This is a genomic window from Rhodanobacter sp. Root561, from assembly GCF_001427365.1.
GTDB lineage: Bacteria > Pseudomonadota > Gammaproteobacteria > Xanthomonadales > Rhodanobacteraceae > Rhodanobacter.
Genome location: NZ_LMGH01000010.1, coordinates 112,916 through 170,586 on the forward strand (window position 1 = coordinate 112,916; position 57,671 = coordinate 170,586).

General features: G+C 65.2%; 47 protein-coding genes (2 of these 47 running past the window's edge). 32 read left to right on the plus strand and 15 right to left on the minus strand.

What is annotated here, in order from left to right; genetic code table 11:
* On the plus strand, nucleotides 1-703 hold the 3' end of the coding sequence (locus ASD55_RS07105; protein WP_056764771.1) for a PAS-domain containing protein. 2,606 nt of this gene lie to the left of the window's left edge; the window shows 703 of its 3,309 coding nt (coding positions 2,607-3,309); its start codon lies off the left edge, out of view; it ends in the stop codon at nucleotides 701-703.
* Nucleotides 704-822: 119 nt separating this feature from the next.
* Here the strand turns inward: ASD55_RS07105 and ASD55_RS07110 are convergent, their stop codons facing one another.
* Together ASD55_RS07110 and ASD55_RS07115 are read right to left on the minus strand one after the other, a co-directional pair.
* Nucleotides 823-2,514, minus strand: coding sequence for a tetratricopeptide repeat protein (locus ASD55_RS07110; protein WP_157598893.1), 1,692 nt, complete (start codon nucleotides 2,512-2,514; stop codon nucleotides 823-825).
* 172 nt (nucleotides 2,515-2,686) lie between these two features.
* Complete coding sequence (locus tag ASD55_RS07115; RefSeq protein WP_056764775.1) at nucleotides 2,687-3,346, minus strand: response regulator transcription factor; 660 nt, start codon at nucleotides 3,344-3,346, stop codon at nucleotides 2,687-2,689.
* A gap of 146 nt (nucleotides 3,347-3,492) precedes the next feature.
* Here ASD55_RS07115 and ASD55_RS07120 point away from each other — a divergent pair, with 146 nt between their 5' ends.
* The 3 genes from ASD55_RS07120 (at nucleotide 3,493) to ASD55_RS07130 (ending at nucleotide 6,492) form a co-directional block, all read left to right on the plus strand.
* Nucleotides 3,493-5,301, plus strand: a complete 1,809-nt coding sequence (locus ASD55_RS07120; protein WP_200946118.1) for a 3-hydroxybutyrate oligomer hydrolase family protein — start codon at nucleotides 3,493-3,495, stop codon at nucleotides 5,299-5,301.
* A 107-nt stretch (nucleotides 5,302-5,408) separates the two neighbouring features.
* Complete coding sequence (locus tag ASD55_RS07125; protein ID WP_056764779.1) at nucleotides 5,409-5,918, plus strand: peptidylprolyl isomerase; 510 nt, start codon at nucleotides 5,409-5,411, stop codon at nucleotides 5,916-5,918.
* A 136-nt stretch (nucleotides 5,919-6,054) separates the two neighbouring features.
* On the plus strand, nucleotides 6,055-6,492 hold the full coding sequence (locus ASD55_RS07130) for a YidB family protein (protein ID WP_056764781.1): 438 nt from the start codon (nucleotides 6,055-6,057) through the stop codon (nucleotides 6,490-6,492).
* Between the two features lie 71 nt (nucleotides 6,493-6,563).
* Here the strand turns inward: ASD55_RS07130 and ASD55_RS07135 are convergent, their stop codons facing one another.
* A complete protein-coding gene (locus tag ASD55_RS07135; protein WP_056717603.1) occupies nucleotides 6,564-6,818 on the minus strand; it encodes a GlsB/YeaQ/YmgE family stress response membrane protein in 255 nt (84 codons plus the stop codon).
* Nucleotides 6,819-6,968: 150 nt separating this feature from the next.
* Here ASD55_RS07135 and ASD55_RS07140 point away from each other — a divergent pair, with 150 nt between their 5' ends.
* Together ASD55_RS07140 and ASD55_RS07145 are read left to right on the plus strand one after the other, a co-directional pair.
* On the plus strand, nucleotides 6,969-8,168 hold the full coding sequence (locus tag ASD55_RS07140) for an aminotransferase class I/II-fold pyridoxal phosphate-dependent enzyme (RefSeq protein WP_056764783.1): 1,200 nt from the start codon (nucleotides 6,969-6,971) through the stop codon (nucleotides 8,166-8,168).
* A 90-nt stretch (nucleotides 8,169-8,258) separates the two neighbouring features.
* Nucleotides 8,259-9,242 carry a malate dehydrogenase gene (locus tag ASD55_RS07145; RefSeq protein ID WP_056717614.1) on the plus strand — a complete coding sequence of 328 codons (984 nt, stop codon included), beginning with the start codon at nucleotides 8,259-8,261 and terminating at the stop codon, nucleotides 9,240-9,242.
* Nucleotides 9,243-9,307: 65 nt separating this feature from the next.
* On the opposite strand, the gene ASD55_RS07150 is transcribed toward ASD55_RS07145, so the two are convergent.
* Nucleotides 9,308-10,336: a MerR family transcriptional regulator gene (locus ASD55_RS07150; protein WP_056764785.1), complete on the minus strand. Its 1,029-nt coding sequence runs from the start codon at nucleotides 10,334-10,336 to the stop codon at nucleotides 9,308-9,310.
* Between the two features lie 159 nt (nucleotides 10,337-10,495).
* Here ASD55_RS07150 and prpE point away from each other — a divergent pair, with 159 nt between their 5' ends.
* Nucleotides 10,496-12,391, plus strand: a complete 1,896-nt coding sequence (gene prpE, locus ASD55_RS07155; protein WP_056764787.1) for a propionate--CoA ligase — start codon at nucleotides 10,496-10,498, stop codon at nucleotides 12,389-12,391.
* Nucleotides 12,392-12,472: 81 nt separating this feature from the next.
* Here the strand turns inward: prpE and ahpF are convergent, their stop codons facing one another.
* From ahpF to ASD55_RS07170, 3 genes are all read right to left on the minus strand, one after another.
* On the minus strand, nucleotides 12,473-14,071 hold the full coding sequence (gene ahpF / locus ASD55_RS07160) for an alkyl hydroperoxide reductase subunit F (protein ID WP_056764789.1): 1,599 nt from the start codon (nucleotides 14,069-14,071) through the stop codon (nucleotides 12,473-12,475).
* 181 nt (nucleotides 14,072-14,252) lie between these two features.
* The gene (ahpC, locus tag ASD55_RS07165; protein ID WP_056717598.1) at nucleotides 14,253-14,816 is read right to left on the minus strand and encodes an alkyl hydroperoxide reductase subunit C; all 564 of its coding nucleotides are present in this window, start codon (nucleotides 14,814-14,816) and stop codon (nucleotides 14,253-14,255) included.
* Nucleotides 14,817-14,988: 172 nt separating this feature from the next.
* Complete coding sequence (locus tag ASD55_RS07170) at nucleotides 14,989-16,302, minus strand: dicarboxylate/amino acid:cation symporter (protein ID WP_082542683.1); 1,314 nt, start codon at nucleotides 16,300-16,302, stop codon at nucleotides 14,989-14,991.
* A 162-nt stretch (nucleotides 16,303-16,464) separates the two neighbouring features.
* On the opposite strand from ASD55_RS07170, the gene prpB reads away from it, so the two are divergent.
* Complete coding sequence (prpB, locus tag ASD55_RS07175) at nucleotides 16,465-17,349, plus strand: methylisocitrate lyase (protein ID WP_056764790.1); 885 nt, start codon at nucleotides 16,465-16,467, stop codon at nucleotides 17,347-17,349.
* Nucleotides 17,350-17,401: 52 nt separating this feature from the next.
* Nucleotides 17,402-18,547 carry a 2-methylcitrate synthase gene (gene prpC / locus ASD55_RS07180; RefSeq protein WP_056764792.1) on the plus strand — a complete coding sequence of 382 codons (1,146 nt, stop codon included), beginning with the start codon at nucleotides 17,402-17,404 and terminating at the stop codon, nucleotides 18,545-18,547.
* A 99-nt stretch (nucleotides 18,548-18,646) separates the two neighbouring features.
* Here the strand turns inward: prpC and ASD55_RS07185 are convergent, their stop codons facing one another.
* On the minus strand, nucleotides 18,647-19,336 hold the full coding sequence (locus ASD55_RS07185; protein ID WP_056764793.1) for a TerC family protein: 690 nt from the start codon (nucleotides 19,334-19,336) through the stop codon (nucleotides 18,647-18,649).
* A 394-nt stretch (nucleotides 19,337-19,730) separates the two neighbouring features.
* Between ASD55_RS07185 and acnD the strand changes: the two genes are divergently transcribed.
* The 5 genes from acnD (at nucleotide 19,731) to ASD55_RS07210 (ending at nucleotide 27,526) form a co-directional block, all read left to right on the plus strand.
* The gene (gene acnD, locus ASD55_RS07190; protein ID WP_056764795.1) at nucleotides 19,731-22,325 is read left to right on the plus strand and encodes a Fe/S-dependent 2-methylisocitrate dehydratase AcnD; all 2,595 of its coding nucleotides are present in this window, start codon (nucleotides 19,731-19,733) and stop codon (nucleotides 22,323-22,325) included.
* 105 nt (nucleotides 22,326-22,430) lie between these two features.
* A complete protein-coding gene (prpF, locus tag ASD55_RS07195) occupies nucleotides 22,431-23,615 on the plus strand; it encodes a 2-methylaconitate cis-trans isomerase PrpF (RefSeq protein ID WP_056764797.1) in 1,185 nt (394 codons plus the stop codon).
* A 135-nt stretch (nucleotides 23,616-23,750) separates the two neighbouring features.
* Complete coding sequence (locus tag ASD55_RS07200; protein ID WP_056764799.1) at nucleotides 23,751-25,202, plus strand: bifunctional 2-methylcitrate dehydratase/aconitate hydratase; 1,452 nt, start codon at nucleotides 23,751-23,753, stop codon at nucleotides 25,200-25,202.
* Nucleotides 25,203-25,513: 311 nt separating this feature from the next.
* Complete coding sequence (locus tag ASD55_RS07205; protein WP_056717591.1) at nucleotides 25,514-26,632, plus strand: OmpA family protein; 1,119 nt, start codon at nucleotides 25,514-25,516, stop codon at nucleotides 26,630-26,632.
* A 120-nt stretch (nucleotides 26,633-26,752) separates the two neighbouring features.
* The gene (locus tag ASD55_RS07210; RefSeq protein ID WP_056764801.1) at nucleotides 26,753-27,526 is read left to right on the plus strand and encodes a pseudouridine synthase; all 774 of its coding nucleotides are present in this window, start codon (nucleotides 26,753-26,755) and stop codon (nucleotides 27,524-27,526) included.
* A gap of 28 nt (nucleotides 27,527-27,554) precedes the next feature.
* On the opposite strand, the gene kbl is transcribed toward ASD55_RS07210, so the two are convergent.
* From kbl to tdh, 3 genes are all read right to left on the minus strand, one after another.
* Nucleotides 27,555-28,754 (minus strand): glycine C-acetyltransferase, encoded by a 1,200-nt coding sequence (gene kbl, locus ASD55_RS07215; RefSeq protein WP_056764803.1) that lies wholly within the window; start codon nucleotides 28,752-28,754, stop codon nucleotides 27,555-27,557.
* 79 nt (nucleotides 28,755-28,833) lie between these two features.
* A complete protein-coding gene (locus ASD55_RS07220) occupies nucleotides 28,834-32,472 on the minus strand; it encodes a DUF748 domain-containing protein (RefSeq protein WP_056764805.1) in 3,639 nt (1,212 codons plus the stop codon).
* Nucleotides 32,473-32,644: 172 nt separating this feature from the next.
* Nucleotides 32,645-33,667 (minus strand): L-threonine 3-dehydrogenase, encoded by a 1,023-nt coding sequence (gene tdh / locus ASD55_RS07225; RefSeq protein ID WP_056717611.1) that lies wholly within the window; start codon nucleotides 33,665-33,667, stop codon nucleotides 32,645-32,647.
* Nucleotides 33,668-33,902: 235 nt separating this feature from the next.
* Between tdh and ASD55_RS07230 the strand changes: the two genes are divergently transcribed.
* The 8 genes from ASD55_RS07230 (at nucleotide 33,903) to ASD55_RS07265 (ending at nucleotide 42,549) form a co-directional block, all read left to right on the plus strand.
* Nucleotides 33,903-36,065 (plus strand): S46 family peptidase, encoded by a 2,163-nt coding sequence (locus ASD55_RS07230; protein ID WP_056764807.1) that lies wholly within the window; start codon nucleotides 33,903-33,905, stop codon nucleotides 36,063-36,065.
* Nucleotides 36,066-36,143: 78 nt separating this feature from the next.
* On the plus strand, nucleotides 36,144-37,112 hold the full coding sequence (gene miaA, locus ASD55_RS07235) for a tRNA (adenosine(37)-N6)-dimethylallyltransferase MiaA (protein WP_056764809.1): 969 nt from the start codon (nucleotides 36,144-36,146) through the stop codon (nucleotides 37,110-37,112).
* Between the two features lie 132 nt (nucleotides 37,113-37,244).
* A complete protein-coding gene (gene hfq, locus ASD55_RS07240) occupies nucleotides 37,245-37,529 on the plus strand; it encodes an RNA chaperone Hfq (RefSeq protein WP_007809007.1) in 285 nt (94 codons plus the stop codon).
* Between the two features lie 57 nt (nucleotides 37,530-37,586).
* The gene (gene hflX / locus ASD55_RS07245) at nucleotides 37,587-38,888 is read left to right on the plus strand and encodes a ribosome rescue GTPase HflX (protein WP_056764811.1); all 1,302 of its coding nucleotides are present in this window, start codon (nucleotides 37,587-37,589) and stop codon (nucleotides 38,886-38,888) included.
* Nucleotides 38,889-39,068: 180 nt separating this feature from the next.
* Nucleotides 39,069-40,139, plus strand: coding sequence for an FtsH protease activity modulator HflK (hflK, locus tag ASD55_RS07250; RefSeq protein WP_056764813.1), 1,071 nt, complete (start codon nucleotides 39,069-39,071; stop codon nucleotides 40,137-40,139).
* Nucleotides 40,139-41,005, plus strand: coding sequence for a protease modulator HflC (gene hflC, locus ASD55_RS07255; protein WP_056764815.1), 867 nt, complete (start codon nucleotides 40,139-40,141; stop codon nucleotides 41,003-41,005). The genes hflK and hflC overlap by 1 nt, the downstream gene beginning before the upstream one ends.
* A gap of 10 nt (nucleotides 41,006-41,015) precedes the next feature.
* The gene (locus ASD55_RS07260) at nucleotides 41,016-41,198 is read left to right on the plus strand and encodes a DUF2065 domain-containing protein (protein ID WP_056764817.1); all 183 of its coding nucleotides are present in this window, start codon (nucleotides 41,016-41,018) and stop codon (nucleotides 41,196-41,198) included.
* Between the two features lie 58 nt (nucleotides 41,199-41,256).
* Nucleotides 41,257-42,549 carry an adenylosuccinate synthase gene (locus ASD55_RS07265; RefSeq protein WP_056764819.1) on the plus strand — a complete coding sequence of 431 codons (1,293 nt, stop codon included), beginning with the start codon at nucleotides 41,257-41,259 and terminating at the stop codon, nucleotides 42,547-42,549.
* 42 nt (nucleotides 42,550-42,591) lie between these two features.
* Here the strand turns inward: ASD55_RS07265 and ASD55_RS07270 are convergent, their stop codons facing one another.
* Complete coding sequence (locus ASD55_RS07270) at nucleotides 42,592-43,044, minus strand: hypothetical protein (RefSeq protein ID WP_056764821.1); 453 nt, start codon at nucleotides 43,042-43,044, stop codon at nucleotides 42,592-42,594.
* The gene (locus ASD55_RS07275; RefSeq protein ID WP_056764823.1) at nucleotides 43,031-43,612 is read right to left on the minus strand and encodes a nucleotidyltransferase domain-containing protein; all 582 of its coding nucleotides are present in this window, start codon (nucleotides 43,610-43,612) and stop codon (nucleotides 43,031-43,033) included. The genes ASD55_RS07270 and ASD55_RS07275 overlap by 14 nt, the downstream gene beginning before the upstream one ends.
* Nucleotides 43,613-43,817: 205 nt before the next feature.
* Between ASD55_RS07275 and ASD55_RS07280 the strand changes: the two genes are divergently transcribed.
* The 10 genes from ASD55_RS07280 to ASD55_RS07325 all read left to right on the plus strand — a co-directional run bounded on the left by ASD55_RS07280 (nucleotide 43,818) and on the right by ASD55_RS07325 (nucleotide 55,901).
* Nucleotides 43,818-44,447 carry an HD domain-containing protein gene (locus ASD55_RS07280; protein WP_056764827.1) on the plus strand — a complete coding sequence of 210 codons (630 nt, stop codon included), beginning with the start codon at nucleotides 43,818-43,820 and terminating at the stop codon, nucleotides 44,445-44,447.
* Between the two features lie 130 nt (nucleotides 44,448-44,577).
* Entirely contained in the window at nucleotides 44,578-45,222 is a 645-nt protein-coding gene (locus tag ASD55_RS07285) for a hypothetical protein (RefSeq protein ID WP_157598895.1), read from the plus strand.
* A 210-nt stretch (nucleotides 45,223-45,432) separates the two neighbouring features.
* Entirely contained in the window at nucleotides 45,433-47,268 is a 1,836-nt protein-coding gene (locus ASD55_RS07290; RefSeq protein ID WP_056764831.1) for a class I SAM-dependent DNA methyltransferase, read from the plus strand.
* Between the two features lie 160 nt (nucleotides 47,269-47,428).
* Nucleotides 47,429-48,769, plus strand: a complete 1,341-nt coding sequence (locus tag ASD55_RS07295; RefSeq protein ID WP_157598898.1) for a restriction endonuclease subunit S — start codon at nucleotides 47,429-47,431, stop codon at nucleotides 48,767-48,769.
* Nucleotides 48,766-49,221 (plus strand): hypothetical protein, encoded by a 456-nt coding sequence (locus tag ASD55_RS07300; protein ID WP_056764835.1) that lies wholly within the window; start codon nucleotides 48,766-48,768, stop codon nucleotides 49,219-49,221. The genes ASD55_RS07295 and ASD55_RS07300 overlap by 4 nt, the downstream gene beginning before the upstream one ends.
* A gap of 45 nt (nucleotides 49,222-49,266) precedes the next feature.
* Nucleotides 49,267-51,018, plus strand: coding sequence for a DUF262 domain-containing protein (locus tag ASD55_RS07305; RefSeq protein ID WP_056764837.1), 1,752 nt, complete (start codon nucleotides 49,267-49,269; stop codon nucleotides 51,016-51,018).
* Nucleotides 51,019-51,127: 109 nt separating this feature from the next.
* On the plus strand, nucleotides 51,128-51,658 hold the full coding sequence (locus ASD55_RS07310) for a MarR family transcriptional regulator (protein ID WP_056764838.1): 531 nt from the start codon (nucleotides 51,128-51,130) through the stop codon (nucleotides 51,656-51,658).
* Nucleotides 51,648-52,370 carry a nucleotidyl transferase AbiEii/AbiGii toxin family protein gene (locus tag ASD55_RS07315; protein ID WP_056764840.1) on the plus strand — a complete coding sequence of 241 codons (723 nt, stop codon included), beginning with the start codon at nucleotides 51,648-51,650 and terminating at the stop codon, nucleotides 52,368-52,370. The genes ASD55_RS07310 and ASD55_RS07315 overlap by 11 nt, the downstream gene beginning before the upstream one ends.
* A 28-nt stretch (nucleotides 52,371-52,398) precedes the next feature.
* The gene (locus ASD55_RS07320; RefSeq protein WP_056764842.1) at nucleotides 52,399-55,509 is read left to right on the plus strand and encodes a DEAD/DEAH box helicase family protein; all 3,111 of its coding nucleotides are present in this window, start codon (nucleotides 52,399-52,401) and stop codon (nucleotides 55,507-55,509) included.
* Between the two features lie 125 nt (nucleotides 55,510-55,634).
* Nucleotides 55,635-55,901 (plus strand): hypothetical protein, encoded by a 267-nt coding sequence (locus ASD55_RS07325; RefSeq protein WP_056717573.1) that lies wholly within the window; start codon nucleotides 55,635-55,637, stop codon nucleotides 55,899-55,901.
* Nucleotides 55,902-56,006: 105 nt separating this feature from the next.
* On the opposite strand, the gene ASD55_RS07330 is transcribed toward ASD55_RS07325, so the two are convergent.
* Entirely contained in the window at nucleotides 56,007-57,047 is a 1,041-nt protein-coding gene (locus ASD55_RS07330; protein WP_056764844.1) for a hypothetical protein, read from the minus strand.
* Between the two features lie 105 nt (nucleotides 57,048-57,152).
* Nucleotides 57,153-57,671: the final stretch of a S8 family serine peptidase gene (locus ASD55_RS07335; RefSeq protein ID WP_056764846.1), read on the minus strand. The gene runs 729 nt beyond the window's last position; only the last 519 of its 1,248 coding nucleotides appear in the window; its start codon lies off the right edge, out of view — the gene reads right to left on this strand; its stop codon occupies nucleotides 57,153-57,155.

Genomic DNA, 57,671 nt, shown 5'->3' on the forward strand with positions numbered 1-57,671 from the left:
CCTGTCGAATGCCTTGCGCTATGCCGAGCACGGTCGCGTGCTGCTCGGCGTGCGTCGAGCCGGTGACCACCTGCGCGTGGAAGTGTGGGACACCGGCCCGGGCATCGCCGTGGCGGAGCAGGAACTGATCTTCCAGGAATTTCGCCGTGGCAGCGCCGCGGGCGGACAAGGACTCGGACTGGGTCTCTCCATCGCGCAACGCATGGCCGAGCTGCTCGGTCATCCGCTGGGGCTGCGTTCCTGGCCGGGTCGCGGCAGCGTCTTTCATCTCGCCGTGCCGCTGGCGCGGACTGCCGCACGCCTGCCGATGGCTGCCGGCGTGGCGCAGTCGCTGCCGACGGGTCGCGCGCTGCTGCTGGACAACGAACCGGCCGCGCTCGCCGCGCTAGGCAGCCTGCTGAGCAGTTGGGGCTGGCAGGTTCACCCGGCCCGCAACGCGGAACAGGCACTGGCCGCGCCGTGGCGACCGGACCTGCACATCCTCGACTACCACCTCGATGGTGGACATACCGGCCTGGATGTGTGGCAGCGCCTGTGCGAGCGACATGCCGATGTGCCAACGGTGATGCTCACCGCGGATCGGGACGGCGAACTGCGGCAACGGCTGCTCGATGCGGGGATCGGCGTGTTGTACAAGCCGCTGAAGCCGCTGGCACTGCGGCAGGTGTTGCAGCGGGTGGCAGCCGGGGCGATGCGGGGATGATGGACGCTCGCTGTGCGTCCGGGTGTCCCGCTGTGGCGTGCAGCGCCGAATGCCGTGCACGCCACATCTCGATTGCTAAGGTTTGACACCGTAGTGGCGAGTCATCCTGCGATGGCACTTCATGGGTGCGCCGCCACGAATCCCTTTGCTTCGGCCAGTTCCGGCAGATCGGCATCCGCGGTGTGCCAGATATCCAGAAGCTGTTTGTATGTTGCGGTGGCCGCCGAAGTGTCGCCGCTGGCGGCTTCCGCGCGGGCGCGGCCCAGCAGCGACCGGCTGCGGCCTGGCGCGCTTTTCAGTGCGGTCTCGAAAGCCACGCGCGCGTCGGCGGCCTTGCCTTGTTTCAGCAATTGTTCGCCGAGCAGTTCATGCGGTGGCTTGATCGGCACCGGTGGACCGAAATCGAACGGCAACGCTTCATAGTTGCGGGAGGCGCGACGGATGGCTTCCACTCCGTTGTCGGGCTTGCCCTGTTCCACGGCCAGCAGGCCAGCGAGATCGTCCTGCAAGATGGCGAGATAGCTGGACGTCTGTTTTTCCCCCGCAGCCTGGCTTGCGGCATGCAAGGTGGAAACTGCGCTCAGCGAGCGCTGCACGGCCGGCAGGTCATGGCGTTCGATCGCGGCATAACCATCGGTGAAATCGTTCCAGCCGGCGTCCGAGCCCATGCCCGTGGTGTCCACGGCCGTGTGGGCGGCGAAGCCGTTGCCGTCACCTGACTCGACCACGGCGATCGCGCGCATCTGCATCAGCGATTCGTTCAGCATCTGCCCGAACATGGCCGGCGTACTGTGCATCTCGGCAAGTTGTCCGGCGTGACTGCTGGCCCACTCCATCGAGGGTTTGACCGACTGCAGGCAGGCCTGCAACGTCTTTCCGGCATCACGGAAGCGGCCTTGCTGGTAGTAGGCGTATTCCAGCCACTGGGTGTAGTGATCGCAGGTGGTGAGCGGGCGGCCCTCTGCCTTGGCCGGGACATTCATCACATGCATCGCCACTTCGTTGGCTTTCGCCACGTCGTCCCACAGACCGAGCGCCATGAAGATGTGCGAGGTCATGTGCTGGGCGTGGGCGGCAGCCGGAGAGATCTTCGACAAGGCACGTGCCGGCTCCAGCGCGCCGGCGGCATGCGCGGGATCGTCCATTGCGTGGATCCAGTAATGCGCCGCGCCGGGGTCCTGCGGATTCAGTCGGAATATGCGCTCGGAGATCGCTCCCGCGCGCAGGTAAGCCGGTACGTCGCGCACGCCTTCGCTGCGTCCCATCAGCGCCAGTGCATGGAACAGTTGTGCGTTGTTGTCGTCAGGCCAGGCCTTGGCCAGATGCTCCATCGCCTCGTCGTAACGGGCGTCACGGACAGGCTTGGTGTCGCTGTCGGCGTACAGGATCTCCACGGCGGCCAGGTAGGCCTTCTCGCGCGGCGTGGGCGCTTTCGCCGCACGCGCGGCGGGTGTGGGGCCGAGCTTTGCGAGTGCCTTGCGTCCGGCATCCGCGTCAAGCTGGTTCCAGATGCCGTGGTTGTATGTCATCGCCTCGCCCCAGTACGCCATGGCGAAATCCGGGTCCAGCTGTTGGGCCTGGCGGAAAGCCCGGGCTGCGTCGGGATACTCGAACAGGTGCAGCAGGAGTGCGCCGCGCAGGAACGCGGTCTGCGCAGCAGCCGACCGGGTCGAGGTGGGGAACGAAATCGTGCCGAGCCCCTCGATGCTGCGCATCGGTTCGGTCTGGCGGGCCTGCGTGGCGCTGATCGCACCCGACAGCAAGACCCCGGCAACGAGCGCGGCGAAGCAAAACCTGTGCTGCATGTTCATGATCGACATCCCCCATGGTGGATGGAGTCACACGCGGCGAATCGATTCGCCAATGCGATGCACGAGATCGGCGTGTCGCGTCCATCCGGTAACCGGACAGAGGCGTCTCGATCTGGGCGGGCAGAGTATGCACCCGATCTTTCGACAGTGGATACGCGAGGCCGCGAGCCGCTCAGCTCACCCGCGCCGGTTCGCCCAGTTCCAGCGACTTCAGCAGCATCCCCGCCTGGGTCCGGTTGCGCACCTTCAGCTTCTCGAAAATCGCGGTGACATGTGCCTTCACCGTGCGCTCCTGGATCGCCAGCCGGTCGGCGATCTGCTTGTTGAGCAGGCCTTCGGCCAGCAGGGCCAGCACGCGCGATTGCTGTTCGGTGAGGCGGGCCAGCCGGCTGGCGAGGTCGGTGTCGGCGGGATCGGCGGGCAGGGCGGCGACGGCGTCAGCGAGATCGGGCGGCAACCAGGTGCCGCAATCGAGCACGCTGCGGATCGCCTCGCCGATTTCGACAGGACTGGCGCTCTTGGGGATGAAGCCGGCGGCGCCGTGATCGAGCACGCGACGCACGATGCGCGGCTCGTCGTGGGCGGAGACCACCAGCACCGCCACGCCGGGGTGCTGGCCGCGCAAGGCGGCGAGGCCGGACAGGCCCTGGCTGCCGGGCATGTGAAGGTCGAGCAGGACCAGGTCGATATCCGGTGCGCCAGAGAGCAGCTGCAGCGCCCCGGCAAGGTCAGCCGCCTCCCGGATTTCGCAGCCGGGCAGGCTGTCGTTCGCGGCCAGCCGCAGCGCGGCGCGAAACAGGGGGTGGTCGTCGGCAATCAGCAGGCTGGTCATGACGCTGAAGTTAGCTGGCCGCCGCGGCCGCGTCGAGCTTGCCGGCGCGCGGCGATGGACTTTCGTACGATGGCCAGGCGCCTTGTGCTTGCTATGGTGCGGGAATGAAAAATTCCGCCCGTCGCCTGTCCTGGCTGTTCTGCTTCATGCCCTTATCCGTCATGCTGTCCGCTTGTGCCAGCCATGCCACGGGGAAGGAAGCTGCCATGCCAGAGGTCGACTACGGGGAAGTGCGGGTAACGGAGCATCGCGGTCACGATGATCTGCTGAGTGCAGGACTGGGCCTTGCCGGCCTGGCCGCTGCGCCGCTGCCCTTCACCGATCCACTCGACCCCGGCGCGGAAGAACTGCGGCGACGCGCGATCCAGACCAGCTGGAAGGGCATCGCCGACCTGGGTCCGCTGGGTGGCTACGGCACGGTCTACGGCGCGGTGCCCGACGTGCCCGGGCGCGAATACTCGGCGTTTGCCCGGATTCCCGGCGCACGCGCGCCGCATCGCGTATTGCTGCAGTTGCCGGACAACTTCGACAAGCAGAAACGCTGCCTGGTGGTGACGGCTTCCTCGGGATCGCGCGGCGTCTACGGCGCGATTTCGCTGGCCGGCGCGTGGGGCCTGCCGCACGGCTGCGCGGTGGCGTATACCGACAAGGGCACCGGCACGGGCTACTTCGATTTCGCCGACCACAGCGGCGTGGCGCTGGACGGGCGTCGCGCGAAAAAGGGCGACGCCGCGCTGGAATTCCAGCCGATGCCGGGGCCGCCGGTCACCGGCATCGCGATCAAGCACATGCATTCGGGCGACAACCCGGAGGCGGCCTGGGGCAGGCACGTGATCCAGGCCGCGCAGTTCGGCCTGGCCATGCTCGATCGGGCATATCCGGAAGAGGCGCCGTTCACGCCGCAGAACACGAAGATCATCGCCACCGGCATCTCCAATGGCGGCGGTGCGGTATTGCAGGCGGCCGGGCTGGATCACGACGGATTCTTCGCCGGCGTGGTCGCGCTGGAACCGAATGTGCACGTGAAGGATCGCGGCCGCGCGCTGTATGACTACGCCACCGAGGCGGCGATCTGGCTGCCCTGCGCCCTGAGCGCGGAACAGTTTGCCAGCGTACCGATGGCGCGCGGGCCACGCGGCGTGGCGTTGCCTGCATGGCCGATCCGCTGCGCCAGCCTGCGGGCGCAGGGCAAGCTCAGTGGCAACACGCTGGCGCAGCAGTCTGCGCAGGCGCGGGACTATCTGCATGCGCGTGGCTGGACCGACGAGGCGATGGACACGGCGGCCAGCACCACGGCGTTCGACCTATGGCGGGTGATCGCGGCGGGCTACGCCTCGTCCTACCTGCGGCGCGGCGCGGGCGACATGCCTTGCGGATTTCATTACGCGGCGATCGGCGCCGGTGGCGCGCCGGGCGTGGCGGACGCCGCGACGCGGGCAGCGTGGTGGGCCGAGGGTTCCGGCATTCCCCCGGGCAACGGCATCGGGCTTTACGGCGGCGTCAATGTATCGGCCGATCCGACCCTGATCGGCAGCGAGTGCCTGCGCGCCCTGTGGACCGGCGAAGACCACGAGGCGCAGGCGCTGCACGCTTCGGTGGCCGAAACCGCCGCTCGCCTGCCGCGGGCGGACCTGCCGCTGTGGGTGCTGCACGGCGCCAGCGACGGCTTGCTGCCCACGGCTTTCAGTTCCGAGCCGTACGTGGAGTGGCTGCGCGACGAAGGGCGCCGGCCGATCTACTGGAAGGTGCCGCATGCGCAGCACTTCGATGCGTTCCTCGCTTTGCCAGGTTTCGGCGAGCGCCACGTGCCGCTGCTGCCATACGGCTACGTGGCGCTGGATCGGTTGTGGGGGCACCTGTACGAGGGCGAAGCATGGCCGGTCGATGTGCCGGCGCCCGCGGCCCGGCCGCGTGGCGCCGGTGCTCTCGATCGCGGCAAGCTGGGCCTGCCTTGAGCATCGACGGTCGGCCATGGCTGATCCACCGCCCGGGCTGGGTTATCCTTCACGACCCCGATATCCGTGCCGTGGCACGGTGCAGCTCTTGAACCCAAGGATTTGCCATGACCATCAATGTCACCTTCACCACCAACCGCGGCCCGATCCATCTGCGCCTGCATGAAGACAAGGCGCCGGTCACGGTGGCCAACTTCGTCAACCTGGCAAAGCGTGGCTACTACGACGGCCTGTCGTTCCATCGCGTGATCGCCGACTTCATGATCCAGGGCGGTTGCCCCGAGGGCAGCGGTCGCGGCGGTCCGGGCTACAAGTTCGAGGACGAGTTCAACGCCTCGCTGAAGCACGACAAGCCGGGCGTGCTGTCGATGGCCAACGCCGGTCCGCGCACCAACGGCAGCCAGTTCTTCATCACCCATGGCCCGACCCCGTGGCTGGATGGCAAGCACAGCGTGTTCGGCGAAGTGGTCGATGCCGCCGACATGGACGTGGTCAACGCGATCAGCCAGGGCGACACGATCGAGAAGGTCACCGTGGACGGCGACGTCGACGCCCTGCTGGCGGCGCAGTCGGATCGCGTCAAGGAATGGAACGCGGTGCTCGACCAGCGCGGCTGATTCCATCATCAGGATTCGCAGAAAATCGCCGGCGGATGCCGGCGATTTTTTTGGGGACGAAGGTCATGGTCGCGCCGGTTTCATCAGCCTATGATCGACTGGCTTCACGCTTGTTCATTCATCAAGGAGAACGACCATGTCATTCCTCGACGATTTGCTTGGCGGTCAGGGACAGCAGCAGGCCGGCGGTGCCGGCTCGATGATCTCGGTGGCGGGTGATCTGCTGCAGCGCGCCGGCGGCGTGCAGGGCCTGATCAGCATGTTGCAGCAGCACGGGCTCGGCGGCGCGGTGCAGTCGTGGGTGGGCACCGGCGCGAACCAGCCGGTCTCGGGGGATCAGCTCGGTCAGGCGCTGCAGAGCGGTGGCATGGGTTCGCTGGTGCAGGAGGCTGCGGGCAAGCTCGGTGTCGATCCGGGCGTGGTGCTCAGCGGGCTGTCGCACGTCCTGCCACACGCGGTCGATCACATGACGCCGGATGGCCAGGTGCCGGATGCGGGGCAGGGCGGCGGCTTCGATCTGGGCATGCTTGAAGGTCTGGCCGGCAAGCTGCTGGGTGGGCTGGCGCAGGCCTGACAAACCCAGCACGATCAGGTGAGCCTGATCGGAAACATCCCGGCAGAGCGGCGCTCCGCCGGGATCGCTGCTCAGGCGGACTTGCGCCTGAGCAGGTGGTAGATCAGCAGCAACACGATCGCACCGATCACCGAAGCGATGAAGCCGGCCGATTGCCCCTCCTGGTACCAGCCAAACACGTTCTGGCCGACCCAGGTGGCGAGCAGCGAGCCGGCAATGCCGATGATGGCGGTGATGATGAAGCCGCCCGGGTCCTTGCCCGGCATCAGCAGCTTGGCCACCAGGCCGACGATCAGTCCAATCACGAATACCCAAAGCCAGTGCATGTGGATCTCCTCCGCGTTGAGTGAGCCGCCCGTCGCGCGGGCGTGGCCATCATGCCCGGTTCTCGTGGACGTGGCGTGCACGACCAGCGCCGTGCCCGGATGGCGTGATAAAATCACCGCCTTTGCTTCCTCCCCCAGCGTGAGAGACCCATGCCCCAGCTCGCCCAGCGTGTCGGCCGCGCCAAACCCAGCGCGATCATGGTGATTGCCGAGAAGGCGAAACAGCTCAAGGCTGCCGGCCGCGACATCATCAGCTTCTCCATCGGCGTACCGAACTTCCTGCCGGGCGAACACGTGTATGCCGCCGCACGCGAGTCGCTGTCGCATGACTCCGGCCAGTACGGCAGCAACCGCGGCGCCGACGCGCTGCTGGATGCATTCCTCAAGCACATCGAGGCACTGGGTTTTTCCGGCTACGGGCGCACGAACCTGTCGATCGGCATCGGCGCCAAGCACGTGCTGTACAACCTGGCCGAGGCGCTGCTGGACGAGGGCGACGAGATCTGTTTCGCCGCGCCGTACTGGACCACGTACCGCGACATCGCCGACATCGTGGGCGCGAAGATCAACGTGATGCATTGCGGACCGGAGCAGAACTACAAGCTCACCCCGGCCCAGCTCGACGCCGCGCTGGCGCTCAAGCCGAAGGTGTTCCTGTTCAACAACCCGTCCAACCCCACCGGCATGGTCTACACCGGTGCGGAGATCGCGGCGCTGGCCGAGGTGCTGGCGAGGCACCCGGATACCTGGGTGATCACCGACGACATCTACAACTCGATGGTGTTCGACGGCATCGGCTACCACAACTTCGTGTTCGCCAAGCCCGAGCTGAAGGAACGGGTGATCTTCGTCGATTCGGTGTCCAAGACCTACGGCATGCCGGGCTGGCGGGTGGGCCTGATCGCGGCGCCGGAAGCGGTGGCGAAGGCCGTCACCACGCTGAACTCCAACCACATCACCAGCCTGCCGGAAGTGATCACCGCCGCGGCCGTGGCGGCGCTGAGCGGACCGCAGGATGTCCCGCAGGCCAAGTGCGAGGAATTCGCCGGCCGTCGCGACACCGTGTTTGCCGCGCTCAGCGCGATTCCCGGCGTGGTGTGCCCGCGGCCGCAGGGTGCGTTCTACGCATTCCCCGACGTTTCGGTGGCCTTCGGCAAGAGCCACCACGGCGTGGCGATCAACAACGACGTGGAATTCTGCGCCGCGCTGCTGGAGGCCAAGGGCGTCGCCTGCGTGCCCGGTTCCGCCTTTGGCGAGCCGCGTGCGATGCGCATCTCGTACACCTGTCCGGCTGCACAATTGCAGCCGGGCCTGCAACGCATTGCCGAGTTTTTCGCCGAGCTGAATTGAACCCGTGAATCGGGAATGGGGAGTCGGGCATCGGCCCGCTCCGCTCTTCCGATTTTCCTTTGCCGATTCCCCCTTCCCGGAGATCAAATGATGAAAGCCCCCGTTCGCGTTGCCGTTACCGGCGCTGCCGGCCAGATCGGTTATGCCTTGCTGTTCCGTATCGCCGCCGGCGACATGCTGGGCCCGGACCAGCCGGTGATCCTGCACCTGCTGGAAATCACCCCGGCCTTGCCGTCGCTGCAGGGCGTGGTGATGGAATTGAACGATTGTGCCTTCCCGACCCTGGCCGGCGTGGTCGCCACCGACGATGCCAACGTCGCCTTCAAGGACGTCGACTATGCGCTGTTGGTCGGCGCCCGCCCGCGCGGCCCGGGCATGGAGCGCAAGGATCTGCTGGAAGCGAACGGTGCGATCTTCGGTCCGCAGGGCAAGGCGATCAATGACCACGCCAAGCGCGACGTGAAAGTGCTGGTGGTCGGCAACCCGGCCAACACCAATGCGCTGATCGCCCAGCAGAACGCGCCGGACCTGGACCCGAAGTGCTTCACCGCGATGGTCCGCCTGGACCACAACCGCGCCAAGGCGCAGCTGGCCGAGAAGACCGGCAAGCACAACACCGACGTCAAGAAGATGACGATCTGGGGCAACCACAGCTCCACCCAGTATCCGGACCTGTCGCAGACCACCGTCGACGGCAAGCCGGCGTTGAGCCTGATCGACCAGGCCTGGTACGAGAGCGACTTCATCCCGACCGTGCAGCAGCGCGGCGCGGCGATCATCAAGGCGCGCGGCGCCTCGTCCGCGGCCTCCGCCGCGTCGGCCGCGATCGACCACATGCGCTCGTGGGCGCTGGGCACGGCCGAGGGCGACTGGGTTTCGATGGGCATTCCGTCCGACGGTTCCTACGGCATCGCCCCGGGCGTGATCTACGGCTACCCGGTGACGGTGAAGGACGGCAAGTACACGATCGTGCAGGATCTGCCGGTCAGCGACTTCTCGCGCGCCCGCATGGATGCCACCGACAAGGAACTGCGCGAAGAGCGCGCCGGCGTCGAGCATCTGTTCGCGAAGTAACAAGTCGGCTCCCGCAGGGAACCGGAAAGGGTGGCCGATCGGCCACCCTTTTTTTTGCGCGCCGGTCAGTGCGGAGTGTGCGCCAGGCCCTTAAATGCCTGCCGCACGTAATCCAGCAGCGTGTCGTCCACCGCGGTGCCGCTGCGCAGGTCCGGTTCCCTGGCATAGGCCTCGCGGATGCGGGCGTGTGTCGCCGGATCATCGCCGGCGTAGGCGCGGAACAATGCCATCCAGCGCGTCGCCAGCTGTCGCGCATGCGGATCGTCGGTGGGCAGATGGTCGGCGATCGCCTGGCGCAGTTCGGCGATCAGTGGCGGCCACGCGTACATCTGCCGGCCGTAATGCTCGCGCATGCGCTGCATGTCGTGCGGCGTGAGGTAGCGCTCGAAGATCGCCAGCCGCCCCGCGACCATCGACTGCTCCACGAACTGCTCCAGCTCGCGGGTGATGCCGCTGCGTTCGCGCAGGCCGGGCTCGTTCTCGTTCATCGCATGCAGGCGCATCAGGAAGGCGGGATTGCCGCCGGTGCCGCGGCCGACCATCGTCATCCACTGTTGCGCCAGGATCTGCGCGTCGGGATCGTCCGGCGTGGCGCCGCGGTCCATCGCCGATTGCACGGCGCTGACCAGGGCGCTCCAGTCGGTCAGCACGTCCGGGTCGGTGTGCAGCGGCAGGGTCTTCAGTTCCTCGGGTGAAAAATACTTCTCGTACATCGTCATCAGCTCCAGCGTGTCCAGCCAGTCGGCCAGGTCGGGGGGCTGTCCGTTCGCCAGCTGCGCGCGCAGATGCACCAGGCGCTCGCGCAGGCGGGTGCCTTCGGCGAGTTCGCGGTCGATCTGCGAGATCTGCTGGTCGACCACCTCGGCCAATGGCTGCAGCGGTCCGGACAGGGCTTTGCCGATGTCGGCCAGCGACAGGCCCAGCTGACGCAGGGCCTGGATACGGTGCAGGCGTTCGATGTTCGCCCGGTCGTAGTGTCGATAGCCGGCAGCGGAGCGCACCGAGGGCGTCAGCAGTCCGATGGTGTCGTAATGATGCAGCGTGCGGACGGTCAGTCCGCAGCGCCTGGCGAGTTCGCCCACGGTCAACAACATGGCCTGCCTTCTCCTTCGGTGTGCGCCGTGCACACTGGGGCCTCACGTTACGTGAGGGTCAAGCGTGGCGAAAGGCCATGAGCGGCTACGACCATTGTCGCGATGATGCGGCTGCCGGGCTGGTCTAGGCTGGCGGCAACGAAACCCTGGAGTCCGCCCATGTGCTACGAGGAGTTCTACCGGCAGTCGGTCGACGAGCCGGAGCGATTCTGGGCCGAGCAGGCGCGGCTGATTCACTGGGAGACGCCGCCGCGGCAGATCCTCGATCAGTCGAACCCGCCGTTCCGGCGCTGGTTCGTGGGTGGCACGACCAACCTCTGCTACAACGCGGTCGATCGCCACCTGGCCGAGCGCGCGGAGCAGCTGGCGCTGGTGGCGATTTCCAGCGAAACCGACATCACTCGCGAGTTCACCTATCGCCAGCTGCATCGCGAGGTGAACACGTTCGCCTCGGTGCTGCAGTCGCTGGACGTGGGCAAGGGCGACCGGGTGGTGATCTACCTGCCGAACATGGCCGAGGCGGTGTTCGCGATGCTGGCCTGCGCGCGGATCGGCGCGATCCACTCGGTGGTGTTCGGCGGGTTTGCCGCGCACAACCTGGCGTTGCGCATCGACGACGCGCAACCGAAGTTGCTGATTGCCGCCGATGCCGGCATGCGCGCGGGCAAGGTGATTCCGTACAAGCCGCTGGTCGATGCGGCGCTGAACGAGGCCTCGGCACCGCCGCCGCATGTGCTGCTGATCGATCGCGGGCTGGATCCGCAGATGACGCGGGTGGCTGGACGCGATCTGGATTACGCCAGCCTGCACGCGCAACACGCCGATGCGGAGGTGCCGGTGGCCTGGCTGGAATCGAACGAGCCGAGCTACCTGCTGTACACCTCGGGCACCACCGGCAAGCCCAAGGGTGTGCAGCGTGACGTCGGTGGTTATGCGGTGGCGATGGCCTTGTCGATCCGCCACGTGTTCGACATCGCGCCGGGGCAGGTGATGTTCTCCACCTCCGACGTGGGCTGGACGGTGGGCCATTCCTACAATGTCTACGGCCCGTTGATCGGTGGCGCCACCAGCCTGTTGTACGAGGGCCTGCCGACGCGGCCCGATGCGGGCATCTGGTGGCAGCTGTGCGAGCGCTACAACGTGCGCACCATGTTCTCCTCGCCCACCGCGATCCGCGTGCTGAAGAAGCAGGACGAGAGCTGGCTGAAGAAGTACGACCTGCCGACGCTGAAGTGGCTGTTCCTCGCCGGCGAGCCGCTGGACGAGCCGACGGCACAGTGGATCACCGGCGCGCTGGGTGTGCCGGTGATCGACAACTACTGGCAAACCGAGACCGGTTGGCCAGCGATCACCCTGATGCCCGGGCTGGATCTGAAGACGGTGAAATTCGGCTCGCCGGGCCTGCCGGCGCCGGGCTACCGGATGAAGGTGATCGACGAGAACACCGGCGCGGAAGTGCCCCACGGCACCAAGGGCGTGCTGGTGTTGCAGCTGCCGTTGCCACCAGGCTGCCTCAGCACCATCTGGCGTGACGACGACCGCTACGTGTACAGCTATTTCAGCCACTTCAAGGAGCTGCTGTACAGCTCGCTGGACTGGGCGGTGCGCGATGAGGACGGCTATACGTTCGTGCTTGGCCGCACCGACGACGTGATCAACGTGGCCGGCCATCGCCTGGGTACGCGCGAGATCGAGGAATCAGTGGCCAGCCATCCGGCGGTGGCCGAGGCGGCCGTGGTCGGCGTGAGGGACGAGTTGAAGGGGCAGGTGCCGATCGTGTTCGCCACGTTGAAACGGGATACCGGCGATGGTGCAGCCGAGGTCGCGAAGGCCATGCAGCAGCGCGTGGTCGACCAGCTTGGCGGCGTGGCCAGACCGTCACGCATCTACGTTGTGAATGCCTTGCCGAAGACCCGTTCCGGCAAACTGTTGCGCCGCTCGTTGCAGGCGTTGGCGGAGCAGCGCGATCCGGGCGATCTGTCCACGCTGGATGATCCGGGGGCGCTGGAGGACATTCGCCGCGCGCTGGAACACGGGCCCGATCAAGGCAGCTGACGCCGGGCAGGCACGGCCTGCCCGGCCAAGCGGTGAACGGGACAACAAGTTATCCCGTTCACTTCGATCCGTTCAATTCGATCAGGCGGTGACCGCTTCCTTGCGGTCTTCCGTGACCACCAGCGGGCTGCGGATCAGGTGATCGAAGGCGCTCAGCGCTGCCGTGGAGCCGGCACCCATCGCGATCACGATCTGCTTGTACGGCACCGTGGTGGCGTCGCCGGCGGCGAACACGCCGGGCAGGGAGGTCTGGCCGCGTTCGTCGATCACGATCTCGCCGCGCGGCGACAGTTCCAGCGTGCCCTTCAGCCATTCGGTGTTCGGCAGCAGGCCGATCTGCACGAAGATGCCTTCCAGTGCCAGCGTGTGCATCTGCTCGCTGGTGCGGTTCCGATAGACCAGTGCGCTGACCCGCTGGCCATCGCCCAGCACCTCGGTGCTCAACGCGCTGACGATGATGTCGACGTTGGGCAGACTGCGCAGCTTGCGCTGCAGGACTTCGTCGGCGCGCAGCTTGCCGTCGAATTCGATCAGGGTGACGTGGGCCACGATACCGGCCAGGTCGATCGCCGCCTCGACGCCGGAGTTGCCGCCGCCGATCACCGCCACGCGCTTGCCCTTGAACAGCGGACCGTCGCAGTGCGGGCAGTAGGCCACACCCTTGTTGCGGTATTCGTCTTCGCCGGGCACGCCCATCTGCCGCCAGCGGGCGCCGGTCGAGAGGATCACCGTCTTCGACTTCAGCGTGGCGCCGTTGGCCAGTTCGATTTCAACCAGGCCACCGGTGGCGTCGCTGGCCGGCACCAGCTTCTCGGCGCGCTGCAGGTTCATCACGTCCACGTCGTATTCGTGCACGTGCTGCTCCAGCGCGGCGGCGAGCTTCGGGCCTTCGGTATAGGGCACCGAGATGAAGTTCTCGATCGCCATGGTGTCCAGCACCTGGCCGCCGAAACGCTCGGCCGCCACGCCGGTGCGGATGCCCTTGCGCGCAGCATAGATCGCCGCCGCCGCGCCGGCCGGGCCACCACCGACCACGAGCACGTCGAACGCGTCCCTGGCCTTGATCTTCTCCGCTTCGCGGGCGCTGGAGCCGGTGTCGAGCCTGGCCACGATCTGCTCCAGGCTCATGCGGCCCTGGTCGAACACTTCGCCGTTGAGGAACACGGTGGGCACCGACATCACCTGGCGCTTTTCCACCTCGTCCTGGTACAGCGCGCCGTCGATCGCCACGTGCTGGATGCGCGGGTTGAGCACGCTCATCAGGTTCAGCGCCTGCACCACGTCGGGGCAGTTCTGGCAGGACAGCGAAAAATACGTCTCGAACTTGAAGTCGCCATCAAGGTTGCGAACCTGCTCGATCGTATCGGCGGCCGCCTTCGACGGATGGCCACCCACTTGCAGCAGGGCCAGCACCAGCGAGGTGAATTCATGACCCATCGGCAGACCGGCGAAACGCACGCCGACGTCGGTGCCGACGCGGTTGATCGCGAACGACGGCTTGCGCGCCTCGCTGTCGTCGCGGCGCAGGCTGATCTTGTCGGACAGCGCGGCAATCTGCCGCAGCAGTTCGTCCAGTTCCTGCGACTTGGCGCTGTCGTCCAGCGCGGCGACCAGCTCGATCGGCTGCACCAGCTTTTCCAGGTAGGCCTGCAACTGGGTCTTGAGGGTTTCGTCGAGCATGGCTACCACTCCAGTGATGGATGCGTGGGGATCGTGGGGAGGGAAGAGGCTTGTGACAGCAGCCTGCGCCGGAGGGGAGGGCGGCAGGGCGGGGAGCGGTGCCGGGCGCAAGCCGCTGACACAAGCATCCAGGCGGGTTGGAACCGGGCGCCGCGGCGCCCGGTTCCGATGCAGCGGTGAATCAGATCTTGCCGACCAGGTCCAGCGACGGCGCCAGGGTCTTCTCGCCTTCCTTCCACTTGGCCGGGCAGACCTCGTTCGGGTGGGCGGCGACGTACTGGGCAGCCTTGACCTTGCGCAGCAGTTCGGACGCGTCGCGGCCGATGCCACCGGCATTGATCTCGACGATCTGGATCTTGCCCGCCGGGTCGATCACGAAGGTGCCGCGATCGGCCAGGCCGGCTTCCTCGATCATCACCTCGAAGTTGCGGCTGATCGTGCCGGTCGGATCGCCGACCATGGTGTAGTTGATCTTCTTCACGGCGTCCGAGGTGTCGTGCCAGGCCTTGTGCGCGAAATGGGTGTCGGTCGAGACCGAATAGATCTCCACGCCCAGCTTCTGGAACTCGGCGTAGTTGTCGGCCAGGTCCTCGAGCTCGGTCGGGCAGACGAAGGTGAAGTCGGCCGGGTAGAAGAACACCACGGACCACTTGCCCTTAAGGTCGGCGTCGGAGATCTGGACGAATTTGCCGGCTTTCAGTGCGTCGGCCTTGAACGGTTTCACTTCGGTATTGATCAGGGACATCTTGGTTTTCCCGTGGTGGTTGAACAGTGGTGACGATGCTACGAGGGTGGGCGCGATAAATCTAATTGATTATCGGCATCGCAACGATTGGCCTGAGCTATCAGGTGTCCTGTCCCGATCTGTGACCGGACGGGCCTGCTTCAAGCCCGCACTTCGGCCATGCCGGGGGCGCTCAGGGCGCGACCAGTCGCCCGCGCAATTGCTGGTCCACCACCGTGGCGGTGACGATGTCGCTGCCCACGTTGACCGTGGTGCGCATCATGTCCAGGATGCGGTCCACCCCGATGACGATGCCGATGCCTTCCGGCGGGATGCCGAACGTCGCCAGCAGGCCGGCGATCATCGGCAGCGAGCCGCCCGGTATGCCGGCGACGGCCACCGCGCTCAGCACCGACAGCAGCATCAGGATGGCCTGATGGCTCAAGCTGAGTTCCACGCCGAACGCCTGCGCCACGAACAGCACCACGCAGCCTTCGAACAGGGCGGTGCCGCTCATGTTCATGGTCGCGCCCAGTGGCAGCACGAAGCCGGCGGTGCTGGGGTTGAGTTTCAGCTCGTCATGCGCCACCGCCAGCGAGGCGGGCAGGCAGGCGTTGCTGGAACTGGTGGAAAACGCGGTGATCAGCAGGGCGCGGATCTGCCGGAAGTACGCCAGCGGCGAACGCCTGGCCAGGAAACGCAACCACAGCGACATCGTGCCGAACAGGTGCAGCGCCAGCGCGACGCTGCAGCCGACCACGAACACCGACAGCGCCAGCAGCACGTCCACGCCGACCTTGACGATCACGCTGTAGATCATCGCCGGTACCGCGAAGGGCGCCAGTTGCAGGGCGAAGCCCACGATCTTCGTCATCAGGTCGGTGATGGTGTCCAGCGCCACCTGCACCCGCTTGCGCTCCTTCTCGCGCAACTGGGTGGCCGCCGCGCCGACCAGGATCGCGAACAGGATCAGCGGCAACACGTCGCCCAGCGCATTGCGGCTGGGGCCGGCCACCGCGCCGACCAGGTTGCGCGGCATGAACATCTCCACCAGCGTGCTGAAACTCATGCTGGGCTGGGCGGCCTTGGTGTCGATCGTCTTCTGCGCGCTGCTGCCGTATTCCTGCATCAGCTGGGTGCGCGCCTGCTCGTCCAGATGATGGCCGGGCTGTACCGTGTTCATCATCACCAGGCCGATCGCCACGGCGATCAGCATGTTGGCGAAGAACAGCGCAAAGGTGCGCCCGGCCAGCGGCCCCAGCCGGTCCAGCCGGCCCAGTTGGGCCACGCCGGAGGCCAGCGAGCTGAACACCAGCGGGATCACCACGAAGAACAGCAAGCGCAGGAAAATCTGGCCAAACGGATCGAACACCGCCGAGGAGATCTTCTGCATGAAGGCCAGCGTGGGCGGATGCAATTGGCCGACGCCCAGGGTGGCCACGGCGGCCACCACGCCGATCACCAGGCCCCAAAGGATGCGTTTCGCGAGAGGAGTCGATGTGCTCATGGGTTGAATGTACGGGGCGACGGCGGATTCGTCACGCAGGAAATTGCGGCTCGCCGCCGGCCCGGCGCCAGCCTCCGTTCGAGGCGATGGCAGGGGTGTCGGAAGGTCCCATCCCGGCGGGATGCCCCGGTGGGCTAAAATGCCCGTTTTGACGGAGGCGACATGACTCAGCCCGCATCCCCCGGTACACGTTTCCGTTCGGCCGTTGCCGCCGAACAGCCACTTCAGGTGATGGGCGCGATCACCGCCTACGCCGGCCTGATGGCCAGGCGCGTCGGCTACAAGGCGCTGTACCTGTCCGGCGGCGGCGTGGCCGCCAATTCGCTGGGCATGCCGGACCTCGGCATCAGCACCATGGAAGACGTGCTCACCGACGCGCGCCGCATCGTCGACGCCACCGGCCTGCCGCTGCTGGTCGACATCGATACCGGCTGGGGCGGGGCGTTCAACATCGCCCGCACGATCCGCTCGTTCGAGCGCGTGGGTGTGGCCGCGGTGCACATGGAGGATCAGGTCGGCCAGAAGCGTTGTGGCCATCGTCCCGGCAAGGAAGTGGTGCCGAAGGACGAAATGGTCGACCGGGTGAAGGCGGCAGTGGATGCGCGCACCGATGCGGGCTTCGTGATCATGGCGCGCACCGACGCGGCGGCCGTGGAAGGCATCGACGCGGCGATCGAGCGCGCGGTGGCCTATGTCGAAGCCGGTGCCGACATGATCTTCCCCGAGGCGATGAAGACGCTGGCGGATTACCGCAAGTTCAAGGCCGCGGTGAAGGTGCCGATCCTGGCCAACCTCACCGAGTTCGGTTCCACCCCGTTCTTCACCACCGACGAACTGCGCGACGCCGGCGTGGACATCGCGCTGTACTGCTGCGGTGCCTATCGCGCGATGAACAAGGCGGCGCTCAACTTCTACGAAACCGTGCGCCGCGAAGGCACCCAGAAGAACATCATCGACACCTTGCAGACGCGCGAGGAGCTGTACGACTTCCTCGGTTACCACGCCTATGAGGACAAGCTCGACTCGCTGTTTTCGAAGCAGGGCTGATCCCCGCGCAAACGCATACGCCAAGCAAAAAAACCGCACCCTGGAGAACCCGATGAGCGAACAAGTCCTGCCCAAGGCCAAGAAATCCGTCGCCCTGTCCGGCGTCGCCGCCGGCAACACCGCGCTGTGCACGGTCGGTCGCAGCGGCAATGACCTGCATTACCGCGGTTATGACATCCATGACCTGGCGGCCAAGGGCTGCTTCGAGGAAGTGGCCTACCTGCTGGTGCACGGCGTGCTGCCGAACTGGACCGAACTGCAGAACTACAAGGCCAAGTTGAAGCGTCTGCGCGGCTTGCCCGCGCCGGTGAAGGCCGCGATGGAGCTGCTGCCGGCCTCGACCCATCCGATGGACGTGCTGCGCACCGGTTGTTCGGTGCTGGGCACCGTGCTGCCGGAGAAGGACGACCACAACGTCACCGGCGCACGCGACATCGCCGACCGCCTGATGGCCAGCTTCGGTTCGATGCTGCTGTACTGGTACCACTTCAGCCACAACGGCAAGCGCGTCGAGACCGAGACCGACGACGACTCGATCGCCGCGCATTTCCTGCATGTGCTGCACGGCAGGAAGCCCAGCGACCTGCATGCGCAGGCGCTGGACAAGTCACTGGTGCTGTACGCCGAGCACGAGTTCAACGCCTCCACCTTTGCCGCCCGCGTCATCGCCGGTACCGGTTCGGACATGTATTCGGCGATCACCGGCGCGATCGGCGCGCTGCGCGGTCCAAAGCATGGCGGCGCCAATGAAGTGGCGATGGAGATCATCGCGCGCTATCGCAATGCGAACGATGCCGAGGCCGACATCCGCGCCCGCGTCGAGAAGAAGGAAATCATCATCGGCTTCGGTCACCCGGTCTACACCGTCTCCGATCCGCGCAACGAGATCATCAAGGAAGTCTCGCGCAAGCTGTGCACCGACGGCGGCAACCCGACCCTGTTCGAGGTGTCCGAGCGGATCGAGAAGGTGATGGGCGAGGTCAAGAAGATGTTCCCCAACCTCGACTGGTTCTCGGCCAGCGCGTACCACATGATGGGCGTGCCCACCGCGATGTTCACCCCGCTGTTCGTGATCTCGCGTACTTCCGGCTGGAGCGCCCACGTGATCGAGCAGCGCCAGGACGGCAAGATCATCCGCCCCAGCGCGAACTACACCGGCCCGGAAGACCAGGCCTACGTGGCGATCGACAAGCGCTGAACCCGTGACGGCGAATCCGGGGCGGGGTCCCGGGTTCGCCGTGTCGACCAGTGTCCCCGGAACGGGACCGGTTCAGTCCGCTCCGGGTGGGGCCTCGATTCAGTGGTTGGCCAACCTGGCCTGTTCCCTGCGCCTGTGCACCAGCCAGCCTCCGCCGCAGATGCCGATCACGGCCAGCGCATCGACGCCGTACTTCATCCATGCGTGCGCCTCGAACCAGCTGCTCAGCAGGTGGTCGTGGGTGATCATGCGGCCGGCGGTGATCGCGATGGCCGCGGCGCCGATGTACATGATGATCGGGTAGCGATCGATCAGTTTCAGGATCATCGTCGAGCCCCAGACCACCAGCGGCACGCTGATCAGGAGCCCCAGGATCACCAGCAGCAGGTGGCCCTTGGAAGCGCCGGCAATGGCCAGCACGTTGTCCAGGCCCATCAGCGCGTCGGCGACGATGATCGTGCGCAGCGCAGCCCAGAACGTGTTGCCCGACTTGATGTCCGGGCCCTGATCGTCACCGTGGTTCAGCAGTTTCCAGGCGATCGGCAGCAACAGCAGACCGCCGACCAGCATCAGCCCGGGAAGCTTCAGCAGATAAACGACCACGGCGGTCAGTACGAAGCGGATCGCGATGGCGCCGAACGTGCCCCAGAAAATCGCCTTCTTCTGCAGCTCCTTCGGCAACCGGCTGGCGGCCATCGCAATGACGATGGCATTGTCGCCGGCCAGCACGAGGTCGAGCAGGATGATGGCCAACAGGCCGGAGAGAAAATCGGGAGCAACGAAATCCATCGAGGTTTCCTTGCGCGTCGGACAATGCAATGGCCACGGACGCGCGCGGCCCGTGACCACCGCAAAAGTCTCGTTCGCAGGCAACTGCTGGACGACCGGAGCGAGACCTCGCTCGTGTTGACGATCGTCGCACCGGGGCGGGACAAAGCCTGCCGCGGGAACTACTCCCTTTTGGGAAGGTGTCCAAGCATTGTCGATGCCGTCGCGCACACCAGTCAAGCCAGGCCCTTAAGGAAAATGCCTGCTCCCGCTACAATCAGTCGTCCAACGATGCAGTTCTCCCGCTTTGCCCCCATGACCGGTTTGCCATGAACAGCAGTTGTCGGGCGGGAGCGCAGACAACGCATCGACCTGCGTTCAACCGGGTATTTATCTCCAGGGTTCCCCAGCATTCATGAATACTGTCTATCGCCAATCCCTTTCCGGCACGTCGCTGGACTATTTCGATGCGCGCGCCGCCGTGGAGGCGATCCAGCCGGGCGCCTATGACGCGCTGCCCTATACCTCGCGCGTGTTCGCCGAGAACCTGGTGCGTCGTTGCGATCCGGCGATTCTCGTCGAGTCGCTGAAGCAGATCATCGAGCGCAAGCGCGAGCGTGATTTTCCGTGGTTCCCGGCGCGTGTGGTGTGCCATGACATCCTGGGCCAGACGGCGCTGGTGGACCTGGCCGGTCTGCGCGACGCGATTGCCGAACGCGGCGGCGACCCGGCCAAGGTGAATCCGGTGGTGCCGGTGCAGTTGATCGTCGATCACTCGCTGGCGGTGGAGTGCGGCGGCTTCGACCCGGACGCGTTCACGAAGAACCGCGCGATCGAGGATCGCCGCAACGAAGACCGCTTCCACTTCATCGACTGGACCAAGCAGGCGTTCGAGAACGTCGACGTGATTCCGCCAGGCAACGGCATCATGCACCAGATCAACCTGGAGAAGATGTCGCCGGTGGTGCAGGTGCAGGACGGCGTGGCTTATCCGGACACCTGTGTGGGCACCGACAGCCACACGCCGCACGTGGACGCGCTGGGCGTGATCGCCGTCGGTGTCGGCGGCCTGGAAGCCGAGAGCGTGATGCTTGGCCGTGCCTCGTGGATGCGCCTGCCCGACATCGTGGGCGTGGAGCTCACCGGCAAGCGCCGGCCCGGCATAACCGCTACCGATATCGTGCTTGAGCTCACCGAATTCCTGCGCAAGCAGAAGGTGGTTGGCGCGTACCTGGAATTCCGCGGTGAAGGCGCCGCCAGCCTTACCCTGGGCGATCGCGCGACGATCTCCAACATGGCGCCCGAGTACGGTGCCACCGCCGCGATGTTCTTCATCGACGGGCAGACCCTCGACTACCTGCGCCTCACCGGCCGCAGCGACGAGCAGGTCCGGCTGGTGGAAACCTACGCCAGGGCTGCGGGCCTGTGGGCCGACACGCTGCTGCATGCGCAGTACGAGCGCACGCTGACGTTCGACCTGTCCTCCGTGGTGCGCAACATGGCTGGCCCGTCCAACCCGCACAAGCGCCTGCCGACATCGGATCTCGCCGCGCGCGGCATCGCTGCCGAGTGGGAAGAACAACCGGGCCAGATGCCCGATGGCGCGGTGATCATTGCCGCCATCACCAGCTGCACCAACACCAGCAACCCGCGCAACGTGATCGCGGCTGCGCTGCTGGCGCGCAACGCCAATGCGCGCGGACTCACGCGCAAGCCCTGGGTGAAGAGCTCGCTGGCACCGGGTTCCAAGGCGGTGCAGTTGTATCTGGAAGAGGCGAACCTGCTGCCCGAGCTGGAGAAGCTCGGCTTCGGCATCGTCGCGTTCGCGTGCACCACCTGCAACGGCATGTCCGGCGCGCTCGATCCGGCGATCCAGCAGGAGATCATCGATCGCGATCTTTACGCGACGGCCGTGCTGTCGGGCAACCGCAACTTCGATGGTCGCATCCACCCGTATGCCAAGCAGGCCTTCCTGGCTTCGCCGCCGCTGGTGGTCGCGTACGCCATCGCCGGCACCATCCGTTTCGATATAGAGAAGGACGTGCTCGGTCTGGACGCCAACGGCCAGCCGGTGACGCTGAAAGACATCTGGCCCACGGATGAAGAGATCGACGCGATCGTCTCCTCCAGCGTGAAGCCGGAGCAGTTCCGCAAGGTCTACGAGCCGATGTTCGCGCGCACCGGCCACGCCGGCACCCGCGCCGCGCCGTTGTACGACTGGCGCCCGCAGAGCACTTACATTCGTTGCCCACCGTACTGGGAGGGCGCCCTTGCGGGTGAGCGCACGCTCACTGGCATGCGTCCGCTGGCGGTGCTTGGCGACAATATCACCACCGACCACCTGTCGCCGTCGAACGCGATCATGCGTAACAGCGCCGCGGGCGAATACCTTGCAAAGATGGGCCTGCCGGAAGAGGACTTCAATTCGTACGCGACCCATCGCGGCGACCACCTGACCGCGCAGCGCGCCACTTTCGCCAATCCCACGCTGATGAATGAAATGGCGGTGGTCGATGGCGAAGTGAAGAAGGGTTCGCTGGCCCGCGTGGAGCCGGAAGGCAAGGTCATGCGCATGTGGGAGGCGATCGAAACCTACATGGAGCGCAAGCAGCCGCTGATCATCATCGCCGGCGCCGACTACGGTCAGGGCTCGTCGCGTGACTGGGCGGCGAAGGGCGTGCGCCTGGCGGGCGTGGAGGCGATCGCGGCTGAAGGCTTCGAGCGGATCCATCGCACCAACCTGATCGGCATGGGAGTGCTGCCACTGGAATTCAAGCCGGGCACCAGCCGCATGACGCTGGGCATCGATGGCACCGAAACCTTTGACGTCGTCGGCGGACGCAGCCCCTTGGCGGAGCTGGTTCTGGTCATCCACCGCAAGCATGGTGAACGCGTCGAAGTGCCGGTGATCTGCCGCCTGGACACCGCCGAGGAAGTGCTGATCTACGAAGCGGGCGGTGTGCTGCAACGCTTCGCGCAGGACTTCATCGAGGCTTCGCAGGCGGCCTGACCGCGCGTTGTTCCGCGGGTGATGCCACGAGGCATCGCCATGCGGTTGGCGGTTGCGCCTGCATGATTTGCCGGCGCGGCACAGTCACCACAGGATCACAGATACATGGCACAGCTCCCCCAGCTCCGCATTCCCGCCGCCTACCTGCGCGGCGGCACCAGCAAGGGCGTGTTCTTCCGCTTGCAGGACCTGCCCGAGACCGCGCAGGTACCTGGCGCCGCGCGCGATGCGCTGCTGCAGCGTGTGATCGGCAGCCCCGATCCCTACGGCAAGCAGATCGACGGCATGGGCGGCGCCACCTCCAGCACCAGCAAAGCGGTGATCGTCTCCAGCAGCACCCGGCCGGATCACGACGTGGATTACCTGTTCGGCCAGGTGGCGATCGACAGGGCCTTCGTCGACTGGAGCGGCAACTGTGGCAACCTCTCGGCGGCGGTCGGTCCGTTCGCGATCGCGGGCGGCCTTGTGGATCCCGCGCGTGTTCCGCGCGACGGCATCGCCACCGTGCGCATCTGGCAGGCCAACATCGGCAAGACCATCATCGCCCATGTGCCGATGACCGACGGCGCGGTGCAGGAAACCGGCGACTTCGAGCTGGACGGCGTGACGTTCCCTGCCGCCGAAGTGCAGTTGGAATTTCTGGATCCAGCAGCTGAGGAAGACGGCGCTGGCGGGGCCATGTTTCCCACCGGTCATCTCGTGGACGACCTGGAAGTACCGGGGGTCGGTACGCTCAAGGCGACCATGATCAACGCCGGCATTCCCACGATTTTTGTGCAGGCCGACGCGATCGGCTACACCGGTACGGAGCTGCAGGAGGCCGTCAATGGCGACGCCACGGCTCTGGCGATGTTCGAGGCCATTCGCGCACATGGCGCGCTGCGCATGGGTCTGATCAAGTCACTCGACGAGATCGCCACGCGGCAGCACACGCCCAAGGTCGCATTTGTCGCCAGGTCGGCCGACTATGTCGCATCGAGCGGCAAGCCCGTCAAGGCGGATGACATAGACCTGCTCGTGCGCGCGATGTCGATGGGCAAGCTGCACCACGCCATGATGGGTACGGCGGCGGTGGCTATCGGTACCGCCGCGGCCATTCCGGGCACGCTGGTGAACATTGCGGCAGGTGGTGGTGAGCGACAGGCCGTGCGCTTTGGTCATCCGTCGGGCACCTTGCGCGTGGGTGCGGAGGCAACGCTGGTTGATGGTGCATGGACCGTCACCAAGGCGATCATGAGCCGAAGCGCGCGCGTGCTGATGGAAGGCTGGGTGCGCGCGCCCGCAGCGTGATTCCGCAGAGCGGGGCAGTGTCCCCTTCGGTGCCACCACATGCTCAGGTGGCTTCTGACAAGATAGGCATCAAGCGACAAGGATGGTTCATCCCGAGCAATGGCGGCTTTCCTGCCGTCAGGAGACCAAGCACTCATGAGTACGCACGACATCCGCTCCGCCAAGCGCCCAGATCCCGACCAGCCGATGGTCGACGTCGCCAACTATGTCGTCGACTACAAGATCGACTCTGCCGAAGCGTACGACACCGCGCGCTACATGCTGCTGGACTCGCTGGCCACGGCGATGATGGCGATGAAGTTCCCCGAGTGCGTGAAGCATCTCGGGCCGTTGGTGCCGGGCGCCATCTTGCCGGGTGGTGCGCGCGTCCCGGGGACCCACCATGAGCTTGACCCGGCACAGGCGGCGTTTGCGATCGGCACGCAGATCCGCTGGCTGGATTTCAACGACACCTGGCTGGCGGCGGAGTGGGGTCATCCTTCGGACAATCTCGGCGCGATCCTCGCCGTGGCGGACTACCTGAGCCGCAAGGCCGAGCGTGAAGGTGGACGACCACTGACCGTACGCGATGTCTTGGGTTACGCGATCAAGGCCCATGAGATCCAGGGCTGCTACGCGCTGCTGAACAGTTTCAACCAGGTTGGCCTGGACCACGTGATTCTGGTGCGGCTGGCGTCGACCGCCGTGGCCACTGCCATGCTTGGCGGGAGCAGGGAGCAAGTCACAACGGCCTTGTCACACAGCTGGATCGACAACGGCGCCCTGCGTACCTATCGCCACGCGCCAAACACGGGTCCGCGCAAGAGCTGGGCTGCCGGTGACGCCTGCCGTCGCGCGGTGACCCACGCCATCAATGCGGTCTACCGCGGCGTGGCGGGCTATCCGTCGGCGCTGTCGGCGAAGACCTGGGGCTTCTACGACGTGGCATTCGGCGGCAAGCCGTTCGAGTTCGAGCGTCCGTTCGGCAGCTACGTGATGGAAAACGTGCTGTTCAAGATCAGCTATCCGGCCGAATTCCACGCACAGACCGCGGTGGAGTGCGCCATGCAGCTGCATTCGCAGGTGGCGGGTCGGATCGACCAGATTGAAAGGATCGCCATCGAAACCCAGGAAGCCGGTTGTCGCATCATCGACAAGACCGGTCCGCTGGCGAATTACGCCGATCGCGATCATTGCATCCAGTACATGGTGGCAGTGCCGCTGATCCACGGTCGACTGGTGGCCAGCGATTACAACGACGACGTCGCCGCCGATCCGCGCATCGATGCGTTGCGCGAGAAGATGACAGTCGTCGAAAACCCGCAATTCACCCGGGACTACTTCGATCCGGCCAGGCGTTATATCGGCAATTCGGTCCAGGTGTTCTTCAAGGACGGCAGCAGCACGGAGAAGGTTTCGATCGATTACCCCATCGGCCATCGCAAGCGTCGCGCCGAGGGCATACCGGTGCTTCTGCAGAAGTTCGAGGCCGCGATGCAGGGCCACATGCCCGCCCACAAGGTCAAGGCGATCATGGCGGCAACCCGGGACCCCGCACAGCTGGATGCGATGCCTCTGCATCACTTCCTGGAGCTCTTCACGTTGTAAAGACGACGTGAGTGGAAAATTAACGCAGGGTCGGGCGCCGGGATGGGCATTTCTTCGTCCCTGCGTTTCCATGTTCCAGCTAATGCCATATTCCGTTCAAATCCGACTTTCCTGAATGAAACCTCACCGGTAGTTGTTCTGAATAGTGTTAATTCGATCACGGCTTAACGCTTTTGCTACAATCCCCGCCGCTTGTCGCATAAACGCCAAGCAGGGGCTTTAAAAGCTCTGAGTGACGTAGTTCAGTCTGATGCGGGACTTCCGGTCAGGGTTGAACGGACGCGAAATTCTAATAATTGAGGAGACACCTGATGAAACGTAAGGGCTTGTATTTTCTGATCGCGCTGGCCCTGGGCGGCGTAGGTGCCGTTCATGCTCAGGACGCAGCCGCTCCGGCCGACACCGCCAGCTCGATGACCTCGCCGTCCTACGACGGTCGCTGGTACATCGCCCCCACGGTCGGCGGTTACTACAACGATACCGACCGCAACACCAACAGCCGTCAGATCTACTACGGTCTGGGCGTTGGTCGTTTCATTTCGTCGAACACCTCGATCGACATCTTCGTCGATCGCACCAAGCGTGACGCTGACGGTGGCGGCAGCTGGTCCAACAACAGCGTGGGCGCCGCTGTGCGCTTCTACGCGGGCGACTGGAACGCCTGGCGTCCGTACCTGCTGGCTGGCGTGATGGGCAGCAACCATCACGGCGTGCATGGCAGTGGCTGGTCCCCGGCTGCCGAGCTGGGCGGCGGTCTGTCCAAGACCATCGACGACAGCTCCGACTTCCGCGTGGAAGCCGGCTACCGTTATGACTGGGACAACGACAGCCAGCCGACCATGGACGGCTACGGTGACTGGTTCCTGGGCTTCAGCATCGTTTCGCGCTTCGGCGCCCCGGCTGCCGCTCCGGCTGCTCCGGTCGCCGCCACTCCGCCCCCGGCTGACTGCTCGACGATGGACAGCGACAGCGACGGCGTGAACGACTGCGAAGACAAGTGCCCGGCCACCGCCGCCGGCACGATTGTCGGCCCTGATGGTTGCGCGCAGAAGGTCGTGATCGACCTGCGTGGCGTTAACTTCAAGTTCGACCGCCCGAAGAAGGGTGAGACGGACATCTCCAAGTCGCTGGCCGAGCCGAGCGCTGACTCCATCGCGGTGCTGAACCAGGCCGTCGATACCCTGCAGCGTTACCCGCAGGTCAAGGTGACGGTGGCCGGTTACACCGACTCGAAGGGCACCGACGAGTACAACCAGAGCCTGTCCGAGCGTCGCGCCTCGATCGTCTACAACTACCTGACCAGCCACGGCATCGATGCCAGCCGTCTGGAAGGCCCGATCGGTCACGGCGAAAGCAACCCGATCGGTGACAACGAGACCGATGCCGGTCGCGCGCAGAACCGTCGTACGGAACTGCAGGTTCAGCAGTAATCGAACCGCGGTAAATCAGCAAGGAAAAACCCGGCTTCGGCCGGGTTTTTTTTGCCTGCCGGCCCCGAACGGGCGCGATTCGGGTTGGCGCATCACCGCGCAGCCTTATACGCTAGCGCGATGCCCCGTCCCCCTTCTTTCCGTCGTGCATCCGCAGCGACTCCATCCGCGCAGTCGCCGCGGCATGGTCTGGCTCGTGTGCTGTCCAAACTGGGTGCCTGTTCGCGCAGCCAGGCCGAGCAGTGGATTCGCGCCGGTCGGGTCAGCGTGGATGGCCACGTGGTTCGCGATCCCTATCAGCCCACCCTGATCGACCGGCATCGTCTGGCGGTCGATGGCCAGCCGGTGCAGCGAAGTGAAAGCGTCTACGTGGCTTTCAACAAACCGCGCGGCATCGTGGTCAGTGCGGCCGACGAACATGGCAGGGCGACGGTCTATACCGCCCTGGCCGCAGCCGGCCTGCCGTGGCTGGGGCCGGTCGGTCGTCTGGACAAGGCCAGCGAAGGGTTGCTGCTGCTTAGCAACGACACGACCTGGGCCGCGGGCATCACCGACCCGGCGACGCATCTGGAGAAGACCTACCACGTGCAGGTGGCCGGCCAACCCGACGACGCCGTGCTGCAGGCGATGCTGGCCGGCGTCGAGGATGCGGGTGATCGGCTGAAGGCGCGCAAGGCCACGCTTCTGCGCGTGGGCGACAAGAATGCGTGGCTGGAAGTGGTGCTGGACGAAGGACGCAACCGGCATATCCGCCGATTGCTGGCTGCCCTGGGTTTCGACGTCCTGAGACTGATCCGGGTGGCGATTGGCCCACTTGCCCTGGGCGAGTTGGCGAAAGGCCAGTGGCGGCGACTCGACCAGGACGAAGTGCGAGCCCTCGTCACGAAGTCATAGGGCCGCCCGCGGCCTGCGCCGGAAGCGATCAGCCGGCGATCACGCCCAGCTTACGTCCCACCCTGGTGAACGCGGCAATCGCCCGGTCGAGATGCTCGCGGCTATGCGCTGCGCTCATCTGCGTACGGATGCGTGCCTGGCCCTGCGGCACCACCGGGTAGAAGAAACCGGTGACGTAGATGCCTTCCTCCAGCAAGGCCGTGGCCATCGCCTGGGCCTTCGGTGCGTCGTAGATCATCACCGGCACGATCGGGTGCACGCCGGGCTTGATGTCGAAGCCCGCCGCGGTCATCTGCTCGCGGAAGTAGCGGGTGTTCTCCTTGAGCTGCTCGCGCAGGTCGCCGGCGCTGGCCAGCATGTCGAATACCTTGATCGCGGCGGCGACCACGTGCGGCGGCAGCGAGTTGGAAAACAGGTAGGGACGCGAGCGCTGGCGCAGCAGCTCGATCACTTCCTTGCGGCCGGTGGTGAAGCCGCCCAGGGCGCCACCCAGCGCCTTGCCCAGGGTGCCGGTGAAGATGTCGATCTTGTCCATCACCCCGTTGACCTCGGCCGCGCCGCGGCCGGTGTCGCCGAGGAAGCCGGTGCAATGGCATTCGTCGATGTGCACCATCGCATCGTATTTGGCGGCCAGCGCGGTGATCTCGTCGAGCCTGGCGATGAAGCCGTCCATCGAGAACGAGCCGTCGGTGGTGATCAGCTTGGTGCGCGCGCCGGCCGCGTCGGCGGCCTGCAGCTGCTTCTCCAGGTCGGCCATGTCACTGTTGGCATAGCGGAAGCGCTTGGCCTTGCACAGGCGGATGCCATCGATGATCGAAGCGTGGTTGAGCGCATCCGAGATCACCGCGTCTTCCTCGCCCAGCAGCGGTTCGAACAGGCCGCCGTTGGCGTCGAAGCAGGCGGCGTAGAGGATGGTGTCCTCGGTGCCGAAGAAGGCGGCGATCTTCGCTTCCAGCTGCTTGTGCAGGTCCTGCGTGCCGCAGATGAAGCGCACGCTGGCCATGCCGAAGCCGTGCGTATCCAGCGCGTCCTTGGCGGCGGCGATCACCTCGGGGTGATCGGCCAGGCCCAGATAGTTGTTGGCGCAGAAGTTCAGCACCTTGCGGCCGCCTTCCAGCTCGATCTCGGCGGACTGCGGCGAGGTGATGATGCGCTCGGCCTTGAACAGGCCCTGCTCGCGGATGGAGTCGAGTTCGCTGGCGTAGCGCGCCTTGGCTGAGTAGCTCATGGGGAATTCCGGCCGTTGGACAAAGCGCCATTGTAGGGCGCCAGGCGATCGCTGCGCATGCGTATGTACTGCGCGGCGATCAATGCAGGCCGAAATCCGCGCGAGTGGTCTTGCCCTTGTCGTCGATGCCCTTGGCGTCGAGCCGGGGCGGCTTGATCGCGATCCGCTTGTCGTCCAGCTTGCCGTGCAGCCAGTCCTGCACGGCGGCGGCGCGGCGCTCGGCCAGCGCGCGCATGGCGGTGGCGTCCGTGTCCACGTGGGTTTCCAGCAGGCTGCGCATTTCGTCCGGTTCCAGCGACTTGCTGAGGCCGAGGACGTTCTTGGGTTTCTCGAAGTCGGCATGGCGGTAGGCGCGTCGCAGATAGCGCTCGTATTCGTCGGGCGTTACCGTCACCTCGGCCAGCGTCGTCGCCGAGGCGTCCGCGGCAACCTTGTCGCCCGATTCCTTGGCGAGCTTTTCGCGGCGAACCAAGTCATCCACGGTCACCTTGCGCAAGCCGGCTTCGTCCAGCGACGGATCCACGCGGCCGCTGATGTCCAGGGTGAGCGCGGGCTTGCGGTTGAGCATCTGCACGATTTGTCCGAGGCGATCCTTGGCGGGTCCATCCAGCACCGCGGAACCCGGTGCAAACTCGACGTAGCCGAGATCCTCGTGGCTGCCGCCGAACGCCGAGGCAAGCAGGCGAAACGGCGCGGTGGCCGCCTTGGCGATGAGGTTGCCGAACGCGCGCATGATCATGCCGCCGAGGCTGAACTGCGGATCGTCCAGCGAGCCGGACACCGGCACGTTCACGTCGATATTGCCCTGGGTATCCTTCAGCAGGGCCACCGCCAGCTTCACCGGCAGGTGCGACACGCCGGGGCTGTTCGAGCGCTCGCCGAAGGTCAGCTGGGTGATGAAAAGGTGGTTGTCTGCATTGAGCTTGCCCTGGTCCAGCAGGTAGTGCACGTCGGCAGTCAGCCGGCCCTTGCTGATGGGGTAGCCGGTGTACTTGCCGGAATAGGCGCTGAGCCGGGTCAGCTCGACGTCGGTCGCCTTGCCCTTGATGTCGAGGAAGGCTACCGGCAGCAGCGGATTGATGCTGCCGCTGATGTCCACCGGCGAGGCATCGTCCAGTTTCGCCTGCGCCACGAGTTCGGCGGGCGGTTCGCCGGCGGTGGTGCCGAACGCGCCGATCCTGCCGCTGAGGCTGGTGAGGTTGGCGGTGTAGTTCGGCCTGATGAAGTTGTCGGTGTAGTTGAGCTGGCCATTGGCCAGGGTGACCTCGCCGATGCGGATGTCGGCGGCGGGCGCCGTGGGTGCGCTGGACGCCGGCTGCGGCGCCGCCGGCGTGGTGTTCGCGGCGCGGGTCACCGATACCGGCGCCTGTTCGCCGTTGGCGATCACGTCGGACAGGTTCAGGCGTCCGTTGCTGTTGACGATGACGCGCGCGTAGAACGCATCCAGCACCAGAGCGCCCAGATGCACGCGCGGCGCACCGCTGCCGTAGCGCAAGTCGATGCGCGAGCCGCGCAGCGAACGCCAGCGCATGAAGTCGTCGCCGGTGACTTTGTCCTGCATGCGCACGCGCTCGAACGCGGCGTCGCCCGCGTAGTCGAAGCGTGGCTCGGACCGGCGGCCGTCGTAATGCAGCTTGCCGTCGCTGCTGAGTCGGGCGCTGGTGACATCCACGTTCAGCGGCACGCTGACGTAGGGCACGAAACCGGCGATGTCCAGTCGTTTGGTGGTCAGCTGCAGGTCGGCTACCGCGGGCAGCGGTTGCAGCGTGCCTGAGGTGGCGAAGCTGCCCTTGCCGATACGGCCTTCCAACTTGATCCGGCGTGGCTGGTCGAGCTTGTCGCTGAGCGCTTCGACATTGCCGTTGAGTGCCTCGATGAGCAGCGATGCCGGCCTGGCGCCAGCGATACTGCGATCGGTGAGGCGCAGTGAGCCCTGTTCGACGCCAAGATGGCCGATGCTCCAGCGCCAGGCCGGACCTTCGTCACTGCGGGCAGGTGCGGGATGCTTGCCGGCGAACAGGCTGGTCAGGTTGATCCGGTCGTCGCGCTCGCGCACGGCGTCGACCTGCAGACCGTTCGCCGTGACCTTGCCCAGTTGCGCGTTGCGGGTCGCCAGATCGAGCCGGGTGATGCCGGCATCCAGTTTGCGCCACGCCACCGGTGCAGCCAGCCCCTTGGCTTGCGGCTCCAGCGCGAAGTCGCTGATGCCGAGTTGGGCCGGTTCGATGTGCACATTGAATGCCTTGCCCCAGTCCAGTCGCAGCTGGCCGCTGGCGTCGAGCTTGCCTTTCGCGATGCGCGCCGCCGTGGCGGATGCGGCCAGCGCCTGCAGCGGCACGAGCGACACCTGTTTCAGTTCGAATGCACCGGCATAGTGGCTGCCGGCGAGGTCGACATCGCCACGCACGCCGAGGCTGCCGCCGGCGAGCTGGCTGGCCAGGTCGAGTTTGGCAGCCGGCCCGGCGAGCGTGCCCAGGCCGAGCAGGCTGCCGTGCAGCCGGGTCAGCTGCAGCTTGGCCTGGCTGGCGTCGGCGTAGGTGAGCGCGCTGTCCTGCAGCGTGAGTGCGCTGATGCGCAGGTCGGTCGGCGGCGCCTTGTCATCGGTCTTGTTGTCATCATTTCTGGCCGCGGGCGGCATCAGCGTATCGAAGTTGCTGTGGCCGCCGGCACGCTGGGTGTAGAACAACGCGGCGCGTTCCAGTTGCATCGCGCCGAGGTGGTAGCGCGAGGCCAGCGGTTGCACGTCGGTCAGTTCGATGTTGCCGTGCCGCAGCCTGGCGATGGCCTCGCCGTGGCTGCTGTCGAGCACGAAGTCGTCCAGTTGCAGGTTGCCGGTGAGCTGCAGTTGCGGCGTCGGCTGCGTCTGCACGAAGTGCAGTGACAGCCTGCCGCTGAGCAGGCCCTTGGGAATCTCCACCGGCATCGCCGCCGGTACGTAGCCCAGGTAGCGCGGCAGGTCGAGCCGGTCGAGCTGGAAGCCGATGGTCGACTCGCGGTTGCTGGCGAACGGCTTGGTCTGGCCGTCGATGCGCAACGGGCTGCCGTCCACCGTCATGGCCAGCAGCGGCTGCACGAAGATGTCGGTGGAGCTGGGCAGGTTGGCCAGGAACGGGATGCCCAGTTCGAGCTTCTCGATGTGGTGCTGCGCGCCCACCAGGCGGTCGTCGAAGCGGATGTCGCCGCCATGGACGCTGATGTTGGAGAGCGAGAAACGCGCCGGCTTGCTGTCCGGCGGCGCCGGCTTCGCGGTGAAGCGTTCGACCAGGTCGCTGAAGTTGAACCGCTGGTCCTTGCCTCGCGTGATGGCGATCCGCGGCTGATCGAGCCGCAGTTCGTCCAGCACCGGAGCCAGGCGGAACAGCGAGCTCCACGAGGCGTTGAGCGTGAGTTGGTCGATGTCGACGAAGGGCGTCTGGCCGTCCGCCTCGGGCAGGTGCAACTTGCCGACCCGCAGGTTCAGCGTGAACGGATTGAAGCGCACCTGGCCAAGACTCAGCGACCGTCCCAGCATCTCCGCGGAGTGGTTCTGCAGGTAGTTGCGCAGCAGCGGCGGAGCGGCAAGGAAGCCGAGCAGGGCGTAGACCAGCAGCACAGACGCGAGGATGGCGGCGATACGGCGGGCGCGGGGCGAGCGCCCCAGCTGCCGTGCACGCGTTCGTGCGGAATCCCAGGATGCACGCAAGGAGACGCGCAGCCGCGACAAGCTCGACCCGGACATACCGACTCCCTGGAAACGCTGAATGGTTGATTCAACCCGCCCTGCATGGGGTGCGGGTGGGCTGATGACGAATCTACCGCGACCGCGCTTAACGCGGGGACACCGCCCGCGACCTTGCGGCCGGTCGCGAGCGGTCAATCCGGGAGCTGACGAGCGGCTGCCGCCTCATGGCTCAATGCCAGGAACAGACGACCTTGCCGCAGGTGCCGGCGTCCATCAGGTCGAAGCCCTTCTGGAAATCGTCGATGTGGATCTGGTGGGTCAGCACCTTCTGCAGCGGGAAGCCGGTCAGCACCATTTGGGTCATCTTGTACCAGGTCTCGTACATGCGCCGGCCATAGATGCCTTGCAGGGTGAGGCCCTTGAAGATCACCTTGTCCCAGTCGATGCCGGCGCCGCGCGGCATGATGCCGAGCATGGCGACCTTGCCGCCGTGGTACATGCATTCGAGCATGTCGTTGAACGCGCGCGGGTTGCCGCTCATTTCCAGGCCCACGTCGAAGCCCTCCATGTGCAGGTCCTTCATCACGTCCTTGAGCGACTGATTGGTGACATTGACCACGCGGGTGGCGCCCATGTCGGCGGCCAGCTTCAGGCGGTAGTCGTTGACGTCGGTGACCACCACGTTGCGCGCGCCGATGTGCTTGGCGATGCCGGCGGCGATGATGCCGATCGGGCCGGCGCCGGTGATCAGCACGTCCTCGCCGATCATGTCGAATTCCAGCGCGCAATGCGCCGCGTTGCCGTACGGGTCGAAGAACGCGGCCAGCTCGGACGGGATCTGGTCCGGGATCGGCCACAGGTTCGAGGCCGGCATGGTCATGTACTCAGCGAACGCGCCGTTGCGGTTCACGCCGATGCCGATGGTGTTCGGGCACAGGTGCTGGCGGCCGGCGCGGCAGTTGCGGCAGTGGCCGCAGACGATGTGGCCCTCGGCCGAAACGCGGTCGCCGATCTTGTAGCCGGTCACGCCCGGGCCGATCTCCACGATGCGCCCCACGAACTCGTGGCCGATGGTAAGGCCCGGCTTGATCGTGCGCTGGCTCCACTCGTCCCACTTGTAGATGTGCAGGTCGGTGCCGCAGATCGCGGTTTTCTCGATCTTGATCAGCACTTCGTTCGGGCCGACCACGGGCATCGGCACCTCTTCCATCCAGATGCCCTGTTCGGGCTTGCGCTTGACCAGGGCTTTCATCGTCTGCGACATGGGGAATCCATCGGTTGGCCCGCGCGGCGGGCAGGGAAGCGGCAATTATAGATTGATCGAAGCCGGCGCCGAAGATGGCGGCACCAAGGGACCGGCTGTGGCAGGCGGTCCCACCCTGCCGAAAGTCACTACCGGTGAACGGTGGGTTTGCGGCATAAAGGTCGGCCAGATCGCAAGAAAATGCGATTCGGCCCACTTTTCCGATTTTCCCAAGGAGTGCTCCATGCGTCGTGTCCTGCTTGCTGCCGCGCTGACCGCCGGTCTCGCCGGTACCGCCCATGCCGTCGAAGGCATGTGGCAGCCCGCCCAGTTGCCGAAAATCGCCGCCACCCTGAAACAGCATGGGCTGAAGCTGGATCCGGCCAGCCTGACCGACCTGACCGCCTACCCGATGGGCGCGATCGTGAGTCTGGGCGGCTGCACCGCCTCGTTCGTGTCGCCTGAAGGTCTGGTGGTGAGCAATCACCACTGTGTCTACGGCGCGCTGCAGCTGAACTCCACGCCGGAGAACAATCTGATCGAGAAGGGTTTCCTGGCGAAGACGAAGGCCGAAGAACTCTCCGCCGGTCCGACCTCGCGGATCTTCGTCACCGAGGAAATCCGCGACGTCACCAAGGCGATCACCGCCAAACTCACGGACGGCATGAGCGGCGCCGAGCGCTACAAGGCGATCGAACTGGCGATCAAGGAACAGGTCAAGGCCTGCGAGAGCGAAGGCTATCGCTGCGACGTCTACACCTTCCACGGTGGCTACAGCTACCAGTTGATCAGGCAGCTGGAGATCAAGGACGTGCGCCTGGTCTACGCGCCGCCGGATTCCATCGGCAAGTTCGGCGGCGACGTCGACAACTGGATGTGGCCGCGCCACACCGGCGACTTCGGCTACCTGCGCGCCTACGTCTCGAAGGACGGCAAGTCGGCCGCGTTCTCGAAGGACAACGTGCCGTATCAGCCCAGGCACGTGCTCAAGGTGAACCCGCAGGGGGTGGAAGCAGGCGACTACGTGATGGTGGTCGGCTATCCCGGCCGCACCAATCGCTACCGCCTCGCCGACGAGGTGCAGGGTTCGATCGACTGGATGTACCCGACCCAGATCAAGGTCTACGAGGACACGCTGAACATCATCAACACCGCCGGCAAGGCTGACCCGAAGGTGGCGGTGAAGTACGCCAGCATGGTCGCCGGCCTCAACAACTACCTGAAGAACTTCGGCGGCCAGCTCGAAGGCCTGCGTCGTGCCGACGCGGTCGAGGTCAAGCGCGCGCAGGAAGCGGCACTGGAAACCTGGCTGAAGCAGCAGGGCGGCGCGGAGAACGCCGCGCTGGCGGCGGACATCGGCCAGCTGCGCCAGCAGATCGCCGCCAACCAGGCCAGTCGCGATCGCGACCTGGCCATCGGCCTGGTGACCCGCGCGTCGATGTTCGGCACGGCGGTGCGCCTGACCCATCTGGCGAAGGAGCGGCCGAAGGCCGACCTCGAACGCGATGCCGGTTACCAGCAACGCGACTGGGTGCGCATCGAAGGCGGCCTGAAGCAGATGGATCGCCGCTTCGATCCGGGCGTCGACCAGCAGTTCATGGTCTACGGCCTCGCGCGCTACGTGGCCTTGCCGCAGGCGCAGCGTCTGCCCGCGCTCGACGCGTGGCTGGGTGGCGCGAAGACCGAAGCCCAGCTCAAGCAGAAAGTTGCCGCGCTGTATGCCGGCAGCAAGCTCGGCAACGTCGACGAGCGCATGAAGTGGTTCGCTGCCGACAGCAAGGCGATCGACGCCAGCAGCGACAGCATGCTCAGGCTCGCCCGCGCGGTACAGCCGCAGCTGAAGCAGCTGGAAGACGAAGGCGACGCCCGTGACGGCGAGATGAGCAAGCTGCGCCCGCGCTACATGCAGGCGATGATCGCGTGGAAGGACTCGCAGAAGCTGCCGGTCTACCCCGATGCGAACAGCTCGCTGCGCGTCACCTTCGGCAACGTGCAGGGCGTGGCGCCCCGTGATGGCGTCAGCTACGCGCCGTTCACCACCGCCCAGGGCATCGTCGAGAAGTACACCGGCGCCGAACCGTTCGATGCGCCGAAGGCCGAACTCGATGCGATCAAGGCCAGGGCGTTCGACAGCTATGCCTCGCCGAAGCTGGGCACGCTGCCGGTGAACTTCCTGGCCGACCTCGATATCACCGGCGGCAACTCCGGTTCGCCGGCGATGGATGCGAATGGCCAGCTGGTCGGCCTGGCGTTCGATGGCAACTGGGAATCGGTGAGCGGTGACTGGCTGTTCAATCCCACGCTCAACCGCTCGATCCAGGTCGACGTGCGCTACATGCTGTGGGTGATGCATCACCTCGACCACGCCGACAACCTGCTGAAGGAAATGGGCGTGCCGGCGAAGTAACTCGCTGGTTGGCGCAAGTACCGGGCCCGCGTCATCGACGCGGGCCTTTTGCGTTGCGGCAGCCTCTAAACTAGCGCCATGCCCGTCGATCACCGTCCCCTCGCCATCTTCCTGATGGGCCCCACCGCCTCGGGCAAGACCGCCCTGGCGTGCGAATTGAGCGAGCGTTTCCCGCTGGACCTGGTCAGTGTCGATTCGGCCCTGGTCTACCGCGGCATGGATATCGGCACGGCCAAGCCCGATCCGGCGACGCTGGCACGTTATCCCCACGCGCTGGTCGACATCCGTGATCCTGCGCAGCCGTACTCGGCCGCGGATTTTTGTGCCGATGCGGTGCCGGTGATGGAACGGATCAGCGCGCAGGGCCGGGTGCCCCTGCTGGTCGGCGGCACCGGGTTGTATTTCCGCGCCTTGCAGCTCGGCCTGTCCGACCTGCCCGAGGCCGATCCGGCCACGCGGGCGCGGCTGGGCGCCGACGCGGCGCAGTCCGGCTGGCCGGCACTGCATGCGCGGTTGGCCCAGGTCGATCCGGTCGCGGCAAGCCGCATCGACAGCAACGACACCCAGCGCCTGCAGCGTGCGCTGGAAGTGTTCGAACTGACCGGCCGTCCACTGTCCGAGTTGCAGCGGGGCGGGGCGGGCGCGGTATTCCCGTGGCGGGTATTGAAGATCGCGCTGCTGCCGGCCGACCGGCAGCTGCTGCACCAGCGCATCGCGCAACGGTTCGACGCCATGCTGGCCAAAGGCTTCCTCGACGAGGTGCGCGCGTTGCGTGTCCGGGGCGATCTCGATGCCGACCTGCCGGCAATCCGCGCCGTCGGCTATCGGCAGGCGTGGGAACACCTGGATGGCCGCAGCGACGCCGCGGAGTTCCGCGATCGGGCCATCTTCGCCACCCGCCAGCTGGCCAAGCGCCAGATCACCTGGCTGCGCAGCGATCATGGCGCACGCCTGTTCGAGCCCGATCAGGCCGACATGGCGACGCGCGTTGCCGGCGCGGTGCAGCTGTTTGTCGATCCCCCGGGAGAGCCCGTGCCGCCAATGTGACGCCACGCACTTGCGGGGCGCAAAAATCTTCTTTCATCAAGCATTTGAAAGCAGTTAACATCGAGTCATGTTGGGCCGGGGCGCCACTGGCGTTTTTTCTCCGGTCTGTTTGGTGCAAGGGGAGAACAAGAAATGTCCAAGGGGCAATCGTTGCAGGATCCATTTTTGAATGCTTTGCGGCGCGAACGGGTGCCGGTGGCCATCTACCTGGTCAATGGCATCAAGCTGCAGGGGACCGTCGAGTCGTTCGACCAGTTCGTGGTGCTGCTGCGCAACCAGGTCAGCCAGATGGTCTACAAGCACGCCATCTCCACCGTGGTGCCCAGTCGCAACGTGCGCATCGGCAATGGTCATGACGGCCACGATGGCCACGACCATCCGGCAGATGCCTCGGGCGGCGCCGACGCCGACGCTTGATACAGCGGCGGTCAGCCCGCATGAAGAAGGTTTGCTCCCGAAGGATCACGCCCACTCGTGTTTGACCGTCAAAAGAAAGGCGATCGTGCCGTCCTCGTCCTGCCGCATTCGCGTGGCGAGGGCGACACGGCACGCCGTGCGGAGGAGTTCGCCGAACTGGTGAAGTCCGCCGGCGCCGAGGTGCTCGCCGTGATCAGCGCCCGCGTCGAAGATCCCAACCCCCGTTACTACATCGGCAGCGGCAAGGCCAACGAGGTCGCCGAGGCGGCGCGTGCGCTGGACGCCGACCTGGTGCTGGTCGATCACCTGCTGACCCCGGTGCAGGAACGCAACCTCGAAAAGCACCTGGGCGTGCGCGTGGTCGACCGCGCCGGACTGATCCTCGACATCTTTGCCCAGCGCGCCCGTTCGCACGAGGGCAAGCTGGAAGTGGAACTGGCCCAGCTCAAGCACCTGGCCACCCGGCTGGTACGCGGCTGGACCCACCTGGACGCCCAGCGCGGCGGCGCCATCGGCAACCGCGGCCCCGGCGAAACCCAGCTGGAAACCGACCGCCGCCTGCTCGGCGAGCGGGTCAAGCAGCTCACCAAACGCCTGGAAAAGGTCCAGGTCCAGCGCGGCCAGCAGCGCCGTGCGCGTCTGCGCAACACGGTGCCGCGGGTGGCCCTGGTCGGCTACACCAACGCCGGCAAGTCGACCCTGTTCAACGTGCTGACCACCGGTGACGTGTTCGCCGCCGACCTGCTGTTCGCCACCCTCGATCCCACCGTGCGCAAGCTGGAGGATCTCAGCTGCGGACCGGCGGTGATCGCGGACACGGTGGGCTTCATCCGCGAACTGCCGCATGACCTGGTCGCCGCCTTCCGCGCCACCCTGGCCGAGGCCCGCGATGCCGACCTGCTGCTGCACGTCAGCGACGCCGCCGACGAGGAGCGCGAGCGGCTGCATCGGGTGGTCGACAACGTGCTGGAGGAAATCGACGCGGGCGACGTGCCGCAACTGCGGGTGATGAACAAGATCGACCTGGCCGGCGCCGAGCCGCGGATCGAACGGGACGCCACCGGCAAGCCGGTGCGGGTCTGGCTGTCCGCCGCCACCGGTGTTGGCCTCGACCTGCTGCGCCTGGCGCTGGGCGAACTGCTGGGCGGCGAGCGGGTGCGCTCGCCGCTGCACCTGCCGCTGTCGGCCGGGCGCCTGCATGCGCGGCTCAAGGCGGCGGGCGCCATCAGCGGCGAGTCGATCGACGAACATGGCTGGCAGCTGCACATCGACGCCCCGCGCAGTGTCATCGCCCCGCTTGGCGGCGGCGATCCGGCCGAGGCGAAACTGCTGCAGGAACTGCTGGCCGTGGCGGAATGACGCCGTTCCCGGCGCGCGGCAGCGGGCGCGCTCTGATAGAATCCCCGATGTTTGCGCGGCCGCGAAAGGCGGCTCGCACAGGACTTTCGACAGCCTCGGCTGAATCTCAATGCAACCCGGTGCAACACGTGTTTCGACCGTGGTTGCCGGCCCCCGGACGTCCCCAAAGGAGACTGACTCGTGGCATGGAATGAACCCGGCAACAACGGGCAAAAAGATCCGTGGAACAGAAACCGCCAGGGCGGCAAGTCGCCGGTGGATGACCTGTTGAACAAGGCCAGGAACCGCGTCGGCAAGATGGGGCAGGGGCCGGGCAGCATCCTCACCGGCATCGTGGTGCTGCTGGTGGTCGGCCTGCTGTTCAGCAGTTACACCATCATCGGCGCGCGCCAGCAGGGCGTGGTGCTGCGGTTCGGCCAGTATTCGCGCACCCTGGCGCCGGGCTTCCACCTGAAGCTGCCGCAGCCGATCGAGTCGGTGAACAAGGTCGAGGCCACCCGTATCCGCTCGGTCACCGACAAGGTGGCCATGCTGACCCGCGACGAGAACATCATCACGATCGACTTCACCGTGCAGTACCAGGTGGACGACTCGCGCAAATACCTGTTCTCGCTGAACGACCCCGACGGCACCATCAGCGCCGCGGCCGAGGCCGCCGTGCGTTCGGTGATCGGCGGCAGCGACATGGACCAGATCCTGTCCGCCGCCGGCGCCAGCCTGGTCACCCAGGCGCAGCAGGCGCTGCAGAAGACGCTGGACGGCTACGACTCCGGCCTGCGCGTCACCGAAGTCAGTTTCCAGAACGTGGCGCCGCCGAACGAGGTGAAGGACGCCTTCGACGACGTCAATAACGCCCGCGAAGACAAGCAGAGCATTGAGAACGGCGCCCTGGCCTACGCCAGCAAGGTGGTGCCGGTGGCCCGCGGCGACGCCGCCCGCATCGCGGCCGAAGCGGCCGGCTACAAGGCCGAACGCATCGCCCGCGCCCAGGGTGACGCGGCGCGCTTCGACCTGTTGCTGAAGGAATACAAGGCCGCACCGGAAGTGACCCGCAAGCGGCTGTGGCTGGAAACGATGGAACAGGTGATGGCGAAGAACCCGAAGGTGATCGACGGCTCCGGCGGTCGCAACATCATCAACCTGCCGACGCTGCAGGGCAGCGCCACGACCACCTCGCCCGACTCGGCGGTGGTGGGCACGGTGGTCGCGCCCGCCAGCAGCGATGCGGCCAGCAAGGGAGCGCAGCCATGATGAAGATCGGCTCCATCGTCCTCGCCGTGCTGATCGCCCTGCTGGGCATCAACAGCATGTTCGTGGTCAGCGAAGGGCACAGCGCCCTGTTGCTGCAGTTCGGTCGCATCGTGCGCACCGACTACCAGCCCGGCCTCCATTTCAAGCTGCCGGTGATCCAGCAGGTGATGAACTTCGACAAGCGCATCCTGTCGCTGGACGCGCCGCCGGAGCGTTACTTCACCTCCGAGAAGAAGAGTGTCAACGTCGACTTCTACGTGAAGTGGCGCGTCGCCGACAACGCCGCCTACTACCGCGCCACCGGCGGCGACCAGTTGCAGGCCGCGCAGCGGCTGACCCCGATCGTGAAGGACGCGCTGCGCTTCGAGTTCAACGCCCGCACCTTGCCCGACCTGATCTCCGGCGGCCGCAAGGACATCACCGAACGCGTGCGCGCACAGACCGACGCGTCGGCGCGCAAGAACCTCGGCATCGCCGTGGTCGACGTGCGCATCAAGCGCATCGACCTGCCCAACGAGGTCAGCGAATCGGTGTACAAGCGCATGCGTGCCGAGCGCCTGCAGCTGGCCAACGAACTGCGCTTCACCGGCCAGGAATCGGCCGAGACGATCCAGGCCGATGCCGACCGCCAGGGCCAGGTGCTGCGCGCCGACGCCCAGCGCGATGCGGCCAAGATCCGCGGCGAAGGTGACGCCCAGGCGGCCACCATCTATGCGCAGGCCTACAACCAGGATCCGGAGTTCTTCAGCTTCTACCGCAGCCTGTCGGCGTACCGCAGTTCGTTCGAGGACGGCAAGGGCGTGATGATCCTGAAGCCCGACGACGAGTTCCTGCGCTACTTCGAACAGTCCAGCTCCAAGCGCTGAGTCGCGGCCGATGCGTCAGCTGAGTGCCGCGTTGTGTCTGGTGCTGGTGATCGAGGGACTCATGCTGTTCGCGGCGCCGCGCGGCTGGCAGGCAATGATGCGCGAGGCGCTGAAACTGCCGCCGCGCCGCTTGCGTCTGATCGGCGCCGGCGCGATGGTGGCCGGACTGGTGCTGCTGCAGATTTTTCATTGATACGCGCAGCCCCATCCCGGCGGCGCAAAACCTGATCGAAACCTCCCGGAGTAATGCAATGGGCAAGTCAGTAGTCATCCTCGGAGCCCAGTGGGGCGACGAAGGCAAGGGCAAGATCGTCGACCTGCTGACCGAGCGGGTCAGTGCGGTGGCGCGCTTCCAGGGCGGCCACAACGCCGGCCACACGCTGGTGATCAAGGGCAAGAAGACGGTGCTGCACCTGATCCCCTCGGGCATCCTGCGCGACGACGCGCTGTGCCTGATCGGCAATGGCGTGGTGCTGTCCCCCGAGGCGCTGATCAATGAGATCGCCGAGCTCGAGGCCAACGGCGTCGAAGTGCGCTCGCGCCTCAAGATCAGCCCGGCCACCCCGCTGATCATGCCGTACCACATCGCGGTGGACAAAGCGCGCGAGATCGCCGCCGGCGGCAAGGCCATCGGCACCACCGGCCGCGGCATCGGCCCGGCGTACGAGGACAAGGTCGCCCGCCGCAGCGTGCGCGTGGCCGACCTGATGTACCCGCACGAGCTGCCGGCACTGATCAAGACCGCGGTGGACTACCACAACTTCATCCTCACCCAGTGGCTGAAGGTCGAGCCGGTCGACTACCAGAAGGTTCTCGACGACGCGCTGGCCTGGGGCGAGTACATCCGTCCGCTGGTCGACGACGTGGCCACCATCCTGCACGACGTGCGCGCCGAAGGCGGCAACATCCTGTACGAGGGCGCGCAGGGCGCGCTGCTCGACATCGACCACGGCACCTATCCCTACGTCACCTCGTCCAACACCACCATCGGCGGCGCGCTGGCCGGCACCGGCGTGGGCGCGCGCGACATCGACTACGTGCTGGGCATCTGCAAGGCCTACGCCACCCGCGTCGGCAGCGGCCCGTTCCCCACCGAATTGCACGACGAGATGGGCGAGCGCCTGCGCAAGGTCGGCAACGAATTCGGCGCCAGCACCGGCCGCCCGCGCCGCTGCGGCTGGATCGACCTGGTTGCGCTGAAGCGCGCCACCCAGATCAACGGTATCAACGGCCTGGCCATCACCAAGCTCGACGTGCTCGACGGCCTGGAAACCATCAAGGTCTGCATCGCCTACGAATACCGGGGCAAGCGCCGCGAACTGGCCCCGCTCGACGCCGACGGCTGGGACGAGTGCAAGCCGGTCTACCTGGAATTCCCCGGCTGGCAGGAATCCACCGCCGGCATCCGCGAATGGAACAAGCTGCCGCCCGCGGCGCGTGCGTACCTGCGTGCGGTCGAGGAACTGTCGGGCTGCAAGCTGGCCCTGGTCGCCACCGGTGCGGATCGCGACGACACGATCAGCCTGGATGATCCGTTTGCCTGATCGCGAATGTCGCCGAGAAAAGCCCCGCATTGCGGGGCTTTTTCATGGTGCTTTAGCGAGGAGATCCGCTCGATTGGTTGCCAGCCATAGGCTGGCTTGTTCGAACAACGCACTGGCCTGCGCCATGCATTCGCGCAAGGATTCCGGTCCCAGAAGGTCGCCGGAATAATCGTTGACGTTGTGCTTCTTGCGCAGCGCATCCATCACGACCCATTGCTCGCGCGGTACGCCAAGTGTCAGCGACAGTGTCTGGATCATCGTCTGGTGATGACCTGGCATGCTGGTGGATGGACGAAAGCCATTCGCCATCAGGCCCACCAAGGCGCACTGCATGATGGCCTTGTAAGCCGCGTCGAAGCGGGTTTCATCGCTGATACCCTCGACACGCGCATCGGCGAGATTGCGCGCTGCAGCTGCCAGCAGGCGCTGTATTTCATCAGGATGCGTTGCGTGGGGTTTGATCTGGTGGGTCTTGACCAGGTTATCCAAGCTCATCAGGGTCTCCAATCAGCCACAATTTCGGTTCCTTCCATACCCGTGCAACAAACCCGTCCCGTTCCTTGCGCCGTTCGAGAAACTCCTCCTGGCTCAGTACGGTCGGATTCACTTCCCGACGCAACGTTTCCTGTGTCGACTGCAATGCCAACACCACCTCGGCGAAACCCGGCGCCCCGATAACCATCACATCCACATCGCTGTCCGGATGCGTCTTGCCCGAGGCCATCGATCCGTACACGAATGCGCCCTTTATCCGATCCGCCAACGGAACCAGCGCATCACGCAGCAGATCGGCCAATCCCGCGGTCTTGCGCAACAAGCTGGCCAACTCCTCGAAAACCGGATTGCCCGTGTTCGCGCGGTAGTGAACCTGGCGGCCCACCTCCTCACGAGCGAGCAGGCCGAGTTCGGCCAATGCACGGAGTTCACGATGCAACGAACCCGCATGGGTTCCTGTCAGACGGGCCAGTTCACGGACATGCAGTGAAACATCGGGGTGCAACAACAGCGCGCTCAATACAGCTGAGCGCGTCTGACCGAGCAGATAGTGGGCCAAGGACTTCATGTAGCAAATTATGCTACATATGTAGCCGATTTGAGAACACCTTGCTGTCATGCGAAGTACCGCGAGCCAAGGCAACTGGTGATTCACCCAGATTGCAGTGTCGAGCAGGCAAGCCCGGCGTGGTGAATACGGCAAGCCGACGATCTTGCTCCCTGCGATACGCCGCCGCGATCATCGGGGTAATGAAACCACCAGGGGAAACACCATGACCGTACTCACCGACCGCTTCAGCCGCGCCGTCGACTACGCCCGCATCGCGCACGCCGCGCAGGTGCGCAAGGGCTCGAATATCCCATACCTCTACCACCTGCTTGGCGTGGCCAGTCTGGTGATCGAGTTCGGCGGCAGCGAGGACCAGGCCATCGCCGGTCTGTTGCACGACACGCTGGAGGATTGCGGCGCCGCGCACGAGGCGGTGATCCGCGCCCAGTTCGGCAACGCCGTGGCCGACATCGTCAAGGACTGCACCGACGGCACCGCCGAAGGCAAGGCCAGCCACACCGACCCCGAAGCCAAACGCCGTGACTGGACCCGGCGCAAGCTCGCCTACCTCGCGCACCTGAAGGCCGCGCCGGACCAGACCCTGCTGGTCAGCGCCTGCGACAAGCTGCACAACGCCCGCGCCATCGTGCAGGACCTCGAACATCCCGAAGTCGGCACCCGCGTGTTCGACCGCTTCACCGGCGGCCGCGAGGGCACGCTCGGCTACTACCAGGCGTTGGCGGAAATCTTCTCGGCAAGTGAGGTCAAGGCCGCCAGAGTGCTCGATGGCACAGTGGACTGGATGCATGAGTTGGCTGGAGCAAGCTCGCGTGTGGCGTTGCAATCTGGCTGAAGGCCTGGGTATCGCCCGCATCGGCATGGTTCCGGATCGCTACAAAAAAAGCGCATACGGTGGCCATTTGCCTCTCTTCTGTCATGCGAGCGCGCCAGGCTGATGACGCCTCAGTGCAGGAGCATGGCCATTGCCCGCATCATCGAGCGAAAACGCGTTCAACGGCTTCCTGCAATGCAGGCGCAATGACCTTCAACGCATCGCACGGCAATCGGCAGATCAGCTCGGATTGCAGGAAATGGCTTCCGAGGCGTGGATTGCTGCAGACGTGATCGGCACTCGACGCAAGCTATCGCTGAATTTTGCCAATCCCGTCGATCAGGAAACCTTGCTCGGCTACCTGTACAGCCGGCTGGTTAAATATCCCCACAGGTCGGTGCGATATGCCGCGCGGCTTGATCAAAGCCTGTGTGGAGATGGCGAAGAGCCTGGTCCGACGCTGGCCAGCTTGCTGGTGGCGCCACACGACTCCGATCCGCAGATTCGCCAGATGCTGCAGGAGGAGAGTGAGAGCTTCAGGGCGGTCGTGCGCAGCAGCTATTCGCAGGCCGCGGCGTACGTACTGCTGCTTATCCGGGTCGAATGGCAGTTGGGCGATCTTGCCTCGATGCTCTGGATCAGCGTGGAAACGTTGCGCAAACGCCTGCGGTCGTGTGCCGAGCTGGCCGGCGTTCAGTCGTCGCTGTTCGATGGCATCGACAGCATTGATGAAAATTTTTCGCCGACCCGACGGCCAAGGTCAATGCTCTGGCAAGGTGTCAACCCGATGGCGTGACGGGTCGTCGCATTTCCGGTTTCAACGGAGTCTTGTGCGGACTCTTTCGCTTTCAGATGCTATCCCTGCCATGGAATCGCTCTCGCTCTTTGCGGCATGAGTCGCGATACTTGGCGTTGATCCTGCCGCCTGTACGGCCGTCCGACAGGCGTGGACCGACCGCCTGCTGCACGGCAGGACCCATGCAACAGACAGGGACTTCCACCAGGAATGAATCAGACCTCGCTCTCCGCCCTCATCTGGTCCGTCGCCGACCTGCTGCGTGGCGACTACAAGCAATCCGAGTACGGCCGCGTGATCCTGCCGTTCACCGTGTTGCGCCGTCTGGACTGCGTGCTGGAGCCGACCAAGAAGGCCGTGCTGGCCGAGTGCGAAGCCAAGACCAAGGCTGGCCTCAATCCCGATCCGTTCCTGTTGCGCAAGGCGAAACAGTCTTTCTACAACACCTCACCGCTGGATCTGCCCACGTTGCTGGGCGACCAGGACCACATCCGCCAGAACCTCTACAGCTACATCCAGGGCTTTTCGCCGGCGGCGCGCGACATCTTCGAGCGGTTCGATTTCCATGCTCAGGTCGAGCGGCTGGCCAAGGCGGACCTGTTGTACCTGGTCACCGAGAAGTTCGCCAACTTCCCATTGCATCCCGATGAAGTCAGCAACGCGCAGATGGGCTTGGTGTTCGAGGAGCTGATCCGCAAGTTCGCCGAGCTGTCCAACGAAACCGCCGGCGAGCACTTCACCCCGCGCGAAGTGATCCGCCTGATGGTCAATCTGATCTTCATCGAGGATGACGAAGCGCTCGGTGCCGGCCATGCCGTGCGCACCATCTACGATCCGACGGCAGGCACCGGCGGCATGCTTTCGGTGGCCGCCGAGCACTTGCTGCAACACAACTCCGACGCGCGGCTCACCCTGTTCGGTCAGGAGTTGAACGACGAGTCCTACGCCATCTGCAAGGCCGATATGCTGATCCGCGGCCAGGACGTCAGCAACATCGTCGCCGGCAACACGCTCAGTGATGATGGCCATGCCGGGCGCAAGTTCGACTACATGTTGTCCAATCCGCCGTTCGGCGTGGAGTGGAAGAAAGTCGAGAAGGCGATCCGCAGCGAGCACGAACAAAAAGGCTTCGATGGCCGCTTCGGCCCCGGCCTGCCGCGCGTGTCCGATGGCTCCATGCTGTTCCTGCTGCATCTCGTGTCCAAGATGCGTCCGGCCGTCGACGGCGGCAGCCGCTTCGGCATCGTGCTCAACGGCTCGCCGCTGTTCACCGGCGGGGCAGGCAGTGGCGAAAGCGAGATCCGCCGCTACGTGCTGGAGAACGACCTGGTGGAAGCCATCATCGGCCTGCCCACCGACATGTTCTACAACACCGGCATCGCCACCTACGTGTGGATCATCTCCAACAAGAAGCCTGACGATCGCAAGGGCTACGTGCAGCTGATCGACGCCGGCAGCTTCTGGCAGAAGATGCGCAAGAGCCTGGGCAGCAAGCGCAAGGAAATGAGCGACGAACACATCGCCACCGTCACCCGCCTGTTCGGCGAATTCGCCGAAGCCGAACTGGCCACCGTGTTCGCCGCCGACGGCAAGGAAACCGGCCGCCAGGTCATCGCCGCCGCCGAGTTCGCGCCCGAGCCACCCGCCGGCGGCAAGGTGAAAGTCGCGCCGCTGGCGCGCGTGTTCAGGAACGAAGACTTCGGCTACACCACCATCACCGTCGAGCGCCCACTGCGCGACGAGCAGGGCCAGATCGTGCTCGGCCAGAAAGGCAAGCAGAAAGGCCTGCCGCAAGCCGACAGCAGCCTGCGCGACACCGAGAACGTGTCGCTGGGCGAGGACATTCAGGCCTACTTCGAACGCGAAGTGCTGCCGCACGCACCGGATGCGTGGATCGACGAAGCCAAGAGCAAGGTCGGCTACGAGATTCCGTTCAACCGCCACTTCTACGTGTTCGAGCCGCCGCGTGAGCTGCACGAGATCGACGAGGAGCTGAAGGCGGTGTCGGGGCGGATCATGGCGATGCTGGGGGAGTTGGCGGAATGAGTTTGCAAACCCTGCGCGCAGGCTGCCTAGATCAACGCTTCCTCTGCGTCGCGGCACTCCACCGCATCGTCATTCGCTCCCTCAGCGTGGCAGCACTCCACCGCGTCGTCATTCCCGCGGAAGCGGGAATCCATGGGCTTTGCTCTTCACGGTGCATGCCATGAGCCTGCCTAAGTATACGGAGTACAAAAAGACTGGATTGCCGTGGCAGCTCGAAGCACCTTCGCATTGGAACGGTAGTCGAGTCCGCTTTGTTGCTGAGCTGAACCCTTCAAAGCGCGAAGTTTCGGCCATCGATCGAGATACTGCGGTGTCGTTCCTGCCTATGGATGCAATTGGCGATGACGGCAGCATTAGATTGGATGAGACTCGCCTGCTGTCGCAGGTCGAGAATGGCTACACCTACTTTCGCGACGACGACGTTGTGATCGCAAAGATCACGCCTTGCTTCGAGAACGGGAAAAGTGCGGTCATCCGAGGGCTTCTTGGAGGTGTGGGGTTCGGAACGACAGAATTGATTGTGGTCCGACCGAGACCTGCAAAAACGACGAGTGAGTATCTTGGATGGTTATTCGCGTCGCCGACGTTCCGGAACGTAGCGGAGGGCGCTATGTATGGTGCTGGCGGCCAGAAGCGCGTTCCTGATGATTTCGTGCGCGACTTCTCGATGGCTTTTCCACCGATTGAAGAGCAATCCGCCATCGCCGCCTTCCTCGATCGCGAGACCGGCAAGATCGATGCGCTGATTGCCGAGCAGGAAAAGCTGCTGACCCTGCTGGCCGAAAAGCGCCAAGCCACCATCTCCCACGCCGTCACCCGCGGTCTCAACCCCAACGCCCCGATGAAAGACTCCGGCGTGGCTTGGCTTGGCGAGGTGCCTGCGCATTGGGTAATCGGAAAGATTCACTCGTTTGCCAAGAGAGAGTCTGGGCACACGCCGAGCAGGCAGCATCCGGAATACTGGGAGAACTGCACCATTCCATGGTTCTCGTTGGCGGACGTATGGCAGATACGGTCCGGTGACGTGAAGTACGTCAATGAGACCAAGGAGCTAGTAAGCGAACTCGGCCTCGCGAATTCGTCAGCCAGATTGCTGCCAAAGGGAACGGTCATGCTTTCGCGAACGGCCTCTGTGGGTTATTCCGCGATCATGGGCTGCGAGATGGCGACTACACAGGATTTCGTCAACTGGATTTGCAAGCCGAGGTTGATGCCTGAGTTTTTGCTCTACGTCTTGCGAGGGATGAAGTCCGAGTTTGATCGCCTGATGATCGGATCGACCCATCAAACAATTTACATGCCCGACATTGCCAAGCTTGCAATGGCCTGTCCAACGAGGAATGAGCAGATTTCGATCGTCGAATACCTTGATTCAATGCTGGGGCGACTTGATGCCTTGCGTGACGAGGCGGAGCGCGCTATTGAGCTTTTCAAAGAACGCCGCAGTGCCCTGATCGCCTCCGCCGTCACCGGCAAGATCGACGTAAGGCGCGGCGCATGAATGGCAAGAGTGAGGCGGTGGTGGGCTTTCTCGCCAATCTGCTGCCACTCTACGATGGTGAACGCTACGAAGGCCTGTGGTGTGCTCGCTCACTGACCGACGGCACACGAATTCTCCCGATCGATGAATCCAACAGTGACGACGAGCAGGGCTGGGTGCGCGTGCAGTGGCAAGGCGACCCGAGCCGGGAGCAGGAAACACGCGGAGACATGATCGCTACTGTCGCTCTTGAGCGCTACGTCCGCTTGCACGGCGCTGGCTACGACGAGGAAGCCATCGCCGGAGAGTTGTGGTACATGGCTCGGCACTTCCATTTCAAGACCGGCTGTTACATATACCTTCCCAAACTGCCAGAGCCACCTACTGGCTGGCAAAAGGCTGGCCGCAAGGCAATCGAGATGGGGCAGGGGTTGCTGGTCAACATCTTCAGTAGAGTGACCGGGTTGGGTTAGAAATTGGCGGGTGCGCGTTGCGCGCGATCAATCAAGGGGAGCAGGATGCAACAACAGAATGTCTCCATTGCCACACTTGTAGACATGTACAAGCGCGGCGAGCTTCGCCTGCCGGAAATCCAGCGACATTACGTGTGGCAGGCTACGCGTGTACGTGATTTGCTGGATTCGCTCTATCGGGGCTATCCCAGTGGCTCGGTTCTGATGTGGGAAACTGATGAGCCAGTTCCAACCCGTGACTCGGCCATCGCCCAGAATACGAGTGCCTTTGTCGGGCGCAAGCTGTTGCTTGACGGTCAGCAGCGGCTCACATCACTGACCGCAGTGATCAATGGCGAACCTGTTCACGTGAAGGGACGCAAGCGTCCCATCGAGATCCTGTTCAACCTGGAGCATCCGGACGGTCCACCGACCGACGTAGTAGAAGTGGAGAGTGATGAAACCTCTTTGCTCAAGCCTGATGACGAGGTAAGCGACGGGGACGACGAAGAGACCGACGATCAGGAAGGATTTCAGGAAAAGCTCGGTCGTCGTACTTTCGTGGTGGCCAGCAAAAGCCTCTTGTCACAACCGCATTGGATTCGCGTCAGTGAGGTGTTCACAAACAATAATGACGGCCAGCTATTGCAGAAGGCGGGCGTCAATTCATTCAATGACCCCCGTTTTCAGCGCTATTCGGATCGCCTGAAGAAACTCCGTTCTGTCCGTGAGTACAGCTATGTCGTGCACGTGCTGGAACGCGCGATGAGTTACGAGGAGGTCACCGAGATTTTTGTGCGTGTGAACTCGCTGGGGGCCAAGTTGCGATCCTCGGATCTGGCCCTGGCCCAGATGACATCTCGCTGGCCCAACCTGCTCAAACAGTTGGAAGAGTTTCAGGACGAGTGCGAACAAAGTTGGTTCACCATTGATCTTGGTCAGCTGGTACGCGCCATCGTCGTGTTTGCCACACAGCAATGCCTGTTTCGTACTGTGGCTTCCACCTCCGTTGAAAAGCTTAAGCAAGGGTGGGAAGACGCAAAGGAAGGACTGCGGTTCGCAATCAATTTTTTACGCAGCAATGCGGGGATCGAGGACGAATCACTGCTGTCCTCGCCCATGCTCATTCACGCGTTGGCTGCGGTCAGTCGGGCCAAGGACAACAAGCTGACCATTGAAGAGCAGCACGCCCTGCTGCACTGGCTGCTGGTAGCCAACGCGCGAGGACGTTATTCGCGTGGATCGACGGAAACGCTGCTCAACGAAGATTTGGCGATTATTTTCCGGGGCGGCGGCCTCACGGCACTGATCGAACCCCTGAAACGCCAGTTTGGACGCCTGCATATCGAGTCGGGCGATCTGGCTGGACGTGGGGTCAACAGCCCGCTGTTTTCGCTTGCCTACCTTGCCCTCAAGGCGGCTGGTGCCCGTGACTGGTATAGCGGCTTGGGTGTGTCGCTCACCCATCAGGGCAAGCTGCATTTCATTCAATGGCATCACATCATCCCGAAGTCATTGCTCAAGAATCGCGAGTTCGAGACGGGTGAGATCAACGAAATTGCCAACATGGCTTTCATCACAGGACAGACCAACCGGCGTATCAGCAACAAGGAAGCGACGACCTACCTGGCCGATATTGTGGAGAAGCAGGGAGCGCAAGCTTTGACGAGTCAGTGTGTTCCGCTTGATCCCGCCTTGTGGACTACGGACCGATATCGCGACTTCCTGAAGGTACGACGAGAGACGCTGGCGGAGCGGATGAACGCCTTTATTGCAGAGAAGGCTGGGTTACCTGTGTCAGTCGAGCTGATTTCCTGAGTGCTGAGTTTCGGTTCCACAATCTGACGCAGCCATACACTCGTACTTGTTTCTGCGCTTCAGTTCGGCCATATTCGCAATTCGCGAATAGCGAATATCGAGTCCCGCCATGGAACTGAAGCCCCAGGATCTGCTTGTGTTGTTCAAGGTTGCGGCACATCCGCAGCAGCGCTGGACGTATGCGGCGCTGGGCGAAGCCTTGTCGATGAGCGCGTCGGAAGTGCACGCCAGCGTGAAGCGGGCAGTTGCGGCTGGCCTTGCCGTGGTGCGCGGTCGCGGCGACTGGTCGCCGGTGCGGCCGGCGCTGCTGGAGTTTGCGTTGCACGGCGTGCGTTATGTGTGGCCGGCCATGCCCGGGCCGGTCAAGCGGGGCGTGCCGACCGGGTTTGGTGCCGAGCCGCTGGTGGGCAAGATTACGGCGGCGCCGGGTGAGGCACCGGTATGGGCACACGCCAGCGGTAGCGCCAGGGGACCCAGCCTGTCGCCGATCTATCGCACGGCGCCGCTGGCGGCACTGGCTGACCCCGCACTCCACCGCCTGCTTGCCTTGCAGGATGCGCTGCGCTCCGGCCGTGCCCGTGAGCGGGCATTGGCTGCGCAGTTGTTGCCGAAGGAGCTGGAGGCGGCGGATGCGCCGTGATGATCCGAACCTGCCGTATCTGCGCCTGGTGGCCGAGGCGCTCGGCGATTTGTGCGAGCAGGTGGTGTTTGTGGGCGGCGCGGTCGCCGGGCTGCTCGTTACCGACCCGATGGCAGAGGGCGTGCGTGCCACCCGGGATGTGGATGCCGTGATCGAGGCGGCGCGGGCGAATTTCCATCGCATCGAGGAACAGGTTGCGGCGCGCGGCTTTTCGCGCGACATGGACAGCCCGGTGATCTGTCGCTGGATTCATCGCGAATCCGGCGTGCTGTTCGACCTGATGCCGGTCGACGCGGGCGTGCTGGGTTTCTCCAATCGCTGGTACCGCTACACGGTGGATACCTCCGAGCGGATCGAGCTGGGCGGTGGCATTGCGATTCGCCTTGCCAGCGCCGTGGCGTTCGTGGCGACCAAGCTGGAGGCGTTCGCCGATCGCGGCGCGGGCGACATGCTGGCCAGCCATGACCTGGAAGACGTGCTGAATATCGTTGACGGTCGTGAGGAGCTGGCGGGCGAGCTGGCGCGTGCGCCGTCGCTGTTGAAGCAAGCCGTGGGAGCCGCCTTCGCGACGCTGCTCGCGCATCCGGATTTCACCAATGTGCTGCCCGGACTGATCGCCGAGCCCGAGCGCGCCGGTATCGTGCAGGAGCGCTTGCGGGGCATGGCAGCGTGGGCAGTGAGCGGGAACGGCGGCACGACGTCACCGCGGTGACGGTGCGGATACGTACTCAGGGGAACGCATGAATCTGCACAGGGAAATCCAATTCGAGGCGGCGATCTGCGAACACCTCGCCGCTCACGGCTGGCTGTACGCCGAAGGCGATGCCGCGAATTACGATCGCAAGCACGCCTTGTATCTGCCCGACCTGCTGGCGTGGATCGAGGCGACCCAGCCGGACAGCTGGCAGCGACTGAACAAGACCCACGGCGCCGAGATGGCCGGGCGCATTGCTGAACGCGTGCGCAAGAACCTCGATGAACGCGGCACGCTGGAGGTGTTGCGCCGTGGCGTGGAGATGCTGGGTTTGAAGGAGCCGCTGTCGCTGGTGCAGTTCAAGCCGGCGCTGGCGATCAATCCGGCGATCCAGCAACGCTACGCGGCGAACCGCTTGCGCGTGGTGCGACAGGTGCGGCATTCGCCAAATCATCCGAACGATGCGCTGGACCTGGTGCTGTTCGTCAACGGCATCGCGGTGGCCACGGCGGAGCTGAAATCCGACTTCACCCAGAGCGTGGGCGATGCGGTGGACCAGTACCGCTTCGATCGACAGCCGCAGCCGAAGGGCGGCTTGGCCGAACCGATACTCGGTTTCCCCGGCGGCACCCTGGTGCATTTCGCGGTGAGCCAGGCCGAGGTGATGATGACCACGCGCCTGGCCGGGCCGGCGACGCGCTTCCTGCCGTTCAACCGGGGCAACCACGGCGCGGCGGGCAATGCGCCGAACCCGGACGGTTTTGCGACCGCGTATCTGTGGGAAGAGGTGTGGGCGCGCGACAGCTGGCTGGAGATCCTGGGGCGCTACCTGATCGGCAGGCGCGACGACAAGAAGAAGCTGGCGGGCGTGATCTTTCCGCGTTATCACCAGCTCGACGCCACCCGCAAGCTGGTCGCCGACGTGCTGGCGCAGGGCGCGGGCCAGCGCTATCTGATCCAGCACTCGGCCGGTTCGGGCAAGACCAATTCGATTGCCTGGAGCGCGCATTTTCTGGCCGACCTGCACGATGCGGAAAACCGGAAACTGTTCGACAGCGTGCTGGTGGTGTCCGATCGCAACGTGCTGGACGCGCAGCTGCAGGAGGCCATCTTCGACTTCGAGCGCACCACCGGCGTGGTGGAAACCATCACCAGCGAACACGGCAGCAAGAGTGCGCAGCTGGGCCAGGCGCTGCAGGACGGCAAGAAGATCATCGTCTGCACCATCCAGACCTTTCCGTTTGCGCTGGAGGCGGTGCAGGAACTGGCGGCGACCCAGGGCAAGTGCTTTGCGGTGATCGCCGACGAGGCGCACAGCTCGCAGACCGGCGAGGCGGCGGCCAAGCTCAAGCAACTGCTGAGCGCCGAGGAGCGGGCCGAGCTGGAGGACGGTGGCCAGATCGATACCGAGACGATGCTGGCCGCCGGCATGGCCGCACGGGCCGGCGGCAGCAAGGGCCTGACCTACGTGGCGTTCACCGCCACGCCGAAGCAGAAGACGCTGGAGCTGTTCGGTCGCCCCGGCGCGGATGGCCTGCCGCAGCCGTTTCATGTGTATTCGATGCGCCAGGCGATCGAGGAGGGTTTCATCCTCGATGTGCTGAAGAACTACACGCCGTACAAGCTCGCGTTCAAGCTAGCCCACGAGGGCAGGGAGTACGACCAGTCGCAGGTGGAACGCAGCGCGGCGATGAAGGGGATCATGCAGTGGGTACGACTGCACCCGTACAACATCGCGCAGAAAGTGCAGATCGTGGTGGAGCATTACCGCGAGAACGTGCAGCCGCTGCTGGACGGCAAGGCCAAGGCGATGGTGGTGGTCGGCAGCCGCAAGGAAGCGGTGCGCTGGCAGGAGGCGATCCGCGGCTACATCCAGCGGCAGAACTACGCGCTGGGCGTGCTGGTGGCGTTCTCCGGCGAGGTGAACGACCCGGAGAGTTTCCCCGCGCCGGTAAGCGAGGCCAGCACGGACCTGAATCCGAGTCTGAAGGGTCGCGACATCCGCGATGCGTTTGCCCAGCCGGAATACCAGTTGCTGCTGGTCGCCAACAAGTTCCAGACCGGCTTCGACCAGCCGTTGCTGTGCGGCATGTACGTGGACAAGATGCTGGGCGGCATCCAGGCGGTGCAGACGCTGTCGCGCCTGAACCGCGCGTTCCCCGGCAAGGACACCACCTACATCCTCGATTTCGTCAACGAGGCGGCGGATATCCTCAAGGCCTTCAAGACCTACTACGCCACCGCCGAACTGGAGGCCAGGACCGATCCACACCTGGTGTTCGACCTGCGCGCCAAGCTCGACGCCAGCGGCCACTACGACGACTTCGAGGTGGACCGCGTGGCTAGGGTGGAGACCGATCCGCGCGGCACGCAGGCGCAGTTGAGCAGCGCCATCGCTCCGGTCGCCGACCGCCTGCTCAAACGCTACAAGGCGGCACAGCAGGCGCGGGCAACGGCGCTGGCCGACGGCGACGACAAGCTGGCCGAAACCAGCAAGGACCTGCTGGATGCCTTGCTGCTGTTCAAGAACGACATGGGTGGCTACGTGCGCCTGTATGCGTTCCTGTCGCAGGTGTTCGACTACGCCAACACCGACATCGAAAAGCGCTTCATCTTCTACAAGCGGCTGATCCCGCTGCTGGAGTTCGGCCGCGAGCGCGACACGGTGGACCTGTCCAAAGTGGTGCTGACCCATCACACCTTGCGCAGCGCCGGCCGCCAGCCGCTCAGCCTTGGCGCTGACGGCAATTACAAACTCGCGCCGATGGATGCGGTAGGCAGCGGCTCGGTGCAGGAAAAGCAGCAGGCCTATCTGCAAGAGATCATCGAGAAGGTCAACGGCCTGTTCGAGGGGCAGCTGACCGACGACGACCAGCTGGTCTACGTCAACGGCGTGCTCAAGGGCAAGCTGCTGGAAAACGAGACCCTGGTGCAGCAGGCCGGCAACAACAGCAAGGAACAGTTCGCCAATTCGCCCGACCTGAAAGACGCCCTGATGCACGCGATCATGGATGCGCTTGAGGCGCATTCGACGATGAGCACCCAGGCGCTTGAATCCGAACGCGTGCGTGCCGGGCTGAAGGACATCCTGCTGGGGCCGGCCCAGTTGTATGAAGCGCTGCGGGCCAGGTCGCAGGGCGAAAGTGCTGTGCCCTGACCGGATCGGAGGTCCTTCTCGGCTTTGTGCTGCGATGCGCGCCATCCGTCGCGGATGTTGACCTGAACTTCGCATCCGCCGAATTACGGTGCCCGCGACCGGATCAACCGCAGCGGGAGAACACCATGTCCGACGAACATCCCAAGACGCCGCTCGACCACATCGGCGACACGCTGGCGCAGTTGAAGGAGATGCGGCATTACTCCAGGAACAATGTGGAGGCGCTGACCGCGTCGTGGCTGTTGTACGACGGCGAGTTGTCGAAGCTGAAGCAGGCGGACCGGATTGCGGAGCTGATGGATCAGCAAAACAAGCTGCATGGCGCGCTGGAGTCGACGATTGCCGAGTTCGAGGATGTGCTGGAGAAAATGCAGCCTGCGCCGGAGGAGTAGCCCCATCGAGGGGTGCCACGAGAAGCCCCGGATTCGGGGCTTTTCTTTGTGTGCATCGATGCAGGAGCCCCCGGACGGAGGCTCCCGCTTTCCAACGCGGCTGACTTAGTGTTGTTGCGCGTTCGCGCTGGCGCCGGCGTGTCCGTCGGCTTGCGCGGACGTGCTGACGCCGTCACGGGCCGAACCGTGTGCGCTGGCGTGGCCGCCGGCTGCGCCGTTGGCATGGGCGGAGCCGTGATTGCCGGAGGTCGAGCTGGTGCCTGCGTTGCCGCTGCTGTTGGCGTTGCCCGAGCCGGACAGGTCGATCGATTTGTCCTTCGCGCTGCTCACGGCGTTGGAGGTCGGCGACAGCGGGGCCGGCGACGGTGTGGCGGCATGGCCCGACGGCTGGCGCGTGGCGTTTGCTCCGGTCGAGGTGGCCTGCGATGCGTTGCCGCTCGCGTCGGTGCCGAGCGAGCCGGCGGTGCGGGCCGATTGGGCGGCGGTGGCAGTGGCTTGCCGGGCTGTGCTGAGGCCGGCGGTGGCCGAACCATCAGCCGTGCCTTCGGCGTTGGCGGATGCATTGCCGGCGGCGTTCTGTACCTGGTTCAGTGCCCCGTGGGCGCTGCTTTTGGCCGTCGAGACGGCTGAACGCGATTGGCCGACGGTGTCGGCTGCCGTGCCCCTCACGGCATGACGCATGCCCGAGGCATCGGCGGTGCCGGCTCCCGATGCAGCCAGGTTGCCCGTGCCATTCAGTGCCGCGTCGCCGTTGCCGGCGTTCGCACCCGCGGCTCCAGTGAGGCCGGCGACCGTGTCCGCGCCGGCCCGGCCGTTCAACGACTGGCCAGCGCCCGTTGCCGCGTCCTTCGCCGATGTCGCGGTGGCGGCGGCGTGGCGACGCAGGCGTTCGGCCCGTCGTGCTGCGGCGGCCTGATTGATGTCGGGCGCCTGGAGGTTGCCCATGCCTTGTGCCGAGCCGCTCATCTGGCCGCCGATGCGGCCCATGGTGGAACTGACCGGGCTGCCGAGCCCGCCCGTGATGCCGCCGGTGAGCGATCCGCCGCCCAGAACCTGGGCATGCGCCGGGATGATCGCGGCAAGGGCGAACGCACCGGCGAACAGGGCGGTGGTGAGAGCGTTGCGATGGAGAGGCGTGCTGCGCATGGTGGATCTCCTGCCGGCGGCGAATCCGCGGCTTCCACCATCCACTACGTCCGTGCCTCGCCGATCCTTCCCTGCCGACCGGCGGCGGTCGGCGTTGATTCAGGTTCAGGGCGAGAGCAGCCCGTTGCCATAGCGTGGATCGCGTCCCGCAGGGCCGAGATCGCGCGCTTCGCCGGCCAGGTGTCGTTGCACGTCGGCGGCGGCGCCGGCGCGGGGCGCGTCCAGCCATTGTGCCGCCTTGCGCGCCACGATCGGTGCCGCGAACGAGGTGCCGCGCAGCGCGTTGCGACCACTGCCCAGCACGCCGGATGCGCAGAAATCCACCTGGTCGCCACTGCCGGATTCGGGCAGCACGCGGTCGCGCGCGTCGACGCCGCTGACGCCGATCACGTCCGGGTACGCCGCTGGGAACAGCGGCGGCGCCGCGGGTCCGTCGTTGCCGACCGCGCTGACCAGCACGTGGCCACGCGCGATCATCGCGCGCACCGCCTGCGCCAGCACCGGGTTGTCCGGGCCGACCAGGCTGATGTTGATGACCGCCACGTGCTCGCGCGCCATCCAGGCGAGCGCGTCCACCAGGTTCGACGTGGCACCGCCGACCGCGTCGCCGCACCACAGGTCGGC

Coding starts and splice junctions, on each gene's coding strand:
- ASD55_RS07110 (WP_157598893.1), bottom strand. CDS start 2,514: ATGAACATGCAGCACAGGTTTTGCTTCGCCGCGCTCGTTGCCGGGGTC.
- ASD55_RS07115 (WP_056764775.1), bottom strand. CDS start 3,346: ATGACCAGCCTGCTGATTGCCGACGACCACCCCCTGTTTCGCGCCGCG.
- ASD55_RS07120 (WP_200946118.1), top strand. CDS start 3,493: ATGCCCTTATCCGTCATGCTGTCCGCTTGTGCCAGCCATGCCACGGGG.
- ASD55_RS07125 (WP_056764779.1), top strand. CDS start 5,409: ATGACCATCAATGTCACCTTCACCACCAACCGCGGCCCGATCCATCTG.
- ASD55_RS07130 (WP_056764781.1), top strand. CDS start 6,055: ATGTCATTCCTCGACGATTTGCTTGGCGGTCAGGGACAGCAGCAGGCC.
- ASD55_RS07135 (WP_056717603.1), bottom strand. CDS start 6,818: ATGCACTGGCTTTGGGTATTCGTGATTGGACTGATCGTCGGCCTGGTG.
- ASD55_RS07140 (WP_056764783.1), top strand. CDS start 6,969: ATGCCCCAGCTCGCCCAGCGTGTCGGCCGCGCCAAACCCAGCGCGATC.
- ASD55_RS07145 (WP_056717614.1), top strand. CDS start 8,259: ATGAAAGCCCCCGTTCGCGTTGCCGTTACCGGCGCTGCCGGCCAGATC.
- ASD55_RS07150 (WP_056764785.1), bottom strand. CDS start 10,336: ATGTTGTTGACCGTGGGCGAACTCGCCAGGCGCTGCGGACTGACCGTC.
- prpE (WP_056764787.1), top strand. CDS start 10,496: ATGTGCTACGAGGAGTTCTACCGGCAGTCGGTCGACGAGCCGGAGCGA.
- ahpF (WP_056764789.1), bottom strand. CDS start 14,071: ATGCTCGACGAAACCCTCAAGACCCAGTTGCAGGCCTACCTGGAAAAG.
- ahpC (WP_056717598.1), bottom strand. CDS start 14,816: ATGTCCCTGATCAATACCGAAGTGAAACCGTTCAAGGCCGACGCACTG.
- ASD55_RS07170 (WP_082542683.1), bottom strand. CDS start 16,302: ATGAGCACATCGACTCCTCTCGCGAAACGCATCCTTTGGGGCCTGGTG.
- prpB (WP_056764790.1), top strand. CDS start 16,465: ATGACTCAGCCCGCATCCCCCGGTACACGTTTCCGTTCGGCCGTTGCC.
- prpC (WP_056764792.1), top strand. CDS start 17,402: ATGAGCGAACAAGTCCTGCCCAAGGCCAAGAAATCCGTCGCCCTGTCC.
- ASD55_RS07185 (WP_056764793.1), bottom strand. CDS start 19,336: ATGGATTTCGTTGCTCCCGATTTTCTCTCCGGCCTGTTGGCCATCATC.
- acnD (WP_056764795.1), top strand. CDS start 19,731: ATGAATACTGTCTATCGCCAATCCCTTTCCGGCACGTCGCTGGACTAT.
- prpF (WP_056764797.1), top strand. CDS start 22,431: ATGGCACAGCTCCCCCAGCTCCGCATTCCCGCCGCCTACCTGCGCGGC.
- ASD55_RS07200 (WP_056764799.1), top strand. CDS start 23,751: ATGAGTACGCACGACATCCGCTCCGCCAAGCGCCCAGATCCCGACCAG.
- ASD55_RS07205 (WP_056717591.1), top strand. CDS start 25,514: ATGAAACGTAAGGGCTTGTATTTTCTGATCGCGCTGGCCCTGGGCGGC.
- ASD55_RS07210 (WP_056764801.1), top strand. CDS start 26,753: ATGCCCCGTCCCCCTTCTTTCCGTCGTGCATCCGCAGCGACTCCATCC.
- kbl (WP_056764803.1), bottom strand. CDS start 28,754: ATGAGCTACTCAGCCAAGGCGCGCTACGCCAGCGAACTCGACTCCATC.
- ASD55_RS07220 (WP_056764805.1), bottom strand. CDS start 32,472: ATGTCCGGGTCGAGCTTGTCGCGGCTGCGCGTCTCCTTGCGTGCATCC.
- tdh (WP_056717611.1), bottom strand. CDS start 33,667: ATGAAAGCCCTGGTCAAGCGCAAGCCCGAACAGGGCATCTGGATGGAA.
- ASD55_RS07230 (WP_056764807.1), top strand. CDS start 33,903: ATGCGTCGTGTCCTGCTTGCTGCCGCGCTGACCGCCGGTCTCGCCGGT.
- miaA (WP_056764809.1), top strand. CDS start 36,144: ATGCCCGTCGATCACCGTCCCCTCGCCATCTTCCTGATGGGCCCCACC.
- hfq (WP_007809007.1), top strand. CDS start 37,245: ATGTCCAAGGGGCAATCGTTGCAGGATCCATTTTTGAATGCTTTGCGG.
- hflC (WP_056764815.1), top strand. CDS start 40,139: ATGAAGATCGGCTCCATCGTCCTCGCCGTGCTGATCGCCCTGCTGGGC.
- ASD55_RS07260 (WP_056764817.1), top strand. CDS start 41,016: ATGCGTCAGCTGAGTGCCGCGTTGTGTCTGGTGCTGGTGATCGAGGGA.
- ASD55_RS07265 (WP_056764819.1), top strand. CDS start 41,257: ATGGGCAAGTCAGTAGTCATCCTCGGAGCCCAGTGGGGCGACGAAGGC.
- ASD55_RS07270 (WP_056764821.1), bottom strand. CDS start 43,044: ATGAGCTTGGATAACCTGGTCAAGACCCACCAGATCAAACCCCACGCA.
- ASD55_RS07275 (WP_056764823.1), bottom strand. CDS start 43,612: ATGAAGTCCTTGGCCCACTATCTGCTCGGTCAGACGCGCTCAGCTGTA.
- ASD55_RS07280 (WP_056764827.1), top strand. CDS start 43,818: ATGACCGTACTCACCGACCGCTTCAGCCGCGCCGTCGACTACGCCCGC.
- ASD55_RS07290 (WP_056764831.1), top strand. CDS start 45,433: ATGAATCAGACCTCGCTCTCCGCCCTCATCTGGTCCGTCGCCGACCTG.
- ASD55_RS07295 (WP_157598898.1), top strand. CDS start 47,429: ATGAGCCTGCCTAAGTATACGGAGTACAAAAAGACTGGATTGCCGTGG.
- ASD55_RS07300 (WP_056764835.1), top strand. CDS start 48,766: ATGAATGGCAAGAGTGAGGCGGTGGTGGGCTTTCTCGCCAATCTGCTG.
- ASD55_RS07305 (WP_056764837.1), top strand. CDS start 49,267: ATGCAACAACAGAATGTCTCCATTGCCACACTTGTAGACATGTACAAG.
- ASD55_RS07310 (WP_056764838.1), top strand. CDS start 51,128: ATGGAACTGAAGCCCCAGGATCTGCTTGTGTTGTTCAAGGTTGCGGCA.
- ASD55_RS07315 (WP_056764840.1), top strand. CDS start 51,648: ATGCGCCGTGATGATCCGAACCTGCCGTATCTGCGCCTGGTGGCCGAG.
- ASD55_RS07320 (WP_056764842.1), top strand. CDS start 52,399: ATGAATCTGCACAGGGAAATCCAATTCGAGGCGGCGATCTGCGAACAC.
- ASD55_RS07325 (WP_056717573.1), top strand. CDS start 55,635: ATGTCCGACGAACATCCCAAGACGCCGCTCGACCACATCGGCGACACG.
- ASD55_RS07330 (WP_056764844.1), bottom strand. CDS start 57,047: ATGCGCAGCACGCCTCTCCATCGCAACGCTCTCACCACCGCCCTGTTC.